Annotated in this window: 53 protein-coding genes, 1 tRNA gene and 1 pseudogene (1 of these 55 running past the window's edge); 38 read left to right on the top strand and 17 right to left on the bottom strand. The window is 61.5% G+C overall.

Annotated elements, in window-relative coordinates:
• A protein-coding gene (locus ACODR8_RS17040) for a YggS family pyridoxal phosphate-dependent enzyme (RefSeq protein ID WP_489008366.1) crosses the window boundary here: on the bottom strand, positions 1 to 112 show its 5' portion. Its footprint begins 635 nt before the window's first position; 112 of the gene's 747 nt are visible here — the first part of the coding sequence; the start codon lies at positions 110 to 112; its stop codon lies off the left edge, out of view.
• A 23-nt stretch (positions 113 to 135) separates the two neighbouring features.
• Here ACODR8_RS17040 and ACODR8_RS17035 point away from each other — a divergent pair, with 23 nt between their 5' ends.
• Both ACODR8_RS17035 and ACODR8_RS17030 read left to right on the top strand, forming a co-directional pair.
• Positions 136 to 690 carry a thiamine phosphate synthase gene (locus ACODR8_RS17035; protein ID WP_489008365.1) on the top strand — a complete coding sequence of 185 codons (555 nt, stop codon included), beginning with the start codon at positions 136 to 138 and terminating at the stop codon, positions 688 to 690.
• A 73-nt stretch (positions 691 to 763) separates the two neighbouring features.
• Positions 764 to 1,294 (top strand): hypothetical protein, encoded by a 531-nt coding sequence (locus tag ACODR8_RS17030; RefSeq protein WP_489008364.1) that lies wholly within the window; start codon positions 764 to 766, stop codon positions 1,292 to 1,294.
• Between the two features lie 276 nt (positions 1,295 to 1,570).
• Here ACODR8_RS17030 and ACODR8_RS17025 read toward each other — a convergent pair whose 3' ends face one another.
• Complete coding sequence (locus ACODR8_RS17025; protein ID WP_489008363.1) at positions 1,571 to 2,293, bottom strand: hypothetical protein; 723 nt, start codon at positions 2,291 to 2,293, stop codon at positions 1,571 to 1,573.
• Between the two features lie 272 nt (positions 2,294 to 2,565).
• Here ACODR8_RS17025 and ACODR8_RS17020 point away from each other — a divergent pair, with 272 nt between their 5' ends.
• From ACODR8_RS17020 to ACODR8_RS16980, 9 genes are all read left to right on the top strand, one after another.
• Complete coding sequence (locus tag ACODR8_RS17020; protein ID WP_119743511.1) at positions 2,566 to 3,015, top strand: DUF3576 domain-containing protein; 450 nt, start codon at positions 2,566 to 2,568, stop codon at positions 3,013 to 3,015.
• Positions 3,016 to 3,150: 135 nt separating this feature from the next.
• Complete coding sequence (leuS, locus tag ACODR8_RS17015) at positions 3,151 to 5,706, top strand: leucine--tRNA ligase (RefSeq protein ID WP_489008362.1); 2,556 nt, start codon at positions 3,151 to 3,153, stop codon at positions 5,704 to 5,706.
• Positions 5,707 to 5,928: 222 nt separating this feature from the next.
• A complete protein-coding gene (gene lptE, locus ACODR8_RS17010) occupies positions 5,929 to 6,432 on the top strand; it encodes an LPS assembly lipoprotein LptE (protein WP_489008361.1) in 504 nt (167 codons plus the stop codon).
• On the top strand, positions 6,429 to 7,454 hold the full coding sequence (gene holA, locus ACODR8_RS17005; RefSeq protein ID WP_119743514.1) for a DNA polymerase III subunit delta: 1,026 nt from the start codon (positions 6,429 to 6,431) through the stop codon (positions 7,452 to 7,454). The genes lptE and holA overlap by 4 nt, the downstream gene beginning before the upstream one ends.
• Positions 7,455 to 7,496: 42 nt before the next feature.
• Positions 7,497 to 8,585: a type III polyketide synthase gene (locus ACODR8_RS17000; protein ID WP_489008370.1), complete on the top strand. Its 1,089-nt coding sequence runs from the start codon at positions 7,497 to 7,499 to the stop codon at positions 8,583 to 8,585.
• A complete protein-coding gene (locus ACODR8_RS16995) occupies positions 8,582 to 9,256 on the top strand; it encodes a methyltransferase domain-containing protein (RefSeq protein ID WP_489008360.1) in 675 nt (224 codons plus the stop codon). The genes ACODR8_RS17000 and ACODR8_RS16995 overlap by 4 nt, the downstream gene beginning before the upstream one ends.
• Positions 9,247 to 10,317, top strand: a complete 1,071-nt coding sequence (locus tag ACODR8_RS16990) for an NAD(P)/FAD-dependent oxidoreductase (RefSeq protein ID WP_489008359.1) — start codon at positions 9,247 to 9,249, stop codon at positions 10,315 to 10,317. The genes ACODR8_RS16995 and ACODR8_RS16990 overlap by 10 nt, the downstream gene beginning before the upstream one ends.
• Positions 10,318 to 10,348: 31 nt before the next feature.
• Positions 10,349 to 10,750, top strand: a complete 402-nt coding sequence (msrB, locus tag ACODR8_RS16985) for a peptide-methionine (R)-S-oxide reductase MsrB (RefSeq protein WP_489008358.1) — start codon at positions 10,349 to 10,351, stop codon at positions 10,748 to 10,750.
• Between the two features lie 116 nt (positions 10,751 to 10,866).
• Complete coding sequence (locus ACODR8_RS16980) at positions 10,867 to 12,951, top strand: transglycosylase domain-containing protein (RefSeq protein WP_489008357.1); 2,085 nt, start codon at positions 10,867 to 10,869, stop codon at positions 12,949 to 12,951.
• A gap of 154 nt (positions 12,952 to 13,105) precedes the next feature.
• Here the strand turns inward: ACODR8_RS16980 and ACODR8_RS16975 are convergent, their stop codons facing one another.
• Positions 13,106 to 14,107, bottom strand: coding sequence for an aspartyl protease family protein (locus ACODR8_RS16975; RefSeq protein WP_489008369.1), 1,002 nt, complete (start codon positions 14,105 to 14,107; stop codon positions 13,106 to 13,108).
• Positions 14,108 to 14,390: 283 nt separating this feature from the next.
• Here ACODR8_RS16975 and rho point away from each other — a divergent pair, with 283 nt between their 5' ends.
• Entirely contained in the window at positions 14,391 to 15,647 is a 1,257-nt protein-coding gene (gene rho / locus ACODR8_RS16970) for a transcription termination factor Rho (RefSeq protein ID WP_119743521.1), read from the top strand.
• Positions 15,648 to 15,663: 16 nt separating this feature from the next.
• Positions 15,664 to 16,386: a YjbE family putative metal transport protein gene (locus ACODR8_RS16965; RefSeq protein WP_119743522.1), complete on the top strand. Its 723-nt coding sequence runs from the start codon at positions 15,664 to 15,666 to the stop codon at positions 16,384 to 16,386.
• A gap of 259 nt (positions 16,387 to 16,645) precedes the next feature.
• On the opposite strand, the gene ACODR8_RS16960 is transcribed toward ACODR8_RS16965, so the two are convergent.
• Positions 16,646 to 17,614, bottom strand: coding sequence for a quinone oxidoreductase family protein (locus tag ACODR8_RS16960; protein WP_489008356.1), 969 nt, complete (start codon positions 17,612 to 17,614; stop codon positions 16,646 to 16,648).
• Entirely contained in the window at positions 17,614 to 18,312 is a 699-nt protein-coding gene (locus ACODR8_RS16955) for a dienelactone hydrolase family protein (RefSeq protein ID WP_489008355.1), read from the bottom strand. Before ACODR8_RS16955 ends, ACODR8_RS16960 begins: the two co-directional genes overlap by 1 nt.
• Positions 18,313 to 18,460: 148 nt before the next feature.
• Here ACODR8_RS16955 and ACODR8_RS16950 point away from each other — a divergent pair, with 148 nt between their 5' ends.
• The 7 genes from ACODR8_RS16950 to pepN all read left to right on the top strand — a co-directional run bounded on the left by ACODR8_RS16950 (position 18,461) and on the right by pepN (position 26,951).
• Positions 18,461 to 18,709 carry a DUF6489 family protein gene (locus ACODR8_RS16950; protein ID WP_217673969.1) on the top strand — a complete coding sequence of 83 codons (249 nt, stop codon included), beginning with the start codon at positions 18,461 to 18,463 and terminating at the stop codon, positions 18,707 to 18,709.
• Between the two features lie 15 nt (positions 18,710 to 18,724).
• Positions 18,725 to 20,008, top strand: coding sequence for a tRNA uridine-5-carboxymethylaminomethyl(34) synthesis GTPase MnmE (mnmE, locus tag ACODR8_RS16945; protein ID WP_489008354.1), 1,284 nt, complete (start codon positions 18,725 to 18,727; stop codon positions 20,006 to 20,008).
• Between the two features lie 61 nt (positions 20,009 to 20,069).
• Entirely contained in the window at positions 20,070 to 21,920 is a 1,851-nt protein-coding gene (gene mnmG, locus ACODR8_RS16940) for a tRNA uridine-5-carboxymethylaminomethyl(34) synthesis enzyme MnmG (RefSeq protein WP_489008353.1), read from the top strand.
• On the top strand, positions 21,917 to 22,561 hold the full coding sequence (gene rsmG / locus ACODR8_RS16935; RefSeq protein ID WP_489008352.1) for a 16S rRNA (guanine(527)-N(7))-methyltransferase RsmG: 645 nt from the start codon (positions 21,917 to 21,919) through the stop codon (positions 22,559 to 22,561). The genes mnmG and rsmG overlap by 4 nt, the downstream gene beginning before the upstream one ends.
• A complete protein-coding gene (locus ACODR8_RS16930) occupies positions 22,558 to 23,340 on the top strand; it encodes a ParA family protein (RefSeq protein ID WP_119743528.1) in 783 nt (260 codons plus the stop codon). The genes rsmG and ACODR8_RS16930 overlap by 4 nt, the downstream gene beginning before the upstream one ends.
• On the top strand, positions 23,337 to 24,260 hold the full coding sequence (locus ACODR8_RS16925) for a ParB/RepB/Spo0J family partition protein (protein WP_489008351.1): 924 nt from the start codon (positions 23,337 to 23,339) through the stop codon (positions 24,258 to 24,260). Before ACODR8_RS16930 ends, ACODR8_RS16925 begins: the two co-directional genes overlap by 4 nt.
• 93 nt (positions 24,261 to 24,353) lie before the next feature.
• Positions 24,354 to 26,951, top strand: a complete 2,598-nt coding sequence (gene pepN / locus ACODR8_RS16920) for an aminopeptidase N (RefSeq protein ID WP_489008350.1) — start codon at positions 24,354 to 24,356, stop codon at positions 26,949 to 26,951.
• Between the two features lie 86 nt (positions 26,952 to 27,037).
• Here the strand turns inward: pepN and ACODR8_RS16915 are convergent, their stop codons facing one another.
• Complete coding sequence (locus ACODR8_RS16915; RefSeq protein WP_119743726.1) at positions 27,038 to 27,553, bottom strand: outer membrane protein assembly factor BamE; 516 nt, start codon at positions 27,551 to 27,553, stop codon at positions 27,038 to 27,040.
• Between the two features lie 164 nt (positions 27,554 to 27,717).
• Between ACODR8_RS16915 and ACODR8_RS16910 the strand changes: the two genes are divergently transcribed.
• The 3 genes from ACODR8_RS16910 to dinB are packed head-to-tail and all read left to right on the top strand — an operon-like array spanning position 27,718 to position 29,918.
• A complete protein-coding gene (locus ACODR8_RS16910) occupies positions 27,718 to 28,245 on the top strand; it encodes a ubiquinol-cytochrome C chaperone family protein (protein WP_489008349.1) in 528 nt (175 codons plus the stop codon).
• On the top strand, positions 28,242 to 28,772 hold the full coding sequence (locus tag ACODR8_RS16905) for a DUF177 domain-containing protein (protein WP_489008348.1): 531 nt from the start codon (positions 28,242 to 28,244) through the stop codon (positions 28,770 to 28,772). Before ACODR8_RS16910 ends, ACODR8_RS16905 begins: the two co-directional genes overlap by 4 nt.
• Before the next feature lie 57 nt (positions 28,773 to 28,829).
• Complete coding sequence (gene dinB / locus ACODR8_RS16900) at positions 28,830 to 29,918, top strand: DNA polymerase IV (RefSeq protein WP_489008347.1); 1,089 nt, start codon at positions 28,830 to 28,832, stop codon at positions 29,916 to 29,918.
• A gap of 89 nt (positions 29,919 to 30,007) precedes the next feature.
• Here dinB and ACODR8_RS16895 read toward each other — a convergent pair whose 3' ends face one another.
• Positions 30,008 to 30,793, bottom strand: coding sequence for a DUF1134 domain-containing protein (locus ACODR8_RS16895; RefSeq protein ID WP_489008346.1), 786 nt, complete (start codon positions 30,791 to 30,793; stop codon positions 30,008 to 30,010).
• A 234-nt stretch (positions 30,794 to 31,027) separates the two neighbouring features.
• On the opposite strand from ACODR8_RS16895, the gene ACODR8_RS16890 reads away from it, so the two are divergent.
• A tRNA-Ser gene (locus tag ACODR8_RS16890) sits at positions 31,028 to 31,119 on the top strand.
• 572 nt (positions 31,120 to 31,691) lie between these two features.
• On the opposite strand, the gene ACODR8_RS16885 is transcribed toward ACODR8_RS16890, so the two are convergent.
• The 5 genes and pseudogenes from ACODR8_RS16885 to ACODR8_RS16865 all read right to left on the bottom strand — a co-directional run bounded on the left by ACODR8_RS16885 (position 31,692) and on the right by ACODR8_RS16865 (position 40,894).
• Entirely contained in the window at positions 31,692 to 32,996 is a 1,305-nt protein-coding gene (locus tag ACODR8_RS16885; RefSeq protein WP_489008345.1) for an ABC transporter ATP-binding protein, read from the bottom strand.
• Positions 32,997 to 33,025: 29 nt separating this feature from the next.
• Positions 33,026 to 34,726: pseudogene (locus ACODR8_RS16880) on the bottom strand (ABC transporter permease).
• A gap of 514 nt (positions 34,727 to 35,240) precedes the next feature.
• Positions 35,241 to 36,713, bottom strand: coding sequence for an efflux transporter outer membrane subunit (locus ACODR8_RS16875; protein ID WP_489008344.1), 1,473 nt, complete (start codon positions 36,711 to 36,713; stop codon positions 35,241 to 35,243).
• 4 nt (positions 36,714 to 36,717) lie between these two features.
• Positions 36,718 to 39,837 (bottom strand): efflux RND transporter permease subunit, encoded by a 3,120-nt coding sequence (locus ACODR8_RS16870; protein WP_489008343.1) that lies wholly within the window; start codon positions 39,835 to 39,837, stop codon positions 36,718 to 36,720.
• Positions 39,830 to 40,894, bottom strand: coding sequence for an efflux RND transporter periplasmic adaptor subunit (locus ACODR8_RS16865; RefSeq protein WP_489008342.1), 1,065 nt, complete (start codon positions 40,892 to 40,894; stop codon positions 39,830 to 39,832). The genes ACODR8_RS16870 and ACODR8_RS16865 overlap by 8 nt, the downstream gene beginning before the upstream one ends.
• 379 nt (positions 40,895 to 41,273) lie before the next feature.
• Here ACODR8_RS16865 and ACODR8_RS16860 point away from each other — a divergent pair, with 379 nt between their 5' ends.
• The 4 genes from ACODR8_RS16860 to ACODR8_RS16845 all read left to right on the top strand — a co-directional run bounded on the left by ACODR8_RS16860 (position 41,274) and on the right by ACODR8_RS16845 (position 44,072).
• A complete protein-coding gene (locus ACODR8_RS16860; RefSeq protein WP_489008341.1) occupies positions 41,274 to 42,386 on the top strand; it encodes a sensor histidine kinase in 1,113 nt (370 codons plus the stop codon).
• Positions 42,383 to 43,039: a response regulator transcription factor gene (locus ACODR8_RS16855; RefSeq protein ID WP_489008340.1), complete on the top strand. Its 657-nt coding sequence runs from the start codon at positions 42,383 to 42,385 to the stop codon at positions 43,037 to 43,039. The genes ACODR8_RS16860 and ACODR8_RS16855 overlap by 4 nt, the downstream gene beginning before the upstream one ends.
• Before the next feature lie 134 nt (positions 43,040 to 43,173).
• A complete protein-coding gene (locus tag ACODR8_RS16850) occupies positions 43,174 to 43,377 on the top strand; it encodes a hypothetical protein (protein ID WP_489008339.1) in 204 nt (67 codons plus the stop codon).
• Between the two features lie 521 nt (positions 43,378 to 43,898).
• On the top strand, positions 43,899 to 44,072 hold the full coding sequence (locus ACODR8_RS16845; protein ID WP_489008338.1) for a hypothetical protein: 174 nt from the start codon (positions 43,899 to 43,901) through the stop codon (positions 44,070 to 44,072).
• A gap of 181 nt (positions 44,073 to 44,253) precedes the next feature.
• On the opposite strand, the gene ACODR8_RS16840 is transcribed toward ACODR8_RS16845, so the two are convergent.
• The 5 genes from ACODR8_RS16840 to ACODR8_RS16820 form a co-directional block, all read right to left on the bottom strand.
• The gene (locus tag ACODR8_RS16840) at positions 44,254 to 44,841 is read right to left on the bottom strand and encodes a hypothetical protein (RefSeq protein WP_489008337.1); all 588 of its coding nucleotides are present in this window, start codon (positions 44,839 to 44,841) and stop codon (positions 44,254 to 44,256) included.
• 148 nt (positions 44,842 to 44,989) lie between these two features.
• On the bottom strand, positions 44,990 to 45,124 hold the full coding sequence (locus tag ACODR8_RS16835) for a hypothetical protein (protein WP_489008336.1): 135 nt from the start codon (positions 45,122 to 45,124) through the stop codon (positions 44,990 to 44,992).
• A gap of 161 nt (positions 45,125 to 45,285) precedes the next feature.
• Positions 45,286 to 45,918, bottom strand: coding sequence for a DUF1796 family putative cysteine peptidase (locus ACODR8_RS16830; protein ID WP_489008335.1), 633 nt, complete (start codon positions 45,916 to 45,918; stop codon positions 45,286 to 45,288).
• 395 nt (positions 45,919 to 46,313) lie between these two features.
• Positions 46,314 to 46,682 carry a hypothetical protein gene (locus ACODR8_RS16825; RefSeq protein WP_489008334.1) on the bottom strand — a complete coding sequence of 123 codons (369 nt, stop codon included), beginning with the start codon at positions 46,680 to 46,682 and terminating at the stop codon, positions 46,314 to 46,316.
• A gap of 273 nt (positions 46,683 to 46,955) precedes the next feature.
• On the bottom strand, positions 46,956 to 47,615 hold the full coding sequence (locus ACODR8_RS16820; RefSeq protein ID WP_489008333.1) for an NUDIX domain-containing protein: 660 nt from the start codon (positions 47,613 to 47,615) through the stop codon (positions 46,956 to 46,958).
• A 309-nt stretch (positions 47,616 to 47,924) separates the two neighbouring features.
• Between ACODR8_RS16820 and ACODR8_RS16815 the strand changes: the two genes are divergently transcribed.
• From ACODR8_RS16815 to ACODR8_RS16770, 10 genes are all read left to right on the top strand, one after another.
• Positions 47,925 to 49,034 (top strand): KpsE/RkpR family capsule polysaccharide export protein, encoded by a 1,110-nt coding sequence (locus tag ACODR8_RS16815; protein WP_489008332.1) that lies wholly within the window; start codon positions 47,925 to 47,927, stop codon positions 49,032 to 49,034.
• A gap of 7 nt (positions 49,035 to 49,041) precedes the next feature.
• The gene (locus ACODR8_RS16810) at positions 49,042 to 49,836 is read left to right on the top strand and encodes an ABC transporter permease (RefSeq protein ID WP_489008331.1); all 795 of its coding nucleotides are present in this window, start codon (positions 49,042 to 49,044) and stop codon (positions 49,834 to 49,836) included.
• Positions 49,833 to 50,501 (top strand): ABC transporter ATP-binding protein, encoded by a 669-nt coding sequence (locus tag ACODR8_RS16805; RefSeq protein ID WP_489008330.1) that lies wholly within the window; start codon positions 49,833 to 49,835, stop codon positions 50,499 to 50,501. Before ACODR8_RS16810 ends, ACODR8_RS16805 begins: the two co-directional genes overlap by 4 nt.
• Entirely contained in the window at positions 50,498 to 51,772 is a 1,275-nt protein-coding gene (locus tag ACODR8_RS16800; protein ID WP_489008329.1) for a glycosyltransferase, read from the top strand. Before ACODR8_RS16805 ends, ACODR8_RS16800 begins: the two co-directional genes overlap by 4 nt.
• A gap of 246 nt (positions 51,773 to 52,018) precedes the next feature.
• On the top strand, positions 52,019 to 52,483 hold the full coding sequence (locus tag ACODR8_RS16795) for a CatB-related O-acetyltransferase (protein ID WP_489008328.1): 465 nt from the start codon (positions 52,019 to 52,021) through the stop codon (positions 52,481 to 52,483).
• A gap of 335 nt (positions 52,484 to 52,818) precedes the next feature.
• On the top strand, positions 52,819 to 53,550 hold the full coding sequence (locus ACODR8_RS16790; RefSeq protein WP_489008327.1) for a class I SAM-dependent methyltransferase: 732 nt from the start codon (positions 52,819 to 52,821) through the stop codon (positions 53,548 to 53,550).
• Between the two features lie 78 nt (positions 53,551 to 53,628).
• Positions 53,629 to 54,432 carry a sulfotransferase domain-containing protein gene (locus ACODR8_RS16785; RefSeq protein ID WP_489008326.1) on the top strand — a complete coding sequence of 268 codons (804 nt, stop codon included), beginning with the start codon at positions 53,629 to 53,631 and terminating at the stop codon, positions 54,430 to 54,432.
• A gap of 161 nt (positions 54,433 to 54,593) precedes the next feature.
• Positions 54,594 to 56,120 (top strand): glycosyltransferase, encoded by a 1,527-nt coding sequence (locus ACODR8_RS16780; protein WP_489008325.1) that lies wholly within the window; start codon positions 54,594 to 54,596, stop codon positions 56,118 to 56,120.
• An 11-nt stretch (positions 56,121 to 56,131) separates the two neighbouring features.
• The gene (locus ACODR8_RS16775) at positions 56,132 to 57,067 is read left to right on the top strand and encodes a hypothetical protein (protein ID WP_489008324.1); all 936 of its coding nucleotides are present in this window, start codon (positions 56,132 to 56,134) and stop codon (positions 57,065 to 57,067) included.
• Between the two features lie 245 nt (positions 57,068 to 57,312).
• Positions 57,313 to 57,474, top strand: coding sequence for a transposase (locus ACODR8_RS16770; RefSeq protein ID WP_489008323.1), 162 nt, complete (start codon positions 57,313 to 57,315; stop codon positions 57,472 to 57,474).
• Positions 57,475 to 57,671: the final 197 nt, after the last annotated feature.

Here is a 57,671-nt window from a genome sequence, read left to right as displayed (position 1 = left end):
TGACGGCGTCGGCGGTCCGGCCAGTCAGGCGGGCGGCCCTGGCGATGTCGTCCTGGATGGTGGCCAGGCGGCTGGCGGCGTCATGAGTGGCAATGCTGCTGTCTGTCGTCATGCGCGCTGCTATAGGGCAGGGTCATGACCTGCCGCCACCGCAAAAATATGCCCCTAATCTGGCTGATGACCGACGAGCGGATCGGTGACGCGGCGCTGCTGGCTGCGGTGGCGCGGCTGCCGAAGGGGCGGGCCGGGATCATCTTTCGCCATTATCGCAGGGAGCCGGTCGCGCGGCGGGCGCTGTTCGATGCGGTGCGGGCGATCGCGCGGCGGCGGCGGCTGATGCTGATGCTGGCGGGGACGGCGCGGCAGGCGGCGGCTTGGGCAGCGGATGGCTGGCACGGGCGCGACGCGCGCCGGGCGGCACGACCGATGCGGCACAGCGCGCCGGTGCATGATGCGCGAGAGATGGTGGCGGCGCGGCGGGGCAGGGCGGATATGGTGCTGCTGTCGCCCTTATTCCCGACGCGCTCGCATCCGGGTGGGGCGGGTCTGGGCCGGGTGCGGTTCGCGGCGCTGGCGCGGGGGGCGACGATGCCGGTTGTTGCGCTGGGTGGCGTGACGCGGGAGCATGGCCGGATGTTGCGCGCCATCGGGGCTGCGGGATGGGCGGCGATTGATGGGTTGGTTGGGTAGTGCGGGGCGTGTTCGGGTGGTTTGCAGATCGTCCGCATTGGGGGCGAGAAGGGTAGAAAGCGGACGCAGGATCATGCAGATTAGCCCGATGGACAGATGGGCACCCGGTTACACGCAATCTGAGCTAGATGGAGCGCAGGAACGCTATGGCATCAGCTTCCCTCCAGATTTGATAGCTTTATTCTTGGAAAAGCAGCCGAGCGAAGGATACCGCTGGAACATCGAGGATAGTCGTATTCGGAAAATGCTCGCATGGCCGTTGGAGGCCTTGCTGTTTGATGTCGATCACGGCCTTTGGTGGCCGGGTTGGGGGGAGCGTCCAAAGGACATATCGCTCCGCCATGGGATCGTGCGTGAAGCGCTGGCCCAAGCACCCCGACTTATTCCCATCCTCAGCCACAGGTTCCTTCCCGAAATGCCTAGCGAGACGAACAACCCCGTCTTCTCAATGCACGGTTTCGACACGGTATATTACGGTGCGAACCTATCGCAGTATTTCGTCAACGAGTTTGAGGGCACCTATGATGTAGGCCCTGTGCGGCACATCCCGTTCTGGTCGGATATTACGGAAGGGCACGATCAGACATTTGCTGGCGAACCATAGGTCCGCTCTTAGATGGCTTAACCCGGAACGATGACGACAACAAATGGTCGTTACCTGCCCGCGACTGCCCTCTTCATCCTGACGACCCGAAGGGCAGCGTAGCTAACGTCAGTAGTCATTGGCGCCCTCTTCACGCATGATCGCAATCGTTGCGTGAGTGGATCCCGGATCAAGTCCGGGATGACGGCGGCGGAGAAGTCTGCCTTTTCGAGACACTGACGTTTAACGCGCTCAGGCAATATGCCCTACGTTCCGTAATCCCAGCCTTTCAGCCGATCAGAATTTGAACACAGTGCCCAGATAGACGGCCTGGCTGTCCTGGCGATCGTCGGTCATCGGGGTCAGGCGGCCTGCGACGCTGTTGTTGTAGCGTACGCCCGCGGTGACGTTCAGGTTGCGCGTCAGCGAATAGGAGCTGGCGAGATCCAGCGAATAATCCTTGTCAGCCGCCGGGTTGCGCGTCGCGGCGATGGCGTCGCGGCGGGTTTCGATCAGCATCTTGGTGCTGAAGCGATCCTTCTTGCTGCTATCCAGCGAGAAATTCTTGGCATCGACCATGGTTTCGACCGGCACCGGATCGAGCGCCTTGCGGCCGACCGCTTCGGGCAGGGCGAACTTGCGCCAGCCATGTGCGCCGTTCAGGCTGAAGGCGACCGGGGCGATATTGACCGGGGTCAGGGTGCTGTTCACCGCAACCCGATCATTGCCGCCCGCGCGCACCATCACGGTGATTGCGCGCTGGCCGCTGAGCGAGCCGCTGGTGGGCGTGAAGCGGAAGCCCTGACGGCTGGCCGATGCTGCGATCTTCGCATAGGCGGCGGCAAGGCGCGGGTCCTTGGTCGTGGGCGTGAAGGAGGAAATGCTGCCCAGCGCGCCGAGCGATACCGGCGATTGCATGCGCACCAGATCGGTCGCTGCACCGATGGCAGGGGACAGCATGAAGCCAGCCACGGCAACCGCCGCGCCCGCCAATGCCAAATGTCCCCTATTCACGCGCATGACTCGATTCTTTCCCCACCGACTTATAGTCCATAACGCTCTACACGCGCAAAGCCGCTACTGGCTAGTGCCACCCCCATGATATCCCCCTTTTTGTCTGAGCTGTTGCACGGAACACACAGACGCGCCGCAATGATCCATGCCCGTTTGCGATTGATCGCGCCCGATCACGCGCGGGCCGGCGCGCCGTCCCTTGCTCCCCCTTGCTCCTACGCGCGGTGCCACTATAGAAGGCGCGAGCTTTTTTCGTCTTTTCAGCTAGGACATGCCTGATGGCCAGCCGCCTTTTCCGTTCCGTTTCCGCCGCAATGCTGCTGACCGCCCTGTTGCCCCTGGCCGCCTGCGGTGGCGGGTCCAAGGACCGGCCCAAGGCAGATCTGGCCGCGTCGAAGGTGACCACGATCGGCGTCAACGCCTATCTGTGGCGCGCGAGCCTGGATACTTTGTCCTTCATGCCGATGGTGCAGACCGATTCCAATGGCGGCGTGATCGTCACCGACTGGTATGCCAACCCCAACAGCCCCAATGAGCGGATGAAGCTGACCGTGTCGATTCTGGACCAGGATCTGCGCGCCGACGCGCTGCGCGTTGCGGCCAGCCGTCAGGTGAGCCAGGGCGGCCAGTGGATCGACGCGCCGGTGCAGGCTGCGACCGTGCAGAAGCTGGAAGAGGTCATCCTGACCAAGGCCCGCGACCTGCGCCGCACTGCGATTGCGGGCTAAACATCGGACTATTTTTTCCGTTCGGGCTGAGCGAAGTCGAAGCCTTCCGCTGAGCGAAGCGAAGTGCCTTCACTTCGTTCTGGCGTGCCCTTCGACTTCGCTCAGGGCGAACGGATGTGAGGGAACAGGATAATCATGCAAAGGCGCTTCAATCCGCTGGAGGCCGACGCCCGCTGGCAGGCGATCTGGGACGAGAAGCAGAGCTTTCGGGCGGACGATCATTCGCCCAAGCCGCGATCCTATGTGCTGGAGATGTTTCCCTATCCGTCCGGGCGCATCCATATCGGCCATGTCCGCAACTATTCGATGGGGGACGTGCTGGCGCGATTCCGCCGGATGACGGGGCATGAAGTGCTGCACCCGATGGGCTGGGACGCCTTCGGGATGCCCGCCGAAAATGCCGCGATGGAGAGACAAGTCCATCCGGGCAAATGGACCTATGAGAATATCGCCAATATGAAGGCGCAGCTCAAGAAACTGGGCTTTGCGCTGGACTGGAGCCGCGAACTGGCGACCTGCCACCCCGATTATTACGGCCATGAACAGGCGCTGTTTCTGGACATGCTGGACGCGGGACTGGTCTATCGCAAGGAATCAGCGGTCAACTGGGACCCGGTCGACATGACCGTGCTGGCGAACGAACAGGTGATCGACGGCAAGGGCTGGCGGTCGGGCGCGACGGTCGAGAAGCGCAAACTGTCCCAATGGTTCCTGAAAATCACCCAGTTCGCCGACGATCTGCTGGAGGGGCTGAAAGGCCTCGACCAGTGGCCCGAAAAAGTGCGCACGATGCAGGAAAACTGGATCGGCAAGTCGGTCGGGCTGCAATTCAAGTTTCAGCCGGTCGCGCCGTTCGATAGCGAGATCGAAGTCTATTCGACCCGGCCCGACACGATTTTCGGGGCGAGCTTCGTCGCGATTGCGGCGGACCATCCGGTCGCGCAGCGGCTAGCGGCGGACAATGCGGAGGCGCAGGCCTTTATCGATCTGTGCAAGGCTGGCGGCACCACCGCGGCGGAGCTGGAAACGGCGGAGAAGCTGGGTTTCGACACCGGCCTGACCGTCACCCATCCGTTCGATCCGGACTGGCAGCTGCCGGTGTTCATCGCCAATTTCGTGCTGATGGACTATGGCACCGGCGCGGTGATGGGCGTCCCCGCGCATGACCAGCGCGACCTCGACTTCGCGCGCAAATATATGCTGCCGGTCGAGCGCGTGGTGGCGGCAGAGGGCGATGAGACCGCGCCGATCCACAATGAAGCCTATGTCGGGCCGGGTCGGCTGGTGAACAGCCGCTTCCTCAATGGCATGGCGGTCGAGGAGGCCAAGGCCGCCGTCATCGCCCGCGCGCAAGGCGAAGGCTGGGGCGCGGGCAAGACGGTGTTCCGCCTGCGCGACTGGGGCGTGTCGCGCCAGCGTTACTGGGGGACGCCGATCCCGGTGATTCATTGCGATGCCTGCGGCGCGGTGCCGGTGCCAAAGGCGCAATTGCCCGTCGTGCTGCCCGATGATGTGACCTTCGACATTTCCGGCAATCCGCTCGATCGGCATCCGACCTGGAAGCATGTCGACTGCCCGTCGTGCGGCAAGGCGGCGGTGCGGGAAACCGACACGCTGGACACGTTTGCCGATTCAAGCTGGTATTTCATCCGCTTCGCCAGCCAGCCCAAGGACAAGCCGTTCGACCGGGAAACGGTGGAGAAATGGCTGCCGGTCGGTCAATATATTGGCGGGGTCGAACATGCGATCCTGCACCTGCTCTATGCGCGCTTCTGGACGCGGGCGTTGCAGCATATGGGGCAATTGGGCTTTGCCGAGCCGTTCACCGGCCTGTTTACGCAGGGGATGGTGACGCATGAGACGTACAAGGCAATGTTGCCACCGAAGCTGGTGAATGGCGTAGAGATACCCGTAGTCACTACGCAGTTTGTTTCGCCGAATGAAATTGAGCGGCGGGATGGCAAAGTTTTCATCGCGGGATCGAATCTCGAAGTCGAAGTCGGCCGCGTCGAGAAAATGTCCAAGTCCAAGAAGAATGTCGTCGATCCCGATGACATCATCGCCCAATATGGCGCGGACGCGGTGCGATGGTTCATGCTGTCGGACAGCCCGCCCGAACGCGATCTGCCCTGGACGGAAAGCGGGATCGAGGGATCGTGGCGCTTTGTCAACCGCTTGTGGCGCTTGTTCGGGCAGATCGAGGCCAGGGCGGAAGGCACCGACAAGCCGCTGGACCGCAAGCTGCACCAGACGATCGACGGGATCGCCAAGGATATCGAGGCGTTGTCCTTCAACAAGGCGGTCGCCAAGATTTACGAACTGGCCAATGCAGTCGAAAAGGCCGCGCCGTCCGCGTCGCGCAATGCCGCCATCCGCGCGCTGGCGCTGCTGGTCGCGCCGATGACCCCGCATCTGGCGGAGGAAGCCTGGGCCGATATGGGCGAAACCGGCCTGATCGCGGATGCGGCCTGGCCTGCGGTCGATCCGGCGCTGCTGGTGGATGATGAAGTGACCATCGCCTGTCAGGTGATGGGCAAGCTGCGTGACACCATCACCGTGCCCAAGGGGACCGACAGGCAAGAGCTGGAGCGGCTGGCGCTGGCCGCGCCGAACGTGGTCCGCATCCTTGACGGGGCGACGCCCAAGAAGATCATCGTTGTGCCGGATCGTCTGGTGAATTTGGTTATCTAACAACAAGGTGCGATGATTATGGCCCCCCTCCCCGGCGGGGAGGGGTCGGGGGAGGGGGAGCAAGGCGAAGCCGCGCGTCCACACTGGCGGCAGCACACCCCCACCCAACCTCCCCCTCAAAGGGGGAGGGGTCTTATCGGTCATGATCATGGCAACTTGCTATGCCAACAACACGTCAATCCCGCTTTCGCAGGAACGATGGAGGGTTTAAGGGTTCAGGTCATGAAGCGCATCATTCCCCTCCTCGCCGTCCCGCTCCTGCTCACCGCCTGTGGCCTGCGCCCGGTCTATGGCGGGGGCGCGAACGGGACGGTGGCGCAGGCGCTGGGCCATGTCGAGGTGCAGCCGATCGCGGGCAAGAATGGCTGGCTGATGCGCAATGCGCTCAATGACCGGCTGGCCGCGATGCAGCAGGGCGGGTCCGGGCCGCGCTACAAGCTGGTGGTCAAGCTGGACGACCAGATTACCGGCTTCGGCCTGCGGTCCGACGCTGCCGTCACCCGCGAACGCCGCACCTTGCGCGCGCGCTATCAGCTGGTGGATGAGGCGACGGGCGCGCAATTGCTGGACGATAGCGCCGGGTCGGACGCGGGCATCGACGTCACCTCCAGCGAGTTTGCCACGATCGCGGCGGAAGATACGGCGCTGGAACGCCTGTCGCAGACGGTGGCGGACCAGATCATCGCGCGGCTCGCCCTTTATGCGAGCCGGGACCGCACCCCTTGAAGGCCAATCGCGGCCAGATCGAAAAGGCGCTCGACGCGCCATCGGCGGCGCTGCGCTTCATCCTGCTCTATGGCCCGGACGAAGCGGCCAGCCAGGCGCTGGTCCGGCGGCTGGAGCGGGCGATGGGACCGGGGGCGGAGCGGGTGGACCTGGACGGATCGACCCTGCGCGATGATCCGGCCCGCCTGTCCGATGAAGCCGCATCCTTTTCCATGTTTGGCGACAAGCGCTGGATTCGCGTCCATGGCATGGGCGAGGAATCGCTGCCCGCGCTGACCGCACTGCTGGAGGCCGAAGCGGCGGGCAATCCCGTCATCGCGGTGGCGGGCGCGCTGAAAGCCACGTCGAAGCTGCTCAAGCTGGCGCTGGATCACAAGGCGACGCTGGCCTTCGTCTCCTACCAGCCCGATGCGCGCGAATCGGAGCAGATTGCCATCGGCATCGCGCGCGAAGGCGGGCTGCGGCTGTCGACCGAACTGGCGCGGCGGATCGTCGATCTGGCCAATGGCGACCGGGCGTTGATGAGTGGCGAGGTCGAGAAGCTGATCCTCTATCTCGACGCCGCGCCGGACCGTCCGCGTGAAGCGACGGCGGAGGCGCTGGATGCGCTGTCGGCGGACAATCCCGATACGGAGGTTGCGCCGCTGGTCAACGCCGTGCTGGGGGGTGACCTGAAGGCCATGCACCGCGAACTCACCAGCCTGTCGGAGGTTGGAGCCAGCATGGCCTCGGTCATCCGACCGCTGCTGACCCGCGCCATGCTGCTGGCCAATATCCGCGCCGATTTCGACAGTAGCGGACGGCTGGAGGGTGCGGTCGAGGCGGCGGGCAAGGCGGTGTTCTGGAAGGAAAAGGGCGTGGTGACGCGGCAGGTGCGGCTGTGGGACGCGACCGGCATCGCCCGCGTCATACAGCGGCTGGCGCAGGCCGAGCGGGCCACACGATCGGGCAGGGGGACCGGCGACCTGCTGGTCCGGCACGAATTGCTGACGATCGCGCGGCAGGCGGCGCGGGAACGATAGGCGGCGACAGGCGCTTTGACGGCTAAACAGGTCGCGACACGGATGGCTGGACCGGGCCACCGCGCCAGCGCGCAACAAAGGCAGCGCATCATTTCGTCCACCGCCACCATCCACGCCATCGGCACCGCTGTTCCCATGACTGACGTCCACCCGGCCTTTATCGACTGGGCGGGCGCGCGCATCACCGACCGGCGAGAGCGGGCGCTGTTCGTGCGAATGGCGCAGCGCAGCGGGATTGAGCATCGCTGGTCGGTGCTGGAATCGCCAACGGCGCAGGGCGGTTTTTACGCCACGCAATGGCCGACGACGGCGCAGCGCATGGCCATTTATGCCGACGAAGCGCCGATACTGGCCGCTCGGGCGGTGGCGGCGCTGGAGCAACAGGTCGCGATCGACGGTATTACCCATCTGGTGGTCGCCAGTTGCACCGGTTTCACCGCGCCGGGGATCGACCAGCGGCTGATTACGATGCTGGGGCTGGACCCTTCGGTCGAGCGGCTGATGGTCGGCTATATGGGCTGTTATGCCGCGATCGTCGCGTTGCGATCCGCCCGGCATATCGTGCGGTCGGAACCGGGCGCGCGGGTGTTGGTGGTGTGCGTGGAACTCAGCAGCCTGCACTTGCAGGACGACGCGCGGGTCGAGCCGCTGCTGGCGATGCTGCAATTTGGCGATGGCGCGGCGGCGGCATTGGTGAGCGGCGGGCCGGGCGGCATAGCGCTCGGCCAGCCTTTTGCGATGACCGTGCCGGATACGGCGGGCCTCATTCGCTGGGATCTGGGCGATCATGGTTTTGCTATGCATTTGTCGGGCGAAGTGCCGGGCGCGATCGCGCAGGCGCTGGCGGGGACGGTGACGCTGCCGGTGCCTGCCGAAAGCGTCGATCTGTGGGCGGTCCATGCCGGGGGGCGATCGATCCTCGACGCGGTGGCGCGCGCGCTCGATCTTGCGCCGGATTCGCTGGACCATAGCCGCGCGGTGCTGCGCGCCTTTGGCAATATGTCGTCGGCGACCTTGATGTTCGTGCTGGCGCGGATATTGGCGGGCGGCGAGACCGGGCAGGGGATCGCGCTCGCCTTCGGACCGGGGCTGGCGGCGGAGGGGCTGACCTTTCGTCGCGAAACGCCATGAAGCGCTCGCTTGCCGACGAACAGATGGACGCAGCCGACCTGCCTGCCGACGTCTATGCGCGGGTGCTGGCCGATCTCGACCGGGTCAACCGGGTGACGCTGGCGGCGCGACCGACGCTTGGCTTTCTCGATCGCGCAGTGACCGGGCACTTTCGGCTGCTCGACGTTGGCTATGGCGATGGCGGGATGCTGCGGCAGGTCGCGCGCTGGGCCAAGCTGCGCGGCATCGCCTGCGAACTGGTCGGCATCGACCTCAATGCACGGAGCGAGGCGGTCGCGCAGACGCGCACCGACCCGGCCATGGCGATCGACTATCGTACCGGCGACTATGCGGCGCTGGCGCATGAACCATGGGACATCATTATTTCCAGTCTGGTGACGCACCATATGGATGAGGCGGAGCGGCTGGCGTTCCTGCGCTTCATGGAGGATCAGGCGCGCATGGGCTGGTTCGTCAACGATCTGCACCGCCATGGTTTCGCCTATCATGGCTATCCATTACTGGCCCGGCTGCTGCGGGTTCATCCGATCGTGCGGCAGGACGGGCAACTCTCGATCGCGCGCAGCTTTGTCGCGGACGAATGGCGGGCGATGCTGGCCGCGGCGCATATCAGCGACGCACAAATTGAGCGCGTCTTTCCGTTCCGGCTGTGCGTATCCCGGTGCCGATAATCGTCGGCGCAGGCCCGGCGGGTGCGGCGGCGGCGATGCGGTTGGCGCGGGCAGGGGCGGCACCGCTGTTGATCGACCGGCAGCTTATGCCGGGCGATGCGCTGTGCGGCGGGTTTCTCAGTTGGGCGACGGTCGCGCAGATCGCGGCGCTGGGGATTGAGCCGACAGCGCTGGGCGGCCACAGGATTGACACGCTGGCACTGTTTGCGGGTGGGCAGGAGATCGTCCTGCCGCTTCCCGCGCCGGGCATGGGCCTTTCGCGCCACCGGCTCGATACGCTGCTGCGCGCCGCTGCGCAGGAGGCGGGTGTCACGTTCCGGCTGGGCCATGCGGTGCGGACGCTGTCGCCCACCACCATCATGATGGATGATGGCGACGCGATCGCGTGGGACAGCCTGTTCCTGGCGAGCGGCAAGCATGACCTGCGCGGCGCGGCGCGGCCCCATGGCGGGACGGACCCGGAACTGGGGTTGCGCCTACGCCTGCCACCCAGCGCGGCGCGGCATCGGTTGATTGGTGGCCGGATCGAACTCCACTGGGTCGATGGCGGCTATGTCGGCCTGCTGTTGCAGGAAGATGGCAGCGCCAATCTGTGCATGGCGGTGGGCAAGAGCGCATTGGCAGCGGCGGGCGGGCGTCCGATGGCGCTGATCGCGCAACTGGCCGATCGATCCCCGGCATTGGCCGGCCGGCTGGGGGATGTGCCGGTGGATGCGCCTGTCGATGCAATTGGCGACGTTCCCTATGGCTGGCGCGCGACGACGGGTTGGCCGGGTCTTTACCGGCTGGGCGATCAGGCGGCGGTGATCCCGTCGCTGGCGGGCGAGGGGATCGGTATCGCGCTGGCCAGTGCAGAGGCAGCAGTGGCCCAGTGGCAGGCGGCGGGGCGCGAGGGCGCGGCGCGATACCAGCGCGACTTTGCCCGGCGGGCGATGCTGCCGCTGCGCGCGGCGGCGGGATTTCGGGCGTTGGGGCGCAGGCCGGGGCTGCTCCGCCTGCTGGCGGCGACGCCGGGCGCGGCGCGGCTGGCGATGCGCCTCACCCGTATCGCAGGCGCTTGATCGGCGCGCTGCCTGCGCCCATATTGCGGCCATGGACAAGCTCAACCTGACCGAAGCCGAATGGCGCGACCGCCTTTCCCCCGAACGCTATCATGTGCTGCGCGAAGGCGGGACCGAGCGGGCCTTTACCGGCAAACTCAACAGCAACAAGGCCGACGGCGTCTATTATTGCGCGGGCTGCGGCGCGGAACTGTTCGACGCGGAAGAAAAATATGACAGCGGGTCGGGCTGGCCCAGCTTTACAGCGCCGGTGGATATCGACGCAGTCGAGGAAATCCGCGACTCCAGCCATGGCATGATCCGCACCGAAGTGCGCTGTGCCACCTGCGAAGGGCATCTGGGCCATGTGTTCCCCGATGGTCCGGGCGTCAATGGCCTGCGCTATTGCATGAACAGCGCCTCGCTCGACTTCAAGCCGCGCGAGGAAGAGTAACCGTTCATGCCATGTAAAGCGGTGGTCGTCATGGAGACGGTCACGGCAATTTTCCGGGCAGGGCGCATGAAACACGCTGGCCGGGGCCGGGATTAGCGGGTATCCGGGGCGCACAGATGGCAGGATCAGGCAAGAGCAAGGGCACGCCGGGCAAGGCGAAGCGATGGCTGGTTCGCGGCCTGAAGATCAGCGTCGCGGCCGGGGTCGCCGGGCTGCTGGCGGTGGTGATCGCCGTCGTCATCGCGATGCAGTCGCTGCCCGACTATGACAGCCTCAAATCCTCCCCCAATGGCCAGATGATCCGCGTCCACGCCGCCGATGGCAGCGTCATCGTATCGCTGGGGCCAAGTTTCGGGCGCTGGATGGATTATGACCAGATTCCCAAGGTCATGGTCGATGCGATGATCTCGACCGAGGACAAGCGTTTCTATCTCCACCCCGGCGTCGACCCGATCGGCATGGCGCGCGCGGCCTGGGTTGCGGTGGAAAATCGCGGCAAGGGCCGCCGCTGGCAGGGTGCGTCCACCATCACCCAGCAGGTGACACGTAACATCTTCCTCAACAACAGCTATAGCTGGGGCCGCAAGGTCCGGGAAATGGTGCTGGCGATGGCGCTGGAGCGCAAATTCTCCAAGCGCCAGATCCTCGAACTCTATCTGAACAAGGTCTATTTCGGCGGCGGTGCCTATGGCATCGACGCCGCCAGCCGCAAATTTTTCGGCCATCCCGCCACCACGCTGAACCTGCCCGAAGCCGCGATCATCGCGGGCTTGGTCAAGGCACCGTCGAGCTACTCGCCCACCGCCGACGCGGACGCCGCGATTGGCCGTGCGGGCGTGGTGCTGGACCTGATGCGCGACAATGGCGTGATCAGCGCGTCGGAGCGGGCGGCCGCCGACATAGAGGGGGTCAAGCTGGCCCCCGAACCGCCGCAGAACAGCGTGCGCTACTTCACCGACTGGGCGCTGCCCCAGCTCGATGTGCTGATGGATGAGCCGAACGAGCCGCTGGAAGTCTATACCACCATCGACCTCAACATGCAGAAGGCGGCGACCGCGGCGATCCAGGCCAATGTGCCTGCGGGGACGCAGGGCGCTTTGGTGTCGCTCGACCGGGACGGCGCGGTGCGGGCGATGGTCGGTGGTCTCGATTATGTGACGTCCAACTATAATCGCGCGACCACCGCGACGCGCCAGCCCGGATCGGCTTGGAAGATCTTTGTCTATATGGCGGCGCTGGAGGCGGGCTATACGCCCGACACCGGCGTCAGTGACGAGCCGGTCGACATTAACGGGTGGAAGCCGCGCAACAGTTCGGGGCGTTTTTCCGGCGACATCGATATTCGCACCGCCTTTGCCTATTCGATCAACACGGTCGCGGCCAAGCTTGGCGTGGAGGTCGGCTTTCCGACCGTCGCCGACATGGCGCGGCGCTTTGGCGTGACCACGCCGATCAACACCCACCCCTCCATGGTGCTGGGCACGTCGGACGTGCGCCTGATCGACATGACCCGCGCCTTCGCCTCGATCGCGCGCAAGGGGATTGCAGTGACCCCCTATGGCATCACCAGGGTGACGACCGCGGACGGGCGGCTGCTATACGAGCATCAGGACGATACCAGCCGCGTGCTGGTCGCCCCCTGGGTCGCGGCAGGGATGACCGACCTGATGCAGACCGCCGTGTCCACCGGCACCGGCAAGGCGGCGCAGATCGGACGGCCGGTGGCGGGCAAGACCGGCACGACCAGCAGCAACAAGGATGGCTGGTTCCTGGGCTTCTCCAGCGGCGTCACCACCGGCGTGTGGATGGGCCGCGACGATGCCCGCGCGGTCGGCGTGTTGCAGGGTGGCCGCGCCCCGGCACGCGCCTTTGCCGATTATATGAAGGTGGCGGTCGCCAAACGCCCGGTCGAACCGTTCGAGACCGAAGTGACTTTGCCGGAATGGCAATTGGAGCCGGACGCCGAAGCCTATTATGGCAGCCCCGATAACGGCGCGGATGAGGGCATGATGGTGGACGAAAATGGCCTGCCGATCGAGCGCGCCCGCCCGACCGCCCCGGACCCACGCGATGATCAGGATCTGGAGGTCGATCCCCAGGATCGGCTGTCGTCGCAACGGATCGACCAGCAATGGATCGACAATGTGCTGGGCCGCGACCGGCAGCGCCAGCCGCCCGCGAGGCCAGCGCCTAGTCCGTAGTGATCTGTGAAATTACCGTTCGTGCTGAGTAGGGACTGAGCGAAGCCGAAGGCCCGTATCGAAGCATCGCGCCCATACGCATCCTTCGATACGCCGCTTCGACAAGCTCAGCGGCTACTCAGGACGAACGGATGATAAGGCCAGCGGTTCTTTGTCATTTCAGCCGCTCTACCTTAGGCGGCACAACCGCCGCCAACCTTGTCGGGCTGATCGCACTGGCATCGGGCAGCAGGAAATCCACCTTGCCCCGGCCAAAATCGATTGCCACCTTATCGAAGATACGCAGCGCGCTGATCCCCAGCAGCAGGGCGGGCTTGTCCTTCATCCCCAGTTCGGCAAAGGGGCTGGCGTCGGCGAACAGCACCGGCACCTGGGTCAGGTTGACCCGCCCCATCCGCACCGATTTGATCCGCCCGACTTGGCCCGTCAGCTGTCCGCCGGTCACGCTGGTCAGGACCGCTTCCGCCATATCCGGCGCGCGTTTCTTGGCGATCAGCCGGTCGCGCAGGGCCAGATTGCCGATGCTGTAATTGCTGCCGGTGTCCAGCATGACCGCGACCGTCATGCCGTTCACCTCGGAATCGAGCAGGATCAGCTGGCCGCGCCGTCGCCGAGCCTCCACCACGATCGCGTCGGGGTCGATCGCCACGCGGCGGCGCGATCCGCTGGCACTGATCTCCATCCGTCCGGTGCGGAAATTGAGCAGCAGCCGCTTGGCGTGCAGGCTGTCCAGACCCAGCAGGCCGGGTGCGCCCAGATGCTCACCCTCCAGCACCGGCGCTTCGATATCGTCGACCGTTCCGCCGCCAAAGCCCAGCTTCGGCACCGCCACGGTCCCCGCCTCCGACCGGCCGGTCATGCTCAGGATCGTCACATTGGCGCGGGGCGACAGCGCCAGTTGCTCGGCCAGATCGCGGGCGATGACGGTGCGTTGCGATCCGGTGTCGATGATGAAGTTCCAGGGTCCCTTGCCATCGATATGGATGGGGATCGTCACCCGCTCGTCGGGCGAGGGACCGGCGCGGACGATGGCGGGCGGAATGGCCGGGTCAAGCGCGGACATATCCTGCGCCGCCAGCGGCAGTCCGGCGGTCACTAGGCCGACCGTCGCCAGGCCGATGGCCAGTGCCGTCAGCCTTATGGCCCCAGACCCCATGAGCCGGTGCCGTCCCATTGCCGCATCCTTTCCCGATTTTATGGCACGACTATAGCATGAAGCCGGGTGGTCGCACCAGTGACACCCCTTAACCTGAATCGACGCTGCGCCGCCACTTTCCCTTGTCCTGCGCGCAGTCCTGCCTTGACTTGGACCGGCCCGCTTCGCTAAATGCGCCCATTATCGACCCTGCCTGTCCTGGGCAGGCGTCTGGCGGCGTCCTGCTCGCCTGTGTCCCGCCGTTTCCGGCGCTATTCTCCTCTCGTCATCGGACCGACTCGCAATGCATCTCAAGGACCTCAAGAAAACCGCGCCTGCCGACCTCGTCACCATGGCAGAGGAATTGGGCGTCGAGGGCGCGTCGACCCTGCGCAAGCAGGATCTGATGTTCGCGATCCTCAAGGCCGAGGCTGAGAATGGCGAGCAGATCATGGGCGAAGGCACGATCGAGGTGCTGCCCGACGGCTTCGGCTTCCTGCGCAGCCCTGAAGCCAATTTCCTGGCTGGTCCCGACGACATCTATGTCTCGCCCAATCAGGTGCGCCGCTTTGGTCTGCGCACCGGTGACACGGTGGACGGCGAAATCCGCGCGCCCAAGGATGGCGAGCGCTATTTCGCCCTCGTCAAGCTCAACACCGTCAATTTCGACGATCCCGATGTGGTCCGCCATCGTGTGAATTTCGACAATCTGACGCCGCTCTATCCCGAATCGAAGCTGACGCTCGACCCTTATGATCCGACCCAGAAGGACAAGTCGGCGCGCGTCATCGACATCGTTTCGCCCCAGGGCAAGGGCCAGCGCACGCTGATCGTCGCGCCGCCCCGCGTCGGCAAGACGGTGATGCTCCAGAATATTGCCAAGGCCATCACCGACAATCATCCCGAAGTGTTCCTGATCGTCCTGCTGATCGACGAACGCCCGGAAGAAGTCACCGATATGCAGCGCAGCGTGAAGGGGGAGGTCGTATCGTCCACCTTTGACGAACCCGCCACCCGCCACGTCCAGGTCGCTGAAATGGTGATCGAAAAGGCCAAGCGCCTGGTAGAGCATAAGAAGGATGTGGTGATCCTGCTCGATTCGATCACCCGTCTGGGCCGCGCTTACAACACGGTGGTCCCTTCGTCGGGCAAGGTGCTGACCGGCGGTGTGGACGCCAACGCGCTCCAGCGGCCCAAGCGCTTCTTCGGCGCGGCGCGTAATATCGAGGAGGGCGGTTCGCTCTCGATCATCGCCACCGCCCTGATCGACACCGGCAGCCGGATGGACGAAGTCATCTTCGAAGAATTCAAGGGCACCGGCAACTCGGAAATCGTGCTGGATCGCAAGGTCGCGGACAAGCGCATCTTCCCGGCGCTGGACGTCGGCAAGTCCGGCACCCGCAAGGAAGAGTTGCTGGTCGACAAGGCCAAGCTCAGCAAGATGTGGGTGCTGCGCCGCATCCTGATGCAGATGGGCACGATCGACGCGATGGAGTTCCTGCTGGACAAGATGAAGGACAGCAAGACCAACGAAGATTTCTTCGATTCAATGAACCAGTAAGCGGGACTGCGCCTGTATGTTCGACCTCCTCACTACCGCCGCCGCTGCCGCTCAGGGTCTGGGTTCGCCCGCCGATATCTGGGGGCATATTGTCCATGATTTCAGTAATATAACATCACCCAGCGCGCTGGCCGCCTTTGGTCAGGTGCTGATGATCGACATTTTGCTGGCGGGCGACAATGCCATCGTCGTTGGCGCTCTGGCCGCTGGTCTGCCCGCCGCCCAGCGCAAGAAGGTGATCCTGATCGGGATCATCGCCGCGCTTGTGCTGCGCATCGGCTTCGCGCTGGTGGTCAGCCAGCTGATGCAGATTGTCGGCCTGATCCTGGCCGGTGGCCTGCTGCTGCTGTGGGTCAGCTTCAAAATGTGGCGGGAGCTTCACCCCAAGCGGGGCGGGGATACGCCGGGCGACACCAGCGACGACGATATATCGGGCCTGCGCCCGGCCAAAAGCTTCGCTGCTGCCGCCTGGGCCGTGGCTGTTGCCGACGTCAGCATGAGCCTGGACAATGTGCTGGCGGTCGCCGGCGCGGCCAAGGACCATCCGGGCATCCTGATCATCGGGCTGATCCTGTCCGTCGCCCTGATGGGCATCGCGGCGAACATCATCGCGAAGTATATCGAACGCTTCCGCTGGATCGCTTATCTGGGCCTCGCCGTCATCATCTACGTTGCGGTCAAGATGATCTATGACGGTTTCGTCGATCATCAGGTGGGGATTTTGACGCTGTTCGGCTGAGGCCGGACGCAGCGACGCGCAAAAAGGGGGCGGAACCACACAGGTTCCGCCCCCTTTTTTGTGGCGGTTACTGCCCCAATGAGGCTATCGCATATGGAGCCATCCCACTTTACTCGTCACCCTGAACTTGTTTCAGGGTCCATTTCTCGCCCCAAGCGGCGGCTTTTGGGGCACAATGGATGCTGAAATAAATTCAGCATGACGAAGTAAAATGAGGTCCGTGCCATATGCGATAGCGGTGCCTCCCCACCGGGGAGGATCACACCACCAAAACCGTCGCCCCCGTCGTCTCCCTCGCCTCCAGCGCGCGGTGCGCCTCCGCTGCGTCGCTTAACGCGAAACGCTGGCCGATCACCGCCTTCACCACCCCGCGCTGCATCCGGTCGAACAGCCGCTCGGCAGTGTGCGCCAGGTCCTGCGGCGTCGCGATATAGTCGAACAGGGTAGGGCGGGTTACGTAGAGCGATCCCCCCCGGCTGAGGTCCAGCAGGCTGACCGGCGGCACTGCGCCCGAAGCATTGCCATAGCTGACCAACAACCCGCGCCGTTTGAGGCTGGCGAGCGAGGCCGCCCAGCTATCCTTGCCCACGCCATCATAGACGACATCGACGCCCTTGCCGCCGGTCAGGTCGCGCACGGTTGTGGCCAGGCCATCGAAGGGTCCGTGCAGGCTATGGTCGGCATCGACCAGCGCCGCTTTTTCCGCCGATCCGCAATGGGCGATGACGATGACGCCCTTGTCGCGCAGCCATGGGACCAGCACTGATCCGACCCCGCCCGCGGCCGCATGGACCAGTGCGACCTGCCCGGCGATCAGCTGGATCGTATCTTCGGCCAGATAGCAGGCGGTCATACCCTTGAGCATCATCGCGGCGGCATCCTCGTTGGATACGCCATCGGGAATCTGTACCACCCGATCCGCGGGAACCATGCGGTGGCTGGCATAGGCGCCCAGCCCGCTGGCACAGCCGACCCGGTCGCGGACGGCAAAGCCGGTGACACCAGCGCCCACCGCCACGACCTGCCCCGCGCCCTCCGACCCCAAAGGGACAGGCAGGGGCGCCGGATAGAGGCCGGTGCGGTAATAGGTGTCGATGAAGTTAAGGCCGACCGCGTCCTGCGCAACCAGCAATTCGCCCTCACCTGGTGCGCCGGGATCGAAATCCTCTCGCGCGATCACCTCCGGCCCGCCATGGCTGCGGGCGACCATGCGCCACGCGCCGCTCATCAGGCGAGATGCTCGGCGAAGAAATCCGCCGTCCGCTTGTCCGCCAGTTGCGCGGCATCCTCATCCCGGCGATTGCCCATTTCGGCGGCAAAGCCATGGTCCAGCCCATCATAGTCATGCAGCGTCAGATGGCGATTATCGTCCAGCCCGGCATGCATCGCCGCCTGTGCTTCGGCGGGAACGAAGCCGTCAGCGGTCGGGATATGCAGCAGGGTCGGCTTGCCGATCGCATGTTGCTCACCCAGCAGCCCATCGATGCCCACGCCATAATAGGCGACGAACGCATCGCCATCCGTCCGGCACGCCGCCATGAACGCCAGCCGTCCACCCAGGCAGTAGCCGACCAGCCCGACCTTGCCGCCGCCCACAGCGGCACGCGCCGCCCGGATCGTCGCTTCAATGTCGCGGATCGCCTGATCCTGATTGAGTTTTTGCATATGGCCGATCGCGGCCTGGAAATCCTCCGGTACGTCCGCGTCCAGCTCGACATGCGGCTTTTCGCGCCAGAACAGGTCGGGCGCGTAGGCGATATAACCCGCCTTCGCCCAGCTGTCGCATTTGCGGCGGATGCCTTCATTCACGCCGAAAATTTCCTGGATGACGATGATCGCGGCGGTGGCGTCCTCTGCCGGCTTGGCCACATAGGCGTCGAATGCGCCGTCGCCTTCCAGCGTCGGGACGGAAATAAAGCCTGCCATGGGGAATCCCTTCCAACTATTGTGTAGCCCATATTGGCCTGTTCGCGAGGCAGCGCAACGGGCGCGTCACCCAAAAAATTTGCCATGACCGCCCAATTTGCGGCATGACGGGCGCAACGGAATTTTCCGCGCTGGAAGGGCTTGGAACATGAAGGTGACCGTCGATGTCGATTGCAGCCCGGCCGAAGCCCGCGCCTTTCTGGGCCTGCCCGATGTAACCCCGATTCACGACAAATATATCAAGACGATGCTGGAGGGGTTTGAGGGCGTCGGCAATATCGAACAGATGGAAACCCTGTTCAAAAGCTTCTCTCCCATGGGCGATGCCGGGGTGCGGCTGTTCCAGCAGATGATGAATATCGGCCTGTCGGGCATGTCCGGCACCGAGAAGAAATAGGCCGCGCCACTTCCCGTGACCGATACGATTTTCGCCCTGTCGAGCGGCGCGCCGCCCGCAGGGATTGCGGTGATCCGCGTCAGTGGCCCCGCCGCCCGCACTGTGCTGGAGACACTCGCCCGCCGCGTGCCACCGCCGCGCAACGCCAGCCTGACCTTGCTGGTCGATCCGCAGGATGGTGCGCCGCTCGACCGAGCATTGACCCTGTGGTTGCCTGGTCCGACGACCGTGACCGGCGAAGATCTGGTCGAACTCCACTGCCATGGCGGCCGCGCGGTAGTGGCGGCAGTGGAAGCGGCGCTGGGTGCGATGCCGGGACTGCGCCGGGCCGAGGCGGGCGAATTTACCCGGCGCGCCTTTGCCAATGGCCGGATGGACCTGAACGCGGTTGAAGGGCTGGCCGATCTCCTCGCCGCCGAAACCCAACAGCAACGCCGCGCCGCGCTGATGATGGCGGAGGGGCATTTTTCCCGCCGGATCGAGGGATGGCGCGCGACCCTGCTCGGCCTGTCGGCAATGGCTGAAGCGGCGCTCGATTTTTCCGACGAGGATGACGTCCCCGATGCCGCGATCGAGGCACGGATCGGCGAAGGGATCGCGGCGCTGGCCCAGGATGTGAGCGTCGTGCTGGCCGCGCCATCGGCCGAGCGGCTGCGCGACGGGGTGCGGGTGGTGCTGGCCGGGCCGCCCAATGCGGGCAAATCGACCTTGCTTAACGCGCTGGTCGGGCGTGACGCCGCGATCGTTTCCGACATTGCCGGGACGACGCGCGACAGGATCGAGGTGCCAGCGGCGATCGGCGGCGTCGCTTTCCTGTTCACTGACACGGCAGGGCTGCGTGACGAGACGGGCGACGCGATCGAAGCGATCGGTATAGACCGGGCGAGATCGGCACTGGCGGCGGCGGACATCATATTGTGGCTGGGTGACGCGGCTGACGCGCCGCGCGACGATGCGCTGTTGATCGCGGCGCAATGCGACCGGGACGGAGAGGGGGATCGTCCCGGCCTCCGCCTGTCCGCGCAGACCGGCGAAAGGATGGACGCGCTGGTCGCGCTGCTGCTCGATCGTGCGGCAAAACTGTTGCCGGGCGAGGGCGACTATGCGCTGCACGCGCGACAGCGACAGCGAGTTGGACATATTGCAGCCTTTCTCGATTCTGCTGCCAGCGCGCGCGACCTGCTGATCCTGGCCGAGGAGCTGCGGCAGGCGCGGCGCGAAATTGACGCGCTGACCGGACAGGCCGGAACCGAGGATATGCTTGACCGGCTGTTCGCAGGATTCTGCATCGGCAAATGAGCCACATGTTCCACGTGGAACACTTTTGCCCCCGCCGCGCCTTTCTGATATGGGCTGCGCCATGCGAACAAGCTATGATGTGATCGTGGTCGGTGGCGGCCATGCCGGGTGTGAGGCAGCGGCGGCGGCTGCGCGCAAGGGCGCGACCGTGGCGCTACTCACCTTCGAGCGCGCGACCGTGGGCGCGATGTCCTGCAACCCGGCGATCGGCGGATTGGGCAAGGGTCATCTGGTGCGCGAGGTCGATGCGTTCGACGGGCTGATCGCCCGCGCCGCCGATGCCGCCGCCATCCATTATCGGATGCTCAACAGCAGCAAGGGTGCCGCCGTGCAGGGACCGCGGGTCCAGGCCGACCGCAAACGCTATCGCGCCGCGATTCATCAGATGCTCGACGCGCAGTCCGGCCTGACCATCGTCGAGGGCGAAGCCGACGCATTGTTGCTCGACGGCGATGCGGTTGCAGGGTTGGCGCTGGCCGATGGCCGCGTCCTGCACGCGCCCTCTGTCGTGCTGGCGACCGGCACCTTTCTGGGCGGCAAGCTGTTCCGGGGCGACGAGCGGGAGATTGGCGGTCGCGTGGGGGAGCGTGCCGCGACCACATTGGGTCTCCAGCTTCGCGCCATCGGCCTGCCGATCGGACGGCTCAAGACCGGCACGCCGCCACGCATCGACGGGCGCACGATCGACTGGGCGCAGCTGGAGGCGCAGCCTTCCGACGATGCGCATTGGACCATGTCGCCGCTGTCGGACGGGCGCATCCTGCCGCAACTTGCCTGCGCCATCACCCGGACCAACGAACGCACCCACCAGATCATCCGCGACGGGCTGGGGCGGTCGCCCCTGTTCAGCGGCGCGATCGAGGGGCGGGGGCCACGCTACTGCCCGTCGATCGAGGACAAGATCCAGCGCTTTGGCGACCGCGACGGGCATCAGATTTTTCTGGAGCCGGAGGGGCTGGACGATCCGCTCGTCTATCCCAACGGCATCAGCACCTCGCTCCCCACCGATGTGCAAGTCGCCATGGTCCGATCGATGCGCGGGCTGGAGCGGGCCGAGATTGTCGTGCCGGGCTATGCCGTTGAATATGATCATGTCGACCCGCGCGCGCTCGATTCCACGTTGGAGGTGCGCGCTATTCCCGGCCTGTTCTGTGCCGGACAGATTAACGGCACCACCGGTTATGAGGAGGCCGCGGCACAGGGGCTGATCGCCGGGGCCAATGCCGCCGCGCGGGCGCAGGGCGAGGGGGCTTTGGTCCTCGACCGGGCCAGCAGCTATATCGGGGTGATGATCGACGATCTGGTGTTGCAGGGCGTGACCGAACCCTATCGGATGCTGACCGCGCGCGCCGAATATCGGCTGCGGTTGCGCGCCAATAATGCGGAGACGCGGCTGGGCGCGATTGGCCTTTCGCACGGACTTACTGGCCCGGTTCGCGCCGCACGTCTGGCGGATCGCGCGGCGCAACGCGCTGCGGTGGAGACGGCACTGGCCCGCCCGATGACCGCCACAGAAATGGCGCGCGCTGGCGCAACCGTGCGGCAGGACGGCGCGCGGCGCAGCCTGTTTGAATGGGCGCGCTTTCCCGAAGTCGATCAGGCCTTGCTGCTGATCCTCGCACCCGGCCTGCGCGATGCGCCCGACGATCTGCGCGTCGAGATATTGGAGGATGCGCATTACGCGCCCTATCTCGAACGGCAGGATGCCGAGATTGCCGATATGCGCCGCAACGAACGGGTGATGATCCCGGCCGATTTCGACTTCGCCCTGATCGGTGGCCTGTCGACCGAAATGATCGAGCGGCTCGATGCGGCCCGGCCCGATACGCTGGCGGCGGCCAGCCGGATCAGGGGGATCACCCCCGCCGCGTTGGCGGCGATCCTCGTCCATGTGCGCCGGGTGGCCGCGTGACGGAAGAGGAAGCGCGGGCCTGGCTCGATACGCAGTTCGATGTTTCACGTGAAACATGGGACCGGCTGGAACGCTATGTCGCGATCCTGTTGGCGGCGATGGACGAGCAAAATCTGATCGCCGAATCGACCCGCCCCCATATCTGGGCGCGGCATATCGTCGATTCCGCGCAACTGCTGCGCCATGCGGAAAATGCGGGCGAGGGCGACTGGTATGACCTTGGCTCTGGCGCTGGCCTGCCGGGTATCGTCGTCGCCTGCCTCTCCACCCGTCCGGTGACGATGGTGGAATCGCGGCGCAAGCGGATCGAATTTCTCGACGCAGTGATTGACCAGCTCGACCTCAAACGCGCGCGCGTATTCGGCGGGCGTGTCGAGGCTGTCCCGGCGACGGCCGCAGCGGTGATCAGCGCCCGCGCTTATGCGCCCCTACCCAAACTTCTATCCTCCGCCGCGCATCTGGCGAATGAAAAAACGCTGTGGGTGCTGCCCAAGGGACGAAATGCGCAAAATGAACTGGAGGCGGTGCGCCCATCGTGGCAAGGTGCCTTTCACATGGAAGCGAGCGTAACGGATGCCGATAGCGCCATCCTGATCGCGCACGCCGTCAAACCCGTCGCCAGGAGGAAAGGCCGCGCATGATCTGCATCGCCATCGCCAATCAGAAGGGCGGCGTGGGCAAGACCACCACCGCAATCAATCTGGCCACGGGATTGGCGGCTACGGGATTGCGGGTGTTGCTGGTCGATCTCGATCCGCAGGGCAATGCCTCGACCGGGCTGGGGGTGATGCAGGCGGATCGCGCGCAGTCCAGCTATGATCTGCTGGTCGGCAATTGCGCGCTGGAGGACGCCATCGTCGCCACCCGCGTGCCAAAGCTCGATCTGGTCCCGGCGACGCAGGATCTGTCAGGCTGCGAAATCGAACTGATCGAATATGAAGAGCGCACCCACAGGCTGGAACGGGTCTTGTCCGAAGCGCCTGCGGGCCGCTGGGACATTTGCCTGATCGATTGCCCGCCCTCGCTGGGCCTGTTGACGATCAACGCGATGGTCGCCGCGCAATCTTTGCTTGTGCCGTTGCAGTGCGAATTTTTTGCGCTCGAAGGGCTTTCGCAACTGCTCCAGACGGTTGAGCGTATTCGCGGCCGTTTCAATCCGGGTCTGTCGATCATGGGCGTGGCGCTGACCATGTATGACCGGCGCAACCGACTGACCGATCAGGTGGCCGACGATGTGCGCGCCTGCCTGGGCGATCTGGTGTTCACCACCGTCATTCCGCGCAATGTGCGCCTGTCCGAAGCGCCAAGCCATGGCGTTCCGGCCCTGATCTATGACTTCCGCTGTTCGGGATCGGAAGCCTATATGCGACTGGCGCGCGAATTGATCGCGCGCCTGCCCCGGCAGGAGGTAGCGGCTTGAGCGACGACACCAGCGAAAAGCCCAAGGTGGTCAAGCGCCCGCACGGGCTGGGCCGTGGCCTGTCCGCACTGCTCGGCGACGTCGCGCGTGAGGAGCCAGTGGCCGCAGCCGCTCCCTCGCCATCGGGCAAGGCGATCCAGAGCATAGAGGTGGCACTGATTCAGCCACATCCCGAACAGCCGCGTCGTCATTTCGACGAAGGCGCGTTGCAGGAACTGGCCGAAAGCATCGCCAAGCGGGGCGTGATCCAGCCGATCATCGTCCGGCCCCATGGCGGCGGTTTCCAGATCGTCGCGGGCGAACGCCGCTGGCGCGCGGCGCAGCGCGCCCATCTCCACCGCATCCCCGCCATCGTCCGCGATTTCGACGAGGCGGAGACGCTGGAAATCGCGCTCATTGAGAATATCCAGCGCGAAGATCTCAATCCGATCGAAGAGGCCGAAGCCTATCGCAAGCTGATCGCCGAATTCCACCACAGCCAGGAAGCGCTGGGGCGACTGGTCGGCAAATCACGCAGCCATGTCGCCAATCTCATGCGCCTGCTCGATCTGCCCGCCATGGTGCAGCAGCAGGTGGTCGAACAGAAGATCAGCATGGGCCATGCCCGCGCGCTGATCGGCGCGCCCGATTGCGAGGCGCTGGCGCGGCAGGTCGAACAGAAGGGGCTGTCCGTCCGCGACACCGAACAACTGGTGCGCCGGGTCAAGAAGGGCGAGGATGCGCCCGTCGCGCGGCGCGGCGGCGGTTCGCGCGACAAGGATGCGGACATCGCCGCGCTGGAGCAGCATCTGGCCGACATATTGGGTCTGAAGGTCGATATCGATCATGTCAGCGGCGCGGGCGGCTCCCTGTCGCTGCGCTACTCGACCCTCGACCAGCTCGACATGCTGTGCCAGCGCCTGTCGGGCGAACGCATCTAGGCCGTGAATCACCATGGTCGATATGGGCGAAGTTTGAAGAGTTAGACCCAAAGCAGTCTGGTCTTTTGCACACCCGCTCCCTAGGTTGCGGGCATGGCCGACATGCAAAGCTCCACCGCCGCCCCCGCGATCATCCGCCGCTCAGACTATAGTCCGCCCGACTGGCTCGTCCCCACCATCGTGCTGGATTTCGATCTCGATCCGGCGCTGACGAGCGTTCGTGCGACGCTGTCAGTGACGCGCAATGGCGATCATGACCGACCGCTGCGATTGGATGGCGACGGACTGGTGCCGCTGGAGGTGAAGGTCGATGGTGCGCTGCTGAGCGCGGACGACTGGCATCTGGAGGCCGGGTCGCTGATCATCGCCCTGACCGGCACCGCGCACAGCATCGAAACGCTGGTCGAGCTGGTGCCAGAGAATAACAGCAAGCTGATGGGCCTCTACGCCAGCGGCGGTCTGCTCTGCACCCAGTGCGAGGCGGAGGGGTTCCGCCGCATCACTTTCTTTCCCGATCGGCCCGATGTCCTGTCGCGCTACAGCGTCCGGCTGACCGCCGACAAGGCGCGCTTCCCCATCCTGCTCGCCAATGGCGATCCGGTCGAACAGGGCGAGGGTGACGATGGCCGCCACTGGGCGCTCTGGAACGATCCCTTCCCCAAGCCCTGCTATCTGTTCGCACTGGTCGCGGGCGACTTGGCCTGCAACGCCGACCGCTTCGTGACGATGAGCGGGCGCGAGGTGCAGCTGGGCATCTGGGTGCGGGAGGCCGACCTGTCCCGCACCGCCCACGCCATGCAGGCGCTCAAGGACAGCATGGCCTGGGACGAGCGCGTCTATGGCCGCGAATATGATCTGGATGTGTTCAACATCGTCGCCGTCGCCGATTTCAATTTCGGTGCGATGGAGAATAAGGGCCTCAACATCTTCAATTCACGCTATATTTTGGCCGACCCCGAAACCGCGACCGACATTGACTATGACGGGGTCGAAGGCGTGGTGGCGCATGAATATTTCCACAACTGGTCGGGCAACCGCGTCACCTGCCGAGACTGGTTCCAGTTGAGCCTCAAGGAAGGCTTCACCGTCTTTCGCGACCAGAATTTCTCCGCCGACATGGGCAGTCATGCAGTCAAGCGGATCGAGGATGTCCGCATCCTGCGCGCGGCCCAGTTTCAGGAGGATAGTGGCCCGCTCGCCCATCCGATCCGGCCTGAATCCTATATGGAAATCAGTAACTTCTACACCGCCACTATCTACAATAAGGGCGCCGAGATCATCCGCATGATGGCGCTGATGCTGGGGGCAGAACGCTTCCGCGCGGGCAGCGATCTCTATTTCGACCGGCATGATGGGCAGGCCGCGACCTGCGAGGATTTCGTCGCCGCTATGGAAGAGGGCGGGGGCATCGACCTGACCCAGTTTCGCCGCTGGTATGAACAGGCTGGCACCCCGCACGTCCGCGCGCTGCTGCGCCATGATCCTGTGACACAGGCGGTCGAGCTTGATCTGCAACAGAGCATCCCGCCAACCCTCGGTCAGCCCGACAAGCAGCCGATGGCGATCCCGCTGCGGGTCGCTCTGTTCGATCCGGCAACTGGCACGCATCAGGGCGACCAACTGCTGATGCTGACCGAGGCGCAACAGAGCTTCCGGTTCGAGGGCTTTGCCGCCGCGCCGATCCTGTCGATCAACCGCGGCTTTTCTGCCCCGGTGATCGTCGAGACCAATCGCAGCCAGGATGATCTCGCCTTCCTGTCGGCGCGCGATGATGATCCGTTTGCGCGCTATGAGGCGATGCAGCAACTGATGGTCAATGTGCTGATCGGGGCGATCGCCGGGCAGCCGGTCGATGACGCCGCGGTCATCGCGGCGGTGCGCAACACTATCACCGACCCGCTGCTCGACCCGGCCTTCATTGCCGAAACCATCCGCCTGCCCAGCGAAGCCTATCTGGGTGACCAGATGGCGGTGGTGGACCCGGATGCGATTCACGCCGCGCGGGAAGCGCTGCAACAGCGAATCGGCGCGGAGCTGGAGCCGCTATGGCGCGACATCCACAGCCGTACCAAGGCGAACGGTTTTTCGCTGTCGTCAGCGGCCAAGGGCGCGCGCAAACTGCGCAACGCTGCGCTCCATTATCTGGTGGCGTCCGGCGCAGACGATGGCCCCGCCATCGCCTTTGCCCAGTTCCATGAGGCGGACAATATGACCGAGCGGCAGGCGGCGCTCGCCACGCTGGCCAATGGCACCAGCCCGGAGCGCGATGCGGCGATCGACATATTCTACAACCGTTATGGCCATGACGCGCTGACGCTCGACAAATGGTTCCAGACCCAGGCGTTCGCGCTGCATCCCGATACGGTCGATCAGGTCGAGGAATTGGGGCGGCACAAGGCGTTCACTTTGTCCAATCCCAACCGGGTGCGATCGCTCTACGGCGCGTTCGCGGGCAATCAGTGGGCGTTCCATCACCGGTCGGGCAAGGGTTATCAGCTAGTGGCTGACTGCATCATCGCGCTCGATTCGCGCAACCCCCAGACCGCCGCACGGCTGGTGCCGCCGCTGGGCCGGTGGAAGCGCTTTGACGCCGATCGCGCGGCGCTGATGCGGGCGCAATTGCAGCGCATATTGGCGCAGCCGGGCCTGTCGAAGGATGTCACCGAACAGGCGAGCAAGAGCCTGGAGTGAGGGGCAGGCGGCTTAGTGTGAAATGCCTTCACCTTGATCCGTTCGAAACGAACGGGGTTGGGTGTTCGATCTAGAGTCGTTCCACCTTAGCTGCCGTTGGGGCCGCCGCCCGGACCGCTGCCGCCGCTATTGCCGCCCATGCCACCGGCACCGACCGCGCCGATATTGCCGAATATCTCATCAAACAGGCTGCGATTGCGACCCAGCGTCGGGGTCTTGTCGCCCATGGGCGAGATGTTGGCGACCTGCTCAAGTCCCGCGCGATCCACCGCCACGACATTGCCCGCCGCATCGAAGCGGACGCGCAGCACGGTCTGGTCGGCGGGCTTGGGGTTGGAGAAGGCCAGTGAGCGCATGTCGCGCGACACATAATACCAGTCCTGCTCACCGAATTGCGACGTGAAGCTGGGGCGACCCAGCGTCCCTTCCACCGATGCGCGATTGTCGATGCCCGGCTGGACCGAATCGACCAGCAGCTTGTCGACCTGATAGCCCTGATGGGTGCGGATACGGGTGCAGCCCGATGCCCCCAGTACCAGCGCGCCGAGGCCGAGAGCCAACAGGAAACGCCCGCGTGTGGAATGACGGCTGAACTGACGCATGGACTTCTCCTGGCGGAACGCACCCGCGAACCCAATAAACATGACGCCGCCATTGCATTGGGCAGCGGCTCGATCAATATGGAAATGCGTCGCTCCCGGCAAGGGGCGACACTTGGCAGGACGGCGTCCCGTCCAACGATCCGTCTTAAAAAAGCATAGTCCTCATGTCCACAGCCTCCCCTTCCTTCCTCCAGCGCCTGTTTGGCCGCACCGATCCCAAGGCGGGGTTGATGCCGCTCTACCACGCCGTGGTCGCGGAGGGTCGCCAGCCGCACTGGTATATGGACGGCGCAGTGCCGGACACGCTGGACGGGCGATTCGACATGATCGTGGCGGTGCTGGCGCAGGTGCTGATGCGGCTGGAGCAGCAGGGGGCAACCCAGGAAAGCGTCTGGCTGACCGAATTGTTCGTTGACGATATGGACGGCCAGTTGCGGCAGGAAGGGATTGGCGACGTCGTGGTCGGCAAGCATATCGGCCGGATGATGAGCGCGCTGGGTGGCCGGATCAGCGCCTATCGCGCAGCGCTGGCGGGTGAGGCGGACATGACCGATGCGCTGCGCCGCAACCTCTATCGCGGTGCGCCGGTGAGCGACGCGGCGCTCGCCCATGTCGAAGGCGCGCTGCGGGAGCGCTGGACGCGGCTGGGCTGCCTGACCCGCGATGCGATGCTGGCGGGGGATCTGGGATGAGCGCACTGCCGACGCCTGAATTTTCGCGGCCCATCAGGCTGGACCAGATCGGCCATATCAGCGGCAACACGACCATCACCGCCGATACGGCGGAGCGCGAGGCGCTGATGCGCCGCTTCGCGCTGCTGGCGCTCGATGCGCTGGAAGCGGACTATGCGATCAGTGAGGAAAATGGCAGCATCTTCGCACGCGGCCGGGTGCAGGCCAGCCTGACCCAGGCCTGCGTCGCGACCGGCCTGCCGGTGCCGGAAATGATCGACAGCGATTTCCTGCTCCGCTTCATCGCCGAGGATGGCGATGTCGTCGAAGGCGCTGAAATGGAGCTGGACGCGGAGGATTGCGACACGATCGGCTATAGCGGCAATATCATCGACATGGGGGAGGCGGTTGCCGAAACCGTCGCGCTGGCGATGACACCCTATCCCCGTGCGCCCGATGCCGATGCGGTTTTACGTGAAGCAGGCGTGCTGCGGGAGGATCAGGCCGGTCCCTTCGCAGCCTTGCTGGCGCTCAAGGGTAAGGAATAAGCGTCGCGGCGGCAACGCTGTTTCCCTTTCGTTCCTCTCATGGCATAAGATCGCGCCATGGACGCCCCGCCGCCACCGCTGCGCAAGATCATCCATATCGACATGGACGCCTTTTATGCGTCGGTGGAACAGCGCGACGATCCCACGCTGCGGGGCCAGCCGATCGCGGTCGGCGGTGGCGGGCCGCGCGGGGTGGTGGCGACGGCCAGCTATGAGGCGCGGGCGTTCGGCGTGAAGTCCGCCATGCCCGGCGCACGGGCGCGGCGGCTCTGCCCCGGCCTCATCTTCGTACCGCCGCGATTCGACGCCTATCGCGCAGTGTCCGGCCAGATCCGGGCGATCTTCGCGCGCTTTACCGACATGATCCAGCCGTTATCGCTCGATGAAGCCTATCTGGACGTCACTGTGAACAAGCCGCGCATAGCGTCGGCGACGCAGGTCGCGGCAGAGATACGCGCGCTGATTCGCGCCGAAACCGGGCTCACAGCCTCGGCGGGCGTTTCCTATAACAAGCTGATCGCCAAGCTGGCGTCGGACCAGAACAAGCCTGACGGCATGTGCGTAGTGCGGCCCAGCGAAGGCCAGGCCTTCATCGCGGCGATGCCGGTGCGGCGCATCCATGGCGTCGGACCGGTGACGGCGGCGCGGATGCACGCGCTGGGGATAGAGACGGGGGCTGACCTGCGCGCGCGCGGCCTGGCTTTCCTTCAGGCGCATTTCGGCAGCGCGGCGGACTATTATTATCGCGCCGCACGCGGGCAGGACGACCGGCCGGTGCGCGAGCGCGAACAGCGCAAGTCGGTGAGTGTCGAGGATACATTTTTCAACGACCTGACCGAGCGGGAAAGACTGGTCGCGGAGATTGACCGGATCGCGACCAGCCTGTGGGGGCGGATCGAAAAGGCGCAGGCCTGGGGCCGGACGGTGACGCTGAAGATCAAATTCGCCGATTTCCGCATCATCACCCGGTCGCGCAGCTTTGCGACCCCGGTACGGTCGCCCGACCTGCTGGCACAGGCGGCGCGGGAACTGTTGCTGGCCCAGCTACCCCTGCGGATGGGCGCGCGGTTGCTGGGATTGGGGGTGCATAATCTGGAAGCGGCGGAGGAAAGCGAGCAGGGCGATCAACTGGCATTGGGGTTGTAGTCTTTGGGAAGAAGGTGCTCCCGCGCAGGCGGGAGCCCAGTCCCACGCTCAGAACTGGGCTCCCGCCTGCGCGGGAGCCCAAACGCCCCTCAAAACGGCAACCAGGTCCGCTTTTCGCTGAACTTCATATAGCCGGCATTGACCCCCAGCCGATAGCCGACGCCAAGGCGGATCGGAATCAGCACGACATTGCCCCAGCGCAGATAGCTGGCGGTGAAACCCCCGACCAGATAGGCGGTGCCTTCGGCGGCCGGGAAGCGGTGATAGAGATCCTGCGTGTCGTAGAGATTATACACGAGGACGAAGGTGTTGGCTGCGTTGCCGCCGACATCGAAGCCGATCGACGGGCCGGTCCAATAGACTTCGCGCTTGCCCTCGACCTTGTGATTGAGCGTGCCAGAGCCGTAGCGCAGGCCGACGACAAAGGCACCCGATGCCTCACGTCCGGCGATATAGGCGTTGGGGCGCCCCTGATCCTTCAGCACTTTTTCGATCAGGCCTGCCAGCCCTTCCGCGCCCTTGCCGAACACGCCTTCGGCCGCGCCGATCAGATCGTCCTGCTGGAAGGAATCGCTGGGCGCGATCGCGGCGGGGGGCGATGCGGCGGTGACGGGCGCGCCGGTCGCTGTCGTGCCGGACGTGACGGCGCTGTCGGCCGGAGTGTCGCTATAGACGCTGGGATCAACGCCCGGTTCTGTGGGGGCGCTGCGCGCGGGCGGGGGCGGGGCGAGATCGGCATCGATTGCGGTGTTGGGATCGATCGTGCGCACCTGCGCCGACGCCGCCACAGGGCTGAGCGCCAGCCCCGCCAGTGCCGCCACCAGCGCGGCTGCCCGCGCCAGGCGGGCGCTTGTCCGTCCCATAATCCCGTTCATGCCCGATGCTCCCCGCAAATTGCCATCTTAACCATCCCCCAGACTATCGGCTTTCAACCTGAAACGACAATGAACGAACGCCCACCTGAGTCGATTCCGGGCCGGAACGATTTACGAGCATGGCAAAAGGGCAAAAAATCCCCGAACAGGACCGTTGCCATGCGTCAAAGCCGTCGCTATAGGACACGTCGCCTAGCCGCAGCCCCGCCCCAAGCGGGCGTTCAGGCCATGTTTGGAGACGTGGGTGAGTGGCTGAAACCAACGGTTTGCTAAACCGTCGTAGGGATAACTCCTTACCGAGGGTTCGAATCCCTCCGTCTCCGCCAATTTCATTAAATCATTAGATGATAGTTAGGATGCCGGGCTTATGCTTGGGTTTCTACGCCGGATCGATACGGATCGCTGCAGCCGACTGTCTAGCAATTGAGCCAGAAAGAGTTCAGATGCGGTCGTGAAGGCTAAAAATGGCGGACGCATGATCGAACAGTATCATTCGCCTGGCCTATATGCTTGGAATTGCCTCTCATTTGAAGGAGGGCGGGAATTCGGGGAGTCCATAAGGTTGGAAGCCTCCGCACCGCCTCTCAGAAGCGACGAATGATTCCATCCGGCACGAAATCGCTTGCGACGTCTGCTCCGTCCTGCCGCGAAGCGCTTGATCCGGTGGGACAGCGGCACAATCAGAAGCGAATCCGCCAAGAACCTAAGACGCCGCAAGGCGTAGGCCAGCCGCAACACGAAAAAGGATATCCAATAGAGGAGCCGGCGCGGGGGTCGCATTGGACATGGTCGGCCAATTCCTTTCTTTGACTATCGGCGGATCGTAACTGCGAATGTGATAGCGCGACGGGTGGCGCCATTCCCATAGCGTCCGCCATGATCAGGACGTGCATCGACATCAGCTCGGATCGTCAAGACTGAATTGATCGACGTCCTCGTGATAAGCAAAAACTTCTGCGTAACGGCCCCAATGCGTTACCGCGTTCAGCGTCTCCGCGGCATAATCGGGTGACATATGATCCTCCAGTTCGTCGCGGAAGCGGCGAGCGGGTGCGACATGGCTCGGGCGCTCGTCGAGGATGCGGCGGATATGCTGCGCGAGCGGGACATGCGCCAGTAGCGCCTGCGCGAAGATCGCCTTGCGTGCATCGACATCGGCCTGCGCATAGTGGCGGGCGGCTGGCGTCAGGGTGATTTCGGCGCCGGTCAGTTCGGCGAAGCGCATCAATTGCAGCGTCTCGGCCATCGGGAAAAGCTCATCGACCTCAAGTTGCAGCTGGTCGGCGAGGTCGGCCATGCTGGCGCGGCCATCGAATGGCGCGCCGTCCACTTCTTCAATCAGCCCGGCAAGCGCATTGGTCGAGACGACGGGAAGCACCATCGCGATGCCGGTGCCGGGAAACAGCCCGTCATTCACCGGCGTCGCGGGCGCGCGCGCCGTCATCCGCGCATAAATGTCGTCGACCAGCGCACGGAAGGTGGGGTCGAGCCGGTCGCGCGGCTGCGGCAGATCGACCTTGATCTCCGCTGCCACGCGGCCGGGATTGGAGGAAAAGACGAGGATACGGTCGCACATCAGCACCGCTTCCTCGATATTGTGGGTGACGATCAGGATCGACTTGATCGGCATCCGGCCTTCCGACCAGAGGTCGAGCAGGTCGGTCCTGAGCGTCTCGGCGGTCAGCACGTCGAGAGCCGAGAAGGGCTCGTCCATCAATAGCAGCGCCGGATCGACGACGATCGCACGGGCGAGACCGACCCGCTGGCGCATCCCGCCCGACAACTCCTTGGGATAGGCGTTCTCGAACCCGTCGAGGCCGATCAGGTCGATGGCCGCAAGCGCGCGGGTGCGGCGTTGTTCGGCCGGCACCTTCTGCGCCTCAAGTCCCAGCTCGACATTCTGAAGGACGGTAAGCCAAGGAAAAAGCGCGAAGGTTTGGAACACCATGCTGACGCTCGGGCTTCGGCCATCCTCGCCGGGTACGAAGCGCACCTTGCCCTCGCTCGGCGCGATCAGGCCTGCGATCGACCGCAGCAGCGTGGATTTCCCCGATCCGGAGCGGCCCAGAAGGCCGACGATCTCATTCTCGTTCAGGGTCAGATCGACGTCATCGAGTACGAGCATCTGACCATGCCCCTTGCCATAGTGATGACAGACGTTGGACAGTTCGACGAGCGGGCGGGGTACAGCGATGGTGGCCATGATCGAGGCTCTTTTCGATTTCGATAGTGTCAGGCGAGGCGCAGGCGGCGCTCGGCAAAGGCGTACATTGGCCGCCACAGCAGCCGGTTGAAGGCGATCACGAACAGCGACATGACCGCAATGCCGAGCGCGACGCGGGGATAGTCGCCCGCGGCGGTGGCCTTGGCGATGAACGCGCCGAGGCCCGAGGCTTCCAGCTTCTGATTGCCCCAGGACACGGCTTCCGCGACGATGCTGGCGTTCCAGGAACCGCCCGACGCGGTCAGGGCGCCGGTCACATAGTAAGGAAATATCCCGGGCAGCGCGACCTGCCGCCACCATTGCCAACCCTTGACGCCGAACATTCCGGCAGCCTCGCGCAGGTCGGTCGGGATCGCGCTCGCGCCGGCGATGACGTTGAACAATATGTACCACTGTGTGCCCAGGATCATCAGCGGCGACAGCCACACATCCGGGCTGAGCTTCCATCGGACGATTGCGATCACCGCAAACGGGAAGAGGACATTAGCCGGAAAGGCGGCGAGGAACTGCGCGATCGGCTGGAGCCGCTCGGCCCATTTGGGGCGCAGTCCGATCCAGACGCCGACCGGCACCCAGATCAGACTCGCCAGGGCGATCAGCAGGAGAACGCGCAGCATCGTCAGGCAGGCGAGGCCCAAGACAGTCAGCGCGTCGCCCCAGCTCAATGCCCGCATCACGTAGCTGATAATCGTCCATCCCGCGAACAGGACGGCCGCGGCGATCAGCGCCGTCCAGATCGCATTGCCGATCCGGCCGGTTTGCCGGTCGCGCTTTGGGACCGCTCGCGCCGCATGGCCGGGATCGAGCATCAGCAGGATCCGGCCGAGGCCAGTGACAGGCGCGAACAGCAGCGGCGGCAGCCGGGTGCGCCGGAACAGATCAAAGGCCCAGGAGCGCGGCCGTTCGGTGCTCGCGGTCTGCTCGAAGCGGAAGCGGTCGGCCCAGGCGACAACGGGCCGGAAAACCAGCTGATCGTAGAGCAGGATCACCACCGCCATCGCGCCGACGGCCCATCCGATCGCCGCGAAATCCTCCCGCGCAACAGCGAGCGCCAGCCAGGAGCCGATGCCCGGCAGCGTAACCGTGGTGTTGCCAACCGTGATCGCCTCTGACGCGACGACGAAGAACCAGCCGCCCGACATCGACATCATCATGTTCCAGACGAGCGCCGGGGTCGCGAACGGCAGGTCGAGCCGCAGGAAACGGCGCATAGGCGAAAGACCGAAGCCGCGAGATACTTCATCGAGATCGGACGGCACCGAGCGCAGCGACTGGTAGAAGCTGAACGCCATGTTCCACGCCTAGCTCGTGAAGATCGCGAACACCGCGGCCAGTTCGACGCCCAGAATGCGCCCCGGAAACAGCCCCATGAAGAAAGTGACGGTGAAGGTGAGGAAGCCCAGGATCGGCACCGATTGCAGGATGTCCAGCGCCGGCACGATGATCTGCCCCGCGCGGCGGCTGCGCGCGGCCAGCGTCGCGACGACGAGCGTGAAGACAAGCGATGCCAGCAGCGCTGCAAACATGCGCAGCGTGGTGCGCAGCGCATAATAGGGCAGATAGGCGGGATCGAGCGTGACCGGCTCGATGCGCAGGCGCGACAAAGGTTCGGCGACGCCCTCCGCGCCACGGAATAGGAGCATGGCGAGGCCCGCCAGCAGAACGAACGCGATAGCGTCGGCCCGATTGGGTGCGGTCAGGCGCAGCATGCGTGAAAAGGGGCGCACGCCCCGGGAAATATTGGGCACGTTTTGCATATCTCACCTCATCGGACGCCGCTTGGCGAGCCGCCCGGGGTGAGACTGATGCGATCAGGCTCGGTCAGGCACCCCAAACGGCGCGGACAATCGACTACTGTCGCTTGGCATTGATCGGTTGACTTTCCTGATAGTCGGCAAATCTTGCCGACGGGCAGCCGATGCTCCCGCGCCGCAGCAATGTCAATCGATCGACGGCGGACTATACCAAAGTATCGCCACCCTCTTGATGTTCCGGTGGGTCGTCCATGCTGTAAGCAAGCCGATCAAAACAAAGAGAGACATTCACGACTGTCATTGCTGCTTATCTCTATCGCGACAGCAGGCCGGTCCGTGCAATTGCGATAGACGGGAAAAGCGGATCAATTTCCCAAGGTCGAAATCTATGGCGACTGGCTCTTCATGGTCATCCGCATCGCGCATCTTGAGGACGGCGAGATCGCCTATGGCGAACCCGGCATGACGTTCAGCGCTCCGATGCCCCAACGCCGGGAGCGCTGCCAGCCGAGGCACTCCGGTTCCACCATCCGCCACCCAGCGCCTGGAACAGAGCGGCACTATCGGCATACAGCGCGGCGCGCGCTTGCTGGAGCGCTAGGCTGGTTTGCCAATAGGCTTGCTCGGCATTCAGCACCAGGAGCGGAGCCACGGCCCCCAGCCTGGCCTGACCCTGGGCAATGGCGAGGCTGTCGGCCGCGGCCTTTTCGGCGCGTTCGGCGGCGTGAAGCGCGTCGGTGTCCGAACCGATTGCGGCGAGTGTGTCGGACATGTTCTGAAAGGCCGCCAGCACGGCGCCGCGATATTGCGTTTTGGCCTGGTCAAAGGCTGCCTCAGCCGCGCGTTGGCGGTGGCGCAGCGTGCCGCCGTCAAACAGTGGTGCGGTCAGCCCACCGACGATGCTCCACAGCACATTCTCGGGCGCGAGCAGGGTTGCGAATTTGGTCGATGAGCCGCCGGCGCTGCCGCCCAGCGTGATGGCGGGCAGACGCGCGGCGATGGCGACCCCGACCTGCGCGCCGGCGGCATGAAGATTGGCCTCGGTGGCGCGCACGTCCGGCCGTTGATCGACCAGGCGGGCGGGCAAGCTGAGGGGCAAATTTTGCGGCAGCGACAGTGTCGCGAGATCGACGCGGGGCTGATCGCTGTCGGGCATCTGCCCGGCAAGCGCAGCGATCAGGTCGCGCTGTTGCGCCAGCTGCTTTTGGAGTGGTGGCAGGGATTGCTCGGTCTGGGCCAGCAGGGTCTGCTGCGCGGCGACATCGGCGCGTGCCGCGTCGCCAAGCCGGAGGCGGCCGCGCATGATCTCGAGAATGCGCGCCTGCGCGGCGATGCTCTTTTCCGTCGCCGCGATCTGCTCCCGCAGCGAGGCTTCGGTGATCGCCGCGACGACGACGTTCGAGGTTAGCGTGACATAGGCCGCCTCGGTCTGGAAACGCTGCGCTTCGGCGGCTGCCGCGCTGCTTTCGGCCTGGCGGCGGATGCTACCGAACAGGTCGAGCGCGTATCCGACAGTCAATTGCGCGGTGTGCAATGTGTACAGGTCGCTGTCGGATTGCAGCGGGGAGGCCAATACGCCCGGATTGCGCGTGCGTATCGTCGAGGCGTCGAGGTTGACGCTGGGCAGGTAGGCGCCGCGATCAGTCTTGGCCAGTTCCTGCGACTGGCGGAGCGCCGCGCGCGCCGCCGCTAGGTCGGGGTTGGCGGCTATCGCTCGGCGGACAAGCGCGTCCAGCGCGGGCGAGTGGAACAATGTCCACCAGTCGGCGGGAATATCCGCACCGGGAACCACTTGTTGGACACCGGTCTGCCCGCTCGGCAGGTTTGCATAGGCCGCGTCGGCGGGCGCCCTCGGCCGCTGGAAATTCGGGCCGACCGCGCAGCCAGCGACAAGCAGGCAGCCGAGCGATGCGCCAGCACGGAGGGTGGGGATCAGGCGCATCGCATCAGGCCCCCGTCTCGGGCAGTGGCGTATTCTGCCTCAGCTGGCCGTGGCGCTCCGCGCGGCGGGAGGCGGCGCGCTCGATCACGAAATAGAGCGTTGGCACCACGAACAATGTCAGCGCGGTGGCAACGATGAGGCCGCCGACCACCACGGTTGCCAACCCGCGCTGCACGTCGCTGCCGACGCCAGTGTTGAGCGCGGCTGGCAGCATGCCGATGGTGGCGACGGTCGCCGTCATCAGCACCGGCCGCAACCGCTCGCCCGCCCCCGCCAGCACCGCATCGAACAGGCCCTCGCCGTCCACCCTATGCGTGTTCAGGTTGGAGACCATGATGATCGCGTTCTGGATCGCCACGCCGAACAGTGCGATGAAGCCGACTGACGAGGCGACGTTGAGCGTCGAACCGGTCAGGTGCAGCGCCACCAGCCCGCCCAGTGTCGCCAACGGCACCGCGCCCAGGATCAGCAGCACTTGCCGGAACAGGGCGAACTGGATGTAGAGCAGCAGCGCCATCGCGCCGAACATGATGCCCAGGATCACGCCCAGCCGGCCTTCGGCACGGGCCTGATTCTCGAACTGTCCGCCCCATTCGAGGCGATAGGCCGCCTTGTCGAACTTGACCTGGCTTTCGATATTGCGCTTCGCATCTTGCAGGAACGAAGTCAGGTCGCGGTCGCGATAGCCGAGCTTCACGGTCAGGTGGCGATGTCCCATCTCGCGGGTGATCATACTCTCGCCGGACTTGAGCGAGACATTGGCGACCGTCGAGAGGAGTACCTGCGCGCCGTTCGCCGTGGTGATCGGCAGGTTGCGGATTTCCGCGACGGTGCTGCGGACATTGGCGGGGAAACGTACCGCAATGTCGTAGCGCCGATCGCCGACATAAAGCTGGTCGATACCCTCGCCGCCGATACCGGTCTGGATCAGGTCGGTGATATCCCCGGCATTGACCCCGAGCCGCGCGGCGGCGTCGCGATCGACCTGCACGACCAGCTGCGGCAGCGGCGGTTCCTGGTCGAGCCCGACATCGGCGGCACCCGGCGTTTTGTTCAGCACATCGACGATGGCGTTGCCGATCCGCCGCAGCTCGTGGAAGTCGTCACCATAGATTTTGATGACCAGCTCGCTGTGGGCGCCGGCCATCTTGTCATAGACGCCGTCGATCATAGGCTGGCTGAAGCCGACGTTGAAGCCGGGCATTGTCTTGAATTTCGCGTCCATGCGCCGGATCAGATCGGTCTTGGTCTCGCCCGACGGCCAGCTGCCATAGGGATGCAAACCGACGCTCGCCTCGATATGCGATGGCGTGAAGGGATCGGTGCCGTCATCATTGCGGCCGAGCTGCGTCACCACATAGGAGGTTTCCGGGAAGGAACGCACCGCGCGGCGCAATTCGCCCGCCATTTCCTTGCCCTTGTCGAGCGAAATGCCGCTTGGCAACTGCACCTGCAACCAGATCGAGCCTTCGTCGAGCGCGGGCAGGAATTCGCGGCCCACAGTCGCGCCCAACAGAAGCACTGCCAGGGCGGCGACGCCCGCAATGCCATAGATGATCGCTGGCAAGTCGAGACAGCGGCGCAGGACAACGGCGTAACCGCGCTCGATCCAGGCCAGCACCGGGTTACGGAAGGTCTTGGTCGGCTTTCGGAAGGCGATGTAGGCGAGCGCCGGCACCAGGGCCAGCGACACGAGCAGCGCGCCGAGCAGGGCATAGCCGACCGTGAAGGCCATCGGCGTGAACAGCTTCGCCTCGATCCGCTGAAACGCGAACAGTGGCATATAGGCGGTGACGATGATGATCGTTGCGAAGAAGATCGGACGGCCGACCTGGACGGCGGCATCGGTCGCCTCGGTTCGCGTCAGCGGCTTGTCGGGCCGCGCCTCCCGCCGTCGCAGTAGCGATTCCATCATTACGATCGCGCCGTCGACGATGATACCGAAATCGATCGCGCCCAATGACAGAAGATTGGCGGGTACATTCGTCAGGTTCATCAGGATGAACGCGATCAGCATGGCAAGCGGGATAACGATCGCGACGATCAAGGCGCTGCGCGCGCTGCCGAGGAACAGAATCAGCACGATCAGCACGAGGCCGACACCCTCGATCACCGTATGCGAGCCCTTGTCGACGGTGGTCTGGACGAGATCGGACCGGTCTAGAAACGGCACGATCCGTGCGCCCTTTCCGGCCAGCTGCGCATTCAGCTCGGTCACCTTGGTATGGACATCCTCCATCACCCGTGACGGGTTCTCGCCGCGCAGCAGCGTAACGATCCCCTCGATGGTGTCGCCCCGATTGTCCTTGCCCACGACCCCGTGCCGCTCGACCTGACTCAGCCGCACCTTGCCGAGATCGCGCACGAGGACCGGCGCGCCGCCCTTTTGGCTAACCACGACGCTGCCGAGATCGGTCAGGTCATGCAGTGCGCCGACGCCGCGTACGACATAGCCCTGCTCGCCGCGCGTGATGACGCTGCCGCCGGTGCTGTGGTTGTTGGCGGTGATCGCATCCTCGACCGATTTCAGCGAGAGGCCGGAGCGCTGGAGCTGCATGGGGTCCAGCTCCAGCTCATATTGGGTGGTGATGCCGCCGAAATTGTTGACGCCCGCCACGCCCTGAATCTGTGACAGCGCCGGGATCACTTCCCACTGCTGGAGTTGGGACAGCTCGCGCTGACCGAGCCTGTCGGATTCAAGCGTGTAGCGATAGATTTCGCCTACGGGCGAGGTCAGCGCGTCGAGCCCAGGCGTCATCCCTGTCGGCAAGGTGACGCCGCTAATGCGCTCCTGGATGCGCTGGCGCGACCAATAATTTTCCGATCCATCGCGAAAAACAAGCGTGATCAACGACAGGCCGAAGGTGCTTTTGGAGCGCATGATCGCCAGGCCCGGCGTGCCGTTGAGGGCGCGTTCGAGCGGCACGGTGATCTGTTGCTCGACCTCTTCAGCGGCCAGGCCGGGCGCCTGGGTGATGACCTGCGAACTGACATCGGCAATGTCGGGATAGGCTTCGATCGAAAGCTGCCGCCACGAATACCAGCCATAGGCGACGACGAACGCCGCGATCAGCATCACGATCTTGCGCCGTGTGATGGCGAGCCGGATGAACCGTTCAATCATCGAGCAGCACACCGCCCTTGGCGATGATCCGTTTCCCGGAAGAAAGCCCCGACAGGATCGTGGTGCGGCCGCGTTGTTCCGGGCCGGTATCGACCGCCCGCCGCTCGAAGGTCCAGGGACCGACTTCGACATAGACCGTGGTCGCGTCGTCCTTGAGAAGCAGCGCGGTGGTCGGCACGGTGGGGCTGGCCTTCGCCGCCGATGCAAAGCGCACGGTCGCGAACATGCCTGGCTTGAAACGCTCGCCGGGATTGGCGATGACGATCCGCACCTTGGCGCGGCGGGTATCGGGGTCGAGCAGGGGCGCGATCGACTGCACCCGTCCAGCGATGGTCTCGCCCGGATAGGCCATGAAGGTGATGCGGACCGGCTGCCCCTCTCGAATCGCGCCGAGATCGCCCTCGGCTACGTTGGCGGTGACCCAGACGGTGCCGATATCCGTCACCGTCATCAGCGGTACGGCGGGATCGGTCCAGTAGGCACCGCGTGCGGCCGCAAGGTCGCTCACCACCCCGGAGGACGGCGCGGACAAGACCAGCCCGCCGCCGCGAATTGCGCCGACCTGACGCAGGCGCTCGCCCGCTCGCACGGCTTCCGCCTGGGCGCCCGCATAGTCTGCCCGTGCCTGCTCGACATCCTTGTCGGCGGCGCCCCCGATGTCCTTGAGCGCGGTGGCGCGATCGCGTGCATTTTGCGTCAGCTTAAGCTGCGTGCGGGCGCGGGCATCATCGGCCAGCGCCGACGAGAGGTCAGGCGAGGTCAGTTGCGCCAACAATTGCCCGGCATGGACGCGATCGCCGAGATGGACGCCCAGCCGCGTGATTCGTCCGGCGAACGGGGTGAGAACATGAACCTGACGCGCAGGGTCCGCCTCGACGATTGCGGGGGCTGCGACGTCCTGCGCGATGCTGGCGCTATCGACCGTGGTGATCGCGATTTGCGACCGAAGCGGCGAACCCGCCGGGATGACGATCCGGTCGCCCTGGACAACGAAGGCAGCGGCTTCGGGCGCAACCGTCGGCATCCTGTAACCACAACCCGTCAGTAATGCTGACATGCCGGCAGCACTGGCAAGCATGGCCAGACGAGCCGCCAAAGACCGACGAAGCAGCGGCCATGGTCGAGTCCCGGCTGCACACCTATTCCTATCCGAGCCGATATGCATCCTGGTTCCCCTGGCCACGCTCCATCATCGTGCCAGCTTGTATCTCCCGATGCCGGTGTTCCTCGAACCGCCGGAGGCTGGCGAGGCGCTGATAGGATGTGCGCGCCTCGGACACGAGAATTCTTGCGGAAAGCTGCTATATACAAAGGTATAGAGTGCGGCGCGGGTAGTTGGATGATGTCGCTTCGGACTCTATGCGGTTGCATATCGGCTGATGACAGACAGTCTTAGCTTGCCGTTCATGACCGCAAACAGGAAAGCGGAGAAGGCCATGATCAATATGCTTCCCGCGCATGCGGAAAATCGACCGTCGATCGCTGGCGGAGCGCACCGATTCGTCCTGTCTCCTGCCCTCAGGGTTCTGACCATCGCCACGCTGATGGTGGCCGTATTCATCTCCGACACGGTGACCGACCTCGAGATTGCAACGGCCGTATTCTATATCGCGGTCATATTGTTGGCGGTCGGCCAGTTCCGGAACCGCACGGTCGTCTGTTTGGCTGCCGGATGCATCCTGCTGACCTTGATCAGCTTTGGCATGACCAAGTCCGGTTCGCGAGAGGCCGGCATCGTAAACCTTGCGATCAGCGTATCGACCATCGCGCTCACCACTTATCTTGCGTTGAAGGTGGTCGCGGCCGAAGTTGCGGCGCATGAGGCGCGGGCGCAACTGATCCGTATCGCACGGGTCAACAGTCTTGGGGAACTCGCCGCGTCGATCGCCCATGAAATTAATCAGCCGCTGGCGGCGATCGCGACCAGTGGGGATGCCGCCAGTCGCTGGCTGGCAGGCTCACCACCGAACCTTGATCGTGCGCGGTTGGCGATCGAGCGGATCGTCCAGGACGCCAATCGCGCCAGCACGATCGTCGGCCGTGTCCGCGAACATGCCAGGGGCGACGCGCCCAACAGGCAAATGCTGGGCATCGATGACATCGTCGTCGAAGCGGTCGCATTGTCGCGCAGCGAGATCGACCGGCATGGGGTCTCGCTTCAGATGGCGCTGGCCGACCAGCTTCCAGCGGTCTGGGGCGACAAGATCCAACTGCAGCAGGTGATGTGCAACCTGATCCTCAATGCGATAGAGGCGATGGCGGATATGCCCGCGCACAAGCGGGCGCTTTCTATCTCAGCCGTCTCAGATGCCAGCGGCGATGTAGAGATTTCGGCCAGCGACACCGGCCCTGGCATCCGGGAGGATCATCTGCCGAGGCTGTTCGACACCTTCTGGACGACCAAGGAAGGCGGCACCGGTATCGGCCTGACCCTCAGCCGATCAATCGTCGAAGCCCATGGCGGAACAATCTGGGTGGATCGGATGAAGCCGCAAGGCGCGCGATTCCATATCCGGCTGCCAGCGCGTCAACCGGTGGCCGCGGCATGACGGCACCCTCTGTCGCAGGAGCCGAAACGGCCATTGTGCATGTCATCGACGATGACCATTCGGTGCGCGCTGCGCTGGAAGACCTCCTTGCCTCGATCGGCCTCACCGCCAGGCTGTTCGGGTCGACTCTTGAGTTCCTTAATGCTACCTTGCCGGATGCGCCCGGTTGCCTCGTACTGGACATTCGGATGCCGGGGCAGAGCGGCCTTGAGTTCCAGCGGCAGATGGCCGGGCACGGCATTCGACTCCCGGTCATCTTCATCACCGGGCACGGGGATATCGCGATGTCGGTACGCGCCATGAAGGCAGGCGCGATCGAGTTCCTGACCAAGCCCTTTGACGACCAGGACCTGCTTGATGCGATCCATCGCGGAATCGAGCAGGACCGAGCCCGGCGCTCGCATGACGAGCGAATTCAAGCGCTGAAGCGCTGCTTCGAAGATTTGGGCGAAGGCGAAAGAGCGGTGATGGCGCTGGTCGTGAAGGGATTACTCAACAAGCAGATCGCCGGCGAGCTCGGCGTTAGCGAAATCACGGTCAAGGTGCGTCGCCGCCAAGTCCTGCTCAAAATGGGAGCAAAATCCCTGCCGCAGCTGGTGCGGATGGCGGATGCGCTGGCAATGGACTCGTCCGATGACCGATCGACTGCGTAGGGCTGCTTGGATCGCCCGCCAGTAGGCAGACGGACTTTCGACACTTGGACACTGCTCAAGTGTATCGCGATCCCGACTCTGCTTGGCGTGGGCGCGAACATGCCTTCTCCGGGGAGAGCGATCCCGTCCCGGTGATGCGCGAACCGACGCAGCGGAATGTGTCGCGCGCCGGCGATCAGATCACTTCCTGCAACAGATGTTCCAGCAATATGCGCCAGCATATGGTCGCGAAGAATCTGTCGCCGGTATTGGCCAGAGAGTTCGTGATGGCTCAGCTCGTTCACCTTAGTTGTCATTTGGTTCCGAAACAGGACAAAGCCCTTCATGATGCTGCCTAGAAATGCTGCGAGCATATCACTGGCCAGCATGTAACTTGGGGGAGGCCTTCAATTCCTAGGTTCGATCAACTGGGTTATGGCGTTGCCCATTTCGGGAAGAGCATGACCTGGACGAGCGCCGATATATGCTCATGCTCTATGTCCTGGTCGGCGTGCAACATGTGCGTGTGAGCGATGCGGGTAGGCCGTTTATGGCCTCGCTCATGTGGAATGCGCTGTGCGATGTGCTGATCGGGTGATGGCTCGACCGACGCGTGGCAAAGGGCGAATGGTCAGCGTTGTTTTTGCCTATAGCCGGGATGGCGACCGCATTTTCCTATGGATTGAGCCTTGTTGCAGGCTTCTGGGGTTCCAATGCGGGCCATCAGCAAGGGGCTGCCACGCCAGCCCAATAAGGGCGGTCATTTTACGCCACGCCTTCTACTAATTTGCTTTCGTCTAGGTGTCTCCGATTCTAAGGATGAACTTCTGAAGAGCGCCGCGCGTCTAGCGCCGGGGAAATCCGCTATATGGAGACGACGATGCCTGATGATGTGAGCGCGGCTCTGGAGCGGTTTCAGAATTTCCTTGGCCGATATGCAGAGCAGGTGATTGATGAGGAGAGCGGCTTTAGCTGGGCAGACGGGATGCTGCTGATTGGCGAAGTCGAAATATCTACGGCTCATTTGCGTCCGGATGATCGCCCGATCGACTGAACAGAGGAAATTCGGCGGCCGATCGCACGGCCGCCACCTTATGCAACGAGATCATCGCCCAGAAATTGAGGCACTATGGCCAACCGAGATCCCAATAGCCCCGATTATAGCTTTCTCATGTTCGCCCTGCTCGTGGGTGCGTTTCTGGCTATAGTGACGGGCTTCTTCAGCTTCCACTAAATCACGGCTTCAGCGTCGACGCCGGCGGGACAACGTCGCCTAACCAGCGTCCGTCGAGTGCGGTGTTGCGCTTCCATGGGTCGCGACTGAGATAGCTCGCCCCTTCATAGCTGATGACCGAGACGGTCAGATCTTCCAGAACCATGCGCTGAAAAACCCACGATGCTGCATTATTAACGGCGATCCCGGCCCATGATGCGGGCGGCGATGGCGGGGGCGTCCGGGGCGGCATAGGCGGCTGTATGGTCCGGCCAGGTTGCAGGCCATGCCCGTAGAACCGATTGAGGTGACCTTGCCCATGCAGGATATCGAGATCGCGGCGTGCGTTCGCCAGACTGTAGCGCCGGACGTCAATGAAGTCGTCGCCATAAGTCAAAGGCGAGATCATCGATGGCGGCACAGATGGTAGCGTTGCGAACGGTCCCGGCGGATTCGTCCGGATATCCACTCGGCGGTCATCCGGCTCGACGGTTGATGCGTTGGTGAAGCCCGGCACAACGCCGCCCAGCGATACATCAAGGCTCGCCGTCGGCATTCGGCGCATCGCGTCAATTTCCTGCCGGATGATCGCGAGATAGAAATCGGCCATGTTGGGACCCGCTGGAATGATGACGTTTGAAAAAGCCATTGGCCCGCGCCGCCGAAGTGGGCGGGATCGCGACGGCGGCGCGGGGCGTCTTGCGATACCAGTTGCAGCTGCCGACGGGGTTGCGCTGCAGCGTTTCCCAGACCCCGGGTTAATCGCCAAGCGGCAGATTTGCGGGCCACCCGGTTGAGGCGCGTCCGTCGCCATCGTGCCAGATGGTCTTGCAGAGGTCGTCGCGCCATCCCCTGAAAATGTAGAGATCGCCGGCAAATGGATCGCGTCCCAAACTCTGCTACACCTGCAGGGCCAGGCTGCGCATGCTGCACCGCATGTCGGTGTGCCCCGTTGCGATCCATATCCGGCTTTGGCCATGAGCATGCGATGGCGTGCATTTAGCTTTCACACCATCCAATTGGACAAAAGGCTATCCAAACGCAGTTGATCGAATCATTGAAACGGTATGACGATATCCGACTTTTCCTTCTGAAACGGTCGATCCGTCAGGTGAGCGGCCATCAGAATTTCGGCCCAGTGATCCGCATGCCCAAGTCCGTCAGGGCCCGAATTGGGTACACGCAAATCGATAATCCGGCTATCTTCGGAGACCGCGCTACCAAGCGCTTCCTCATTCACACACGCTAAAGAAAAGTCCAAGCTAGGATAGAGAATCTGCAACTTTTCACAAAGCGAGATTGCCTCTTCACTATTTATACTTCGACGTATAAAACAGATTTTTTCTGGACTATATTGATAGCTGTTAAATCGATTTTTGAAATGGTCAAATTTTTCTTTTACGCAATCGAGATCATCCAGAAAATTATCTGGGATCTCATGGTGTTCGTTTCTTTTAAAGACATGACCATATTGGATGCCTGTCCGCCTGTTATTGACAAAATTCTTGTCTTCTTGTCGGTACAAATCTTGGGCATCCATAAGGCCGTCAAAGTTTTGGTCGAGTGCTGTCATGAGGCCTTCGAATGGCGTTATGAGCCAATCAAAATAGTCAGAACCTACCTGGGAAGTGTGCAGGCGTATTTGAAAACCAACTTCGCAAGCCCGACCAAGTGAAACTAAACGCATGCCATTTTCCTGTTTTGCGGACTGTCCAGTGAAATCAAGGGCAGAACAAGAAGTGAACAATCAAGGTTGGTCCACTTCAGTTTGCAATTTTGCCTATGTCATCGAAGATAGTGAAGGTATATATTTACCTCAAAGGATAAAGAAAAATATTTTTTATATTTGACCTTGGTCGTGAGTATCCCGGCTACGGCATTCAGTTTTAATTTTTATTTTTCGAACGAAAGCGTAACGATTGGCTTACCGGGCGAGGCAGGTGTCACCGGCATCGTGCCGTGTACACTTGGTCCGCACGGGCGATCTTCAGCATCTCCCGGCAGAGCTTCGTGAACTCACCTCATAGCGCTGGGCTGCCAGCATTCGGCCGACAACCCTCGACAATGTGGCGTGTCCTGCGATCAGATCCAGAATGCACACCTCGAAACTACCACGCTGACCTCGCCAACCGTCAACTCGTAGCCGCTCAGAATGCACCGGATGCTCAGTTCCACATCAAGAAGCTTGTCCGGGAAGGGCTTGCGTTCAACCAGTAGCGCCCGGGTGTCTTGATTGGATAATGACTTTGCGTGAACCGGGCTGTACCAATCCATGTGGAGCAACTGTGCGATCCCCCGCGCATCCTTGCGATCGGTCTTCACCGCCATGGCTGAAAGCGCCGCCTTCGCGTGCATGGTCTTTAGCAGCACGATCGCCTGTCCTGATGCCACGAGGGCAGCATGCAACCAATAAAAATGCTGGCGCGCTTCAAGGCTGACGTGAAGAACCAAGAACCCAGTTCGTGAAAAAAGCCCACAAGGCCTTCACACGCGCTGCCGACCCTGGCCTAGCTCGCCACCATTTTGTCGGGTCTACGATCTACACGCTACCTTCTTTCGGGTGTGCGGGGGGCGGCGTGACGCTCCATGGCTGAGCCCGACCGCTCGGATATCGTTTCCATCATCATTCTGGGGGACAGCGCTCCAGCTAATTTGACTTGAGACGCTGGCCCATTCGGCATCCAGTTCAACTGATTGCTGGGGATATTCCCGCCTCAGTCGATCTCAACCTGCCAGATCCACACGGCATCGATTAATCCAATTGACATAGGTCCGCGCGTAAGGATGAATCATGTCTGGTACCTGATCACACACACAATCGATCCATCGCCAAGCACTATGTTGATCGCCAGCCATTACCGCTGCAGCTTCATGGTCCGCCAATTCGACCCAATAAGGTATGTTAACATAATGGGTGCTGGTCGATGTGCAGAAACGGCTATCGTCGTAGAAATGGTCCCAGATGCCCATGAGGCGCGCTCGCCCGAAATCCACGCTATCGATCCCTGCTTCCTGCTTCATTAGCCTTCTGAAGGTGTCGCGCTGGCTTTCGCCCTTTCGCACTCGCCCCCCTAAGGTGAACCAATAACCCTTAGCTGGCGGGTTAAAACGTCGCCCCATCAACAACTGGTGGGCGGAATTGGTCAGGCACAGGTCGATCGAGACCACCGGAAGTGCGGCAATGGCAGCCGTAAAGCGCTCTTCCGAAAGAAAATTATCGTCACTCATTTGAAGCCGCATTATTTTTGAACCCAAATTTCTATTAAACAGAATCATAACTTTGCCAACTGTGACCGAGCGGACGCACAAGCAGATGATGCAAAATCCCCCTTTTGCTAACAAATGGCAGGTAGCGACGGTCGAAATCCGGGTTTGCTTCACCACGGAGAGCATATTTTCAATGTGGTCCTGTTTGAGGCTAGATTGTATTACTCCCGATGCAGCGGATCGGTTGGACCGCCGCAGCGGTGAGCACATTTGCACCAAGGTCGGATGAGTCGCGCAGGTCTAGGTTGCGAAATGCCACAAAGCGTGTCATCTGCGGCCCGCTATGGACTATCGAAACCGTTCCTACGTAGTAGAAGAATATAGCTGGACCGGCATGTGTCAGACAGCCATAGAGCAATTCCGTTGCTGCATTTATCGGGGCGCTGATAGAATCGCCGCAAGTACCACGTCCTGATGTGAGAAGTCATGCAAGAAAAGATTTCGCGATACATTAATAAAGTCGATCGTCTATTCGTTGCTACAGTCATTGTGCCAACGATTGTGGCAGTCCTTTATTTTGGATTCTTCGCGTCCGACATCTACATATCTGAATCGAGATTTATAGTAAGAAGTCCAGAAAAACCAGCTGCGTCCGGGCTAGGTGCCATTTTGAAGACTGCTGGATTTACGAACGCAGGGACCGAGGTTTTTGCAGTCAAAGATTATATCACCTCTCGTGATGCGCTGGCGGCTTTAGACAAAAAGGACGCGGTCGAAAAAGCTTATGGTAACGAGAATATTTCGTTCTTCGACCGATTCAACGCCTCAGGTATGGATAGAACTAAAGAAAATTTATTACGTTACTTCCTGAAGAAGGTTTCGGTTCAGCAGGATACGACCTCTTCCATCACGACTCTGATCGTGCGTGCCTATACGCCCACCGACGCTTATCGTTTTAACAGTCAGTTGCTTCAACAGGCAGAGGGTGTGGTTAATGAGATCAACGATCGTGGTCGTAACGACCTGATCTCCTACGCCACTACCGAAGTTAAAGAAGCTCAGCAGGGCGCGGCTCGGGCAGCAAGTGCGTTGGCCCGGTACAGGAACCGCAAAGGCGTGATCGATCCGGAAAAGCAGGCTGAAGTTCAAATCGAGATGGTGTCGAAGCTTCAAGACGAATTGATCGCCGCCCGTAACCAATTGTCCCAGCTGCAATCAACGGTTCCTGACAATTCGCAGATCGGACCATTGCGCGTCCGCATCGCCGATCTTGAACGGGAAATAAAAAATCAAATATCGTCAGTTGCTGGGAGCAATGCGTCGCTATCAGCTACCGCAGTCGAATTTCAGCGCCTGTCGCTAGAAAACCAATTCGCCGACAAGCAGCTTGCCGCCGCTATGAATGCCCTGCTGGATGCCAAAAATGAATCGCGACGGAAGCAAGCCTATGTCGAGCGAATAGTTGAACCTAATGTGCCCGATGCGGCGGTGGAGCCGCGCCGTTTGCGCGGTATCCTGGCGACTCTGATCTTGGGTCTGATCACCTGGGGCGTCCTTGGCATGCTGATTGCCGGTGTGAAAGAGCATCGGGAATAGCGATCCTATGAAAGCGCAAACTCAATCTTTCTTCGCTTCACTGGCTATACAACGCCGGGTTGTGTGGGCGCTGTTGATGCGCGAAATTTTAACGCGATATGGTCGACATAATATCGGGTTCATGTGGCTGTTCGTCGAACCCATGCTTTTCACGCTTGGAGTTACGGCGCTTTGGACGGCGACGAAGGCCATTCATGGTTCGAACATTCCGATCGTGGCTTTTGCCATAACCGGCTATTCGTCGGTTCTGCTATGGCGCAACATGCCGGGCCGATGTGTCGATGCAATAGAGCCAAACCGGTCCTTGTTGTTCCATCGCAACGTGCGTGTCATCGACCTATTTATAGCCAGGCTATTCCTCGAAGGTGCGGGTGCGACCATCTCGCTCATTGTCCTGAGCTTAGTCTTTATTGCGCTGGGCCAGATGGATCCACCCGAAGACGTGTTAAAGGTTATGGGCGGATGGTTGATGCTGGCGTGGTTCGGCATGGCGCTAGCCTTGTTCCTGGGTGCCTATGCGGAACGGTCTGAAATCGCACATAAGTTGTGGCACCCTGCATCCTACCTTCTTTTTCCGCTATCGGGGGCTGGGTTCCTATTGAGCTCGGTTCCCCCGCAGGCGCAGGCCTACCTCGAATACCTGCCTATGATTCATGGACTTGAATATCTAAGAGAGGGTTTTTTCGGATCCAAGATCACGGCTATTTATGATCTGCAGTATATGGCCCTGATCAATGCGATATTGACCATTTTTGGCTTGGCGCAAATTCGCATTCTTGCGGACACGGTGATACCCGAATGATTGTCATTGACGATGTCGTTAAAGAATATCCCATCCATAGCGGCAAGGTCCGTGTCCTAGACCATGTCAACCTGACCGTTCGTTCGGGACAGCAGATCGGGATATTGGGGCGCAATGGCGCTGGCAAATCGACCATAATTCGACTGATCAGCGGTGCGGAGCAACCTACTAGCGGCAAGGTAACGCGCACCATGTCAGTGTCTTGGCCGCTTGCCTTTGGCGGGGCGTTCCAGGGAGGCCTGACGGGATATGATAATCTGCGTTTCATTTGCAGGGTCTATGGTGTCGATCCGAAGGATACGCTGGATTTCGTACAGGATTTTTCTGAACTGGGCATGTATCTGCGGGAACCGGTTAGGTCCTATTCGTCGGGCATGCGCGCGCGCCTGGCTTTCGCCATTTCGATGGTTATCGATTTCGAATGCTATTTGATCGACGAAGTCATCGCTGTTGGCGACACCCGGTTCCATGAAAAGTGCATGATCGAATTGTTCGAAAAGCGCGCCGATAAGGCGAAGATCATCGTGTCGCACGATACGACCTATGTGCATCAGCATTGCGATAGCGCCGCTGTGCTGGCGCAGGGTAAGCTGACCTATTTCGAAAACCTGGACAGCGCGTTCGAACATTATCATCGGGTTTCGGCGCTTCGGACGACAAATTGACCAAGGTCACGCCCCAGACGGTAGATCCGGCTCCGGGCTGGAAGGCCCGGATGAAGGGCCGCCGTACCGAATGGAAGTGGAAAGCCCGCGACGGATGGGATCGCTTGGTCTATTCGCCATTCGTTGAACGTTGCCTGTTTTCCAAGCGCCGTAATGTCGACTGCCCGCCCCCCGCACAGATCCGCAGGCTGTATGTCGACATATCCGTTATCGCCAACAGCGATGCAGGGACCGGCATCCAGCGCGTGGTGCGGTCCGTCTATGCTAGTCTGTCTGACATATGCGATCCGGGCGTCGAAATCCTGCCCATCGTCGTCACGCGGCGACGGGATGGATATCGCACCCTGGACGGAAAGCCTATCTGGGGAGGACCGGACGCCATCTTCCTTGGCCTAGATTTCGCCACGGATTCTATCTATCGCTATCGCCGGGAACTGGCGAATTTTCGCAGGTCCGGTGGGCGGTTGTGGTTTTTGCTGCACGACATTCTGCCGCTCAGCCATCCCCATTGGTTCACCCCGGCATCGTGCCTGAAGTATCGTCGCTGGCTTCGTGTATGTGCCGAAGTGGCGGACGGGTTTGTGTGCGTCTCACCGATAGTCACCGGATTGCTGGGTAATCTGTTGCGCAAACGATATGGATTGCGACAGGTACCCGACATCGCCACCATCTCCCTCGGCTCCGTGATCGTCGCTCCGGACGCCAGCGGGACCGCCAGCCGCTTTGCAGCATGCCCCGACGCAATTGCCCGCGCCGCCATCATTGTCGGCACGCTTGAACCGCGCAAAGGGCATATCGATGTTCTGGCAGCCTTTGAGCGGTTGTGGGCGCAGGGGAGCGACATTCCCCTGATCCTGATCGGAAAGGCGGGATGGAATACAAAAAGGCTTCAAAAACATATTTGGGGCCATGCGCAATATGGCAGGTTGCTATTCTGGTTCGACGATATCGACGACGATGGCCTGCATGCGGCCTATACTCAGTGCCATATGGCGATCGTCCCGTCACTGGCGGAAGGGTACGGCCTGCCGCTGGATGAAGCATTGGCCTATGGTGCTCCCGTATTAGCGCGCGACATCCCTGTGTTCCGCCGTCATCATGGCAATGATAATATCGCCTATTTTCCAGAACATGTATCGACACCCGCGCTGGCGGACGCAATTGCCGCCTTCCATCAACATGCGCAACGTAAGTCCGTAATTACGCCACCTACACAATGGTGGCAGACGGCAAGGCAATTACTGACAGCAATCGGGTGCCCTGTGCGATGACGTCGAATAGCTTGGATTCATGCCGCTCGTCGCAGAAGTATCCGAAGGTCCGCAATGGCTGGCCAACTATCCTGTTCGTCCGATATCACAGGAGAATATATGCCATCGTGGTTGGTTGACCTTGCAAGTGATGATCCGCGCGTAACGATCGGCACGGGTAGTTGGGCCTCGTCGCCGCCGACGCTGCGCCCCCACCATGCAGGAAATCGGATTGAAATCGGCAAATTCTGCTGCTTGGGCCAGAATGTGACGATTTTTGCGGGCGGCAACCACCCCACCCATCATCTGACCCAGCATCATCTGCGCCTCTATCTTGATCTGGGCGACTTCGAGGATTGGTCGCAGCAATGTCTGGATCGTGACCATGTTACCAGCATCGGCAATGATGTCTGGATCGGCGACGGCGCCATCATCCTGACCGGCGTTAAGGTCGGCAACGGGGCTGCCATCGGCGCGCGCGCAGTAGTCAGCAAGGATGTGCCAGCCTATGCGATCGTTGCCGGAAATCGCGCGGAAATCATCCGCTATCGGTTTGAACCGGATGTCATCGCGCAACTCGAACAGCTGCAATGGTGGGACTGGCCCATGGACTTGTTACGGAAAGCTGCCGACATCTTGTTTTCGGCCGATATCGACGCCCTGAGCCGTCTTGCGCAGGCCCACAAGAGCGCGAAGGCCCGGCGCACCAAGCCGCGGAAGAAGAAGGCATAGCGCCGTAAAACGCGCTTGGCATCACTACCGCGGCCGCCAGATGAAAGGAAGAATCATCCCGCCAACCCCACCTCAATTGTTGGGTTCAAACGATCTGGCCAACTGAGCGAATCGTATGAGAGGCGGTTGGACACGTAGGAGGAACAAGTGGCCGAATCTACGCTTTATGCATGTGACGATGAGCCGTGTCGTCTGGAACAATTGGAGAACGGGTTACTTGATTATGCATCCGGTCGCTCGGTCTGAACGACATGGCGCAACCATGACAGATGATACGACATATAAGGCTTGAAAATTCTGCTGTTTGTGGAAATGAGAATGTTTATAGGCGCGCGATGACTGACAGCGATTGCAACTGGCGCTTATGGGGAGAACGCGATCCCTATTATGGTGTCTTGACTGATCCGCGTTTCCGCAGTGAAAATATCGATCAATCCCGCACGGACTTTTTTGAACACGGCAATGCGTTTGTGTGGCACTGGCTTACCAAGCTGGAGCATCGTTTTGGATCGCTAAGGCGCGATTGTGCGCTGGATTTCGGATGCGGGGTTGGGCGACTGACGGTTCCGCTGACAGACCATTTCGCATCGGTGGTCGGCCTCGATATTTCCCCAGGCATGCTGGAGGAGGCCGCGCGCAACAGCGAGGGGTTGAACATCAGCTATGCGCTGTCGGACGACAGCTTGTCGCGGTTGGATGGTACATTTGATTTCGTTAACACCTGCATCGTGCTGCAACATATTCCGGTCGCACGTGGGATGCATCTGCTCGGACAGTTGCTTGACCGGGTCCGTCCCGGCGGCGGGTGCCTAATCCAGTTCACGATCAGGCGCAACTATGGCTGGAAACGGGAGATCGGTTATCGGATACGCCATTCGTTGCCCGGCGGGCAGCACCTGGTCAATCTGCTGAAAGGTCGGAGCATCGATGCGCCGATGATGCAGATGAACGAATATCCGCTGGAGGATGTGATGCGCCTTTTCAACCGGAAAGGCTTTGAAGAATTGCTTGTATCCTTTCAGGACCATGATGGAAGCGAAGCCGTCACAATATTGTCGCGGCGCTGAGCAAACCGGCGATGCAAAGGCTATCATATGCCCATAATTGTTACAGGAGAGCCCTTTTTTAAGACCGGAGGTTGAACCATGGCCGTCGTCACGATGCACTTTCTGGATGAACCATTCAGGATCCGGGTGCCGCAAAACGCCCTTTTTGTCTTTGGCGTTCACAAGTCAGGCAGCTCTTTGTTGAATCAGGTCTCATCCTATTTGGCACAGCGCAACGATGCCAACTGGGTTTCAATCCCGGACCAGCTGTTCCTGAAGAATATCGATTTCGAAGTCGCGTATGACGGCCATATTCCCGAGTATCTGATCCATCCAGGTAATATTTATGGCGGTTTTCGGCGCTTTCCCAAATCCTTGGCGAAAAACACTCATTTCCAAGAAGGGCGCAAGATACTGTTGGTCCGCGACCCTAGAGATGCGCTGGTCAGCCAGTTTTTCAGCTTTGCAAAGAGCCATCTTGTCCCGGAAGGCGATGATGGTGACGGACCACGCAAAATAATCATGCAAACTCGACAGGAAATCGCCAACCTTTCAATCGACCAATATGTCGTTCGAGGTGCGCATGAAATGAACATGGTTATGTGCGGCTATGCCGACATGGTGCATGACCCGTCCTGCCTTGTCATGCGATATGAAGACATGATATTTTCCAAGCGGCAGTTGTTGCAGGCGATATGCAGTCATTTTGGCTGGTTTATCACCAGTCAGGATTTTGATGATATTTTACATCATGTAGATATTCGCCCGCTAAAAGAAGATCCGACCCAGTTCATTCGAAAGGTTACCCCTGGCGATTATCTGGAAAAGCTGACGGAACAGTCGATCAGGGCACTGAACGTCCAACTGGACCAGGCGATGACGCTATTCGGATATGACCAATAGATAGCCTTCGCCACCAGTTGAGGCACCCGCTGGCGGGCATTCCTGCGACATGGCAGGTTCACCCGCATGGGCAGACGCTTCACAAAAACCATCGCCTTGCCTATCCAATTGGCGATATGTGCGTGCAAAGGTGATTCAACCCAACACAGATCGAGGGATATGTGGCCGATCCTAGCTTGACCGTTGCCGTCGTTAATTTGAACACAGGACGGGATATCCCCCTGACGATCGAAAGCATTATCGGGCAAAGCTATAACAATATTCAGTTAATGCTGTTCGACGGCTATAGCTTCGACAATAGCTATGATATCGTGAAACGATATAGCTCATTCATAGATATATTTTACCGTGTCGAAGATTCAGGCATATATGACGCAATGAACCGGGCTGCCCAAGTGGCGGATGGTGACTATATCCTGTTCCTCAATGCCGGAGATAGATTCTACGGTGAGGATTCCGTCGAGGCATGTATGGATAGAATTAGGGATGCCCCTGATATCTTCTATGGCGATCATATTTATGTGGATGGTCGGCTTGAAAAACATTTCAGATCTACGCATTTTGACATTTTGCAAAGACAATTGCACAGCGGGCAGATAGATCATGCTTGGCATGTTCATATACCCGGGCATCAGGCGACCTTCACCCGGACAGCCCTGTTGCGAGAAATGCCTTACGATACGCGCTATGCGATTTGCGCCGACCATGACTTTCTGTTCCGCGTACACGCCTCAGGCGGTCGTATGCAATATATAGATGATATCGTCTGCCACTATATGGCGGGCGGCATGTCTGCCAGTCAGGGTACTATCATCCATCGCGAATGGGCGCATATTTACAGGAAATATTCGCTGCGACCGCTCGACGTGGACAAGTTTTTTTTCCAGACAGACGCACAATCCCCTTTCCCGACATTCAACGATTATTCGGGGAAAATATTGAAAGGCATCCAGAAAGAGGTTGCGGACACCGCTCAGGGCGGACGTCACATGCTGGTCGACAATCTCTCGCTGCAATCGCCGGCATCGACCGAAACCATCGGCCTGCACCTTAAAGGAAGCGTCGGAGAGATCGGCAAGAGGATCACCTTCTCAACCAATGGGAACATGCTAGGCGCAGAAATCCTGCAATCTCACAGCTTCGATTTTCATTCGCCCTTTATCAGGCCGCTACAGCCCAACCAGGCTATGGACATTGTTATTGACGACGAAAACAGATCATCTGCCAAAGGTCGATTGATGCTGGATCGACTATATTTCATTGATAGCTATAAGATATACGGGAATTCGATCGATGTCGGAAATCTGAATTCGTCTATTCTTGAACAGATATTCATAGATGGGTGGATGATGATAAATGATGATCATGGAAATATATGGTCTCATACAGACCAGCCCTCCATTTCCTTTTCAGTCGATCGGCATATATCCGATCTCATTTTCTCCTTCGTGAGAGGTAATAGCGATGAGCATATGGACATATCCGTCATCATCAACGGAGTGATGGCAGGAAAAATCGAAGTTGACCCGAAAATCGCGTTCAAAGATTTTACGGTCAATGTCGACGATAGTTGGAAAACAGGTGCAAATGTAGTTCGCCTGAGCGTAGAAAAAAAATCGAGGAAAAGATTTTCAAATCAAAGTTCGACTTTAGGAATTTGTAAAATATCGTGGGAATATTCAAATTGAATATATGCATCGTGAGATCTTCAAAAATTTCAAATTCTATTGCATATGATGCGTTAATCAGCGTATTTTCTAATAATTATAATATTCATGATATCGACGAATCATACTTTATAAAAAATAATGTATCAGATTTAGAACAAAAATTTGATATTATCATTGCAATTTGTAATATTTTTGATGATGAATTTAATAGGATTATTCCATATTCGAACAAATATATTATAGTTGTTGATAGTTTTAATTCATCGGACGAAATCGACCTGTCATGGTGTCGATTTCAAACTCATCAATTTATTAGCTTTTCGCGATCTACCCACGAAAAAATCCAAACATTGGGATTCAAGAGCGCATATTTCCAATATTATCCACAACCGCAAGTTGACGATACCCAATGGATGGGACGCGGGGGTGTCATGAAATTATCCGTCATTAACGACGAGCATAGGCATCAAGGCAGAACGACAGGCAAAGCGCCAATTTATCTTGACATCGTTAACAAGGGTAAATCCCACTTTATTGATAAAGAAATAATCTCATCTGATCTTAACAAAAAAATAGAAGATCATGATATTTTCATGATTTCCGAATATTCATATGAAAATATATTAGCTGCATTATGCATCATGTCCCAAGGAAAAATTGTCATTTGCGGACATTTTTCATTAATTTCCGACTATATCGGACATCTTTCATCGGGTATTATTGATGATGGAAGTAATTTTCAGTATCATCCATTTCTTGATCCACAATCCTTGCGTGCGATTGGACAGGGTGCCTATCATCGCACCCGCAGGGGATATCAGCGTTGGCTAGTGGACCAGATGCGGCTGCTCTCGCTCATCAAAAATGATAGGCAGCGCTGGTCCGGTTCCGATCGATCCGCTTCCTTTGGGAACCGGATCAGGCGCGCTGCCAGCAACGCCGCATATGATGCTGCCTTTCCCTGAACCTGAAGCAGAACGATACGAGGCTCCTGCGAACTTGCGTTTTCGACGTGACAGGAGCCGGAGAGCTTTTTCTCCATCGCCAATCTGCGCCTGCCTTCAAATCCGGCTTTCAAAGCCAGATCTTATACCAAGCTGCATTGATCATGGTAACCGTCCGATTGGGACCGCCTGCCTGATGGCGCGACAATCTCTTAAGAGACGGTCATAGCGACGTCGCTAACGACGTCTCTTGATCGGGGATTGCGATGAGGGTGGAGATACTGGGTCAGGAACGTCGGCGCCAGTGGACGGATCAGCAGCGGCTAGAGATCATCAGTGCCGTTGGCGTGAATGGCGCGACACTGACAGAGGTGGCGCAGCGCCACGATGTAACCCGACAACAGATTTATACTTGGCGCTATGATTGAAGAAGCGCGGGCTCTTGGGAGCCGCGCCTGAGCCTGTCTTTCTCCCCCTGGACTTGCCTGCCGTTCAAGCCCCTGAAGTTGCCTACAACCCTGGTCCAGGCGCGACGTCCATGGTTGAGCTGCGCCTGACGAAAGGCCGGACTGTCAATCGGCGTCCAAACGGGCCCCCTTATCGGCGCGCAAAAGGGACCCCCCGT

The organism is Sphingobium sp. FG58, assembly GCF_057809055.1.
The sequence above is the reverse complement of the archived record's forward strand: the minus strand, read 5'-3'. Positions and strand labels throughout refer to the sequence as shown.

Bases quoted from the DNA above. Each gene is read 5' to 3' on its own strand.
- ACODR8_RS16850 (WP_489008339.1), top strand. From the start codon at position 43,174: ATGCGCGAACCGACGCAGCGGAATGTGTCGCGCGCCGGCGATCAGATC.
- ACODR8_RS16965 (WP_119743522.1), top strand. From the start codon at position 15,664: ATGTTCGACCTCCTCACTACCGCCGCCGCTGCCGCTCAGGGTCTGGGT.
- ACODR8_RS17025 (WP_489008363.1), bottom strand. From the start codon at position 2,293: ATGCGCGTGAATAGGGGACATTTGGCATTGGCGGGCGCGGCGGTTGCC.
- ACODR8_RS16905 (WP_489008348.1), top strand. From the start codon at position 28,242: ATGAGCGCACTGCCGACGCCTGAATTTTCGCGGCCCATCAGGCTGGAC.
- ACODR8_RS16830 (WP_489008335.1), bottom strand. From the start codon at position 45,918: ATGCGTTTAGTTTCACTTGGTCGGGCTTGCGAAGTTGGTTTTCAAATA.
- ACODR8_RS17000 (WP_489008370.1), top strand. From the start codon at position 7,497: ATGGCTGGACCGGGCCACCGCGCCAGCGCGCAACAAAGGCAGCGCATC.
- ACODR8_RS16980 (WP_489008357.1), top strand. From the start codon at position 10,867: ATGGCAGGATCAGGCAAGAGCAAGGGCACGCCGGGCAAGGCGAAGCGA.
- ACODR8_RS16995 (WP_489008360.1), top strand. From the start codon at position 8,582: ATGAAGCGCTCGCTTGCCGACGAACAGATGGACGCAGCCGACCTGCCT.
- ACODR8_RS16915 (WP_119743726.1), bottom strand. From the start codon at position 27,553: ATGCGTCAGTTCAGCCGTCATTCCACACGCGGGCGTTTCCTGTTGGCT.
- ACODR8_RS17030 (WP_489008364.1), top strand. From the start codon at position 764: ATGCAGATTAGCCCGATGGACAGATGGGCACCCGGTTACACGCAATCT.
- ACODR8_RS16810 (WP_489008331.1), top strand. From the start codon at position 49,042: ATGAAAGCGCAAACTCAATCTTTCTTCGCTTCACTGGCTATACAACGC.
- ACODR8_RS16950 (WP_217673969.1), top strand. From the start codon at position 18,461: ATGAAGGTGACCGTCGATGTCGATTGCAGCCCGGCCGAAGCCCGCGCC.
- ACODR8_RS16770 (WP_489008323.1), top strand. From the start codon at position 57,313: ATGAGGGTGGAGATACTGGGTCAGGAACGTCGGCGCCAGTGGACGGAT.
- ACODR8_RS16885 (WP_489008345.1), bottom strand. From the start codon at position 32,996: ATGGCCACCATCGCTGTACCCCGCCCGCTCGTCGAACTGTCCAACGTC.
- ACODR8_RS16870 (WP_489008343.1), bottom strand. From the start codon at position 39,837: ATGATTGAACGGTTCATCCGGCTCGCCATCACACGGCGCAAGATCGTG.
- lptE (WP_489008361.1), top strand. From the start codon at position 5,929: ATGAAGCGCATCATTCCCCTCCTCGCCGTCCCGCTCCTGCTCACCGCC.
- ACODR8_RS16975 (WP_489008369.1), bottom strand. From the start codon at position 14,107: ATGGGGTCTGGGGCCATAAGGCTGACGGCACTGGCCATCGGCCTGGCG.
- ACODR8_RS16855 (WP_489008340.1), top strand. From the start codon at position 42,383: ATGACGGCACCCTCTGTCGCAGGAGCCGAAACGGCCATTGTGCATGTC.
- mnmG (WP_489008353.1), top strand. From the start codon at position 20,070: ATGCGAACAAGCTATGATGTGATCGTGGTCGGTGGCGGCCATGCCGGG.
- ACODR8_RS16955 (WP_489008355.1), bottom strand. From the start codon at position 18,312: ATGGCAGGCTTTATTTCCGTCCCGACGCTGGAAGGCGACGGCGCATTC.
- ACODR8_RS16865 (WP_489008342.1), bottom strand. From the start codon at position 40,894: ATGTCAGCATTACTGACGGGTTGTGGTTACAGGATGCCGACGGTTGCG.
- ACODR8_RS16790 (WP_489008327.1), top strand. From the start codon at position 52,819: ATGACTGACAGCGATTGCAACTGGCGCTTATGGGGAGAACGCGATCCC.
- leuS (WP_489008362.1), top strand. From the start codon at position 3,151: ATGCAAAGGCGCTTCAATCCGCTGGAGGCCGACGCCCGCTGGCAGGCG.
- ACODR8_RS16815 (WP_489008332.1), top strand. From the start codon at position 47,925: ATGCAAGAAAAGATTTCGCGATACATTAATAAAGTCGATCGTCTATTC.
- ACODR8_RS16875 (WP_489008344.1), bottom strand. From the start codon at position 36,713: ATGCGCCTGATCCCCACCCTCCGTGCTGGCGCATCGCTCGGCTGCCTG.
- ACODR8_RS16930 (WP_119743528.1), top strand. From the start codon at position 22,558: ATGATCTGCATCGCCATCGCCAATCAGAAGGGCGGCGTGGGCAAGACC.
- ACODR8_RS16785 (WP_489008326.1), top strand. From the start codon at position 53,629: ATGGCCGTCGTCACGATGCACTTTCTGGATGAACCATTCAGGATCCGG.
- ACODR8_RS17035 (WP_489008365.1), top strand. From the start codon at position 136: ATGACCTGCCGCCACCGCAAAAATATGCCCCTAATCTGGCTGATGACC.
- ACODR8_RS16860 (WP_489008341.1), top strand. From the start codon at position 41,274: ATGATCAATATGCTTCCCGCGCATGCGGAAAATCGACCGTCGATCGCT.
- pepN (WP_489008350.1), top strand. From the start codon at position 24,354: ATGGCCGACATGCAAAGCTCCACCGCCGCCCCCGCGATCATCCGCCGC.
- rho (WP_119743521.1), top strand. From the start codon at position 14,391: ATGCATCTCAAGGACCTCAAGAAAACCGCGCCTGCCGACCTCGTCACC.
- ACODR8_RS16805 (WP_489008330.1), top strand. From the start codon at position 49,833: ATGATTGTCATTGACGATGTCGTTAAAGAATATCCCATCCATAGCGGC.
- ACODR8_RS16845 (WP_489008338.1), top strand. From the start codon at position 43,899: ATGCCTGATGATGTGAGCGCGGCTCTGGAGCGGTTTCAGAATTTCCTT.
- ACODR8_RS16840 (WP_489008337.1), bottom strand. From the start codon at position 44,841: ATGGCCGATTTCTATCTCGCGATCATCCGGCAGGAAATTGACGCGATG.
- dinB (WP_489008347.1), top strand. From the start codon at position 28,830: ATGGACGCCCCGCCGCCACCGCTGCGCAAGATCATCCATATCGACATG.
- ACODR8_RS16895 (WP_489008346.1), bottom strand. From the start codon at position 30,793: ATGAACGGGATTATGGGACGGACAAGCGCCCGCCTGGCGCGGGCAGCC.
- ACODR8_RS16910 (WP_489008349.1), top strand. From the start codon at position 27,718: ATGTCCACAGCCTCCCCTTCCTTCCTCCAGCGCCTGTTTGGCCGCACC.
- ACODR8_RS17020 (WP_119743511.1), top strand. From the start codon at position 2,566: ATGGCCAGCCGCCTTTTCCGTTCCGTTTCCGCCGCAATGCTGCTGACC.
- ACODR8_RS16960 (WP_489008356.1), bottom strand. From the start codon at position 17,614: ATGAGCGGCGCGTGGCGCATGGTCGCCCGCAGCCATGGCGGGCCGGAG.
- msrB (WP_489008358.1), top strand. From the start codon at position 10,349: ATGGACAAGCTCAACCTGACCGAAGCCGAATGGCGCGACCGCCTTTCC.